General features: G+C 63.3%; 51 protein-coding genes, 1 tRNA gene and 1 pseudogene (2 of these 53 cut by a window edge). 37 read left to right on the top strand and 16 right to left on the bottom strand.

Features of this window, described 5'->3' with window-relative positions:
* From ACX12D_RS20520 to ACX12D_RS20490, 7 genes are all read right to left on the bottom strand, one after another.
* A protein-coding gene (locus ACX12D_RS20520; RefSeq protein ID WP_459375363.1) for an MIP/aquaporin family protein crosses the window boundary here: on the bottom strand, nt 1-91 show its 5' portion. 635 nt of this gene lie to the left of the window's left edge; the window shows 91 of its 726 coding nt (coding positions 1-91); it begins with the start codon at nt 89-91; its stop codon lies beyond the left edge, outside the window.
* 5 nt (nt 92-96) lie between these two features.
* Nucleotides 97-591 (bottom strand): arsenate reductase ArsC, encoded by a 495-nt coding sequence (locus ACX12D_RS20515; RefSeq protein ID WP_459375362.1) that lies wholly within the window; start codon nt 589-591, stop codon nt 97-99.
* Entirely contained in the window at nt 588-764 is a 177-nt protein-coding gene (locus tag ACX12D_RS20510; RefSeq protein WP_459375361.1) for an arsenate reductase/protein-tyrosine-phosphatase family protein, read from the bottom strand. The genes ACX12D_RS20515 and ACX12D_RS20510 overlap by 4 nt, the downstream gene beginning before the upstream one ends.
* 8 nt (nt 765-772) lie before the next feature.
* Nucleotides 773-1,255: an ArsI/CadI family heavy metal resistance metalloenzyme gene (locus tag ACX12D_RS20505; RefSeq protein WP_459375360.1), complete on the bottom strand. Its 483-nt coding sequence runs from the start codon at nt 1,253-1,255 to the stop codon at nt 773-775.
* 12 nt (nt 1,256-1,267) lie between these two features.
* The gene (locus ACX12D_RS20500) at nt 1,268-1,594 is read right to left on the bottom strand and encodes an ArsR/SmtB family transcription factor (protein WP_459375359.1); all 327 of its coding nucleotides are present in this window, start codon (nt 1,592-1,594) and stop codon (nt 1,268-1,270) included.
* A gap of 135 nt (nt 1,595-1,729) precedes the next feature.
* Entirely contained in the window at nt 1,730-4,216 is a 2,487-nt protein-coding gene (locus ACX12D_RS20495; protein ID WP_459375358.1) for an arsenate reductase (azurin) large subunit, read from the bottom strand.
* 15 nt (nt 4,217-4,231) lie between these two features.
* Nucleotides 4,232-4,750, bottom strand: a complete 519-nt coding sequence (locus ACX12D_RS20490) for an arsenate reductase (azurin) small subunit (protein ID WP_459376614.1) — start codon at nt 4,748-4,750, stop codon at nt 4,232-4,234.
* A 349-nt stretch (nt 4,751-5,099) separates the two neighbouring features.
* Here ACX12D_RS20490 and ACX12D_RS20485 point away from each other — a divergent pair, with 349 nt between their 5' ends.
* A complete protein-coding gene (locus ACX12D_RS20485; RefSeq protein WP_459375357.1) occupies nt 5,100-5,330 on the top strand; it encodes a hypothetical protein in 231 nt (76 codons plus the stop codon).
* 244 nt (nt 5,331-5,574) lie between these two features.
* Here the strand turns inward: ACX12D_RS20485 and ACX12D_RS20480 are convergent, their stop codons facing one another.
* The 4 genes from ACX12D_RS20480 to ACX12D_RS20465 are packed head-to-tail and all read right to left on the bottom strand — an operon-like array spanning nt 5,575 to nt 11,878.
* Entirely contained in the window at nt 5,575-6,309 is a 735-nt protein-coding gene (locus ACX12D_RS20480) for an MgtC/SapB family protein (RefSeq protein WP_459375356.1), read from the bottom strand.
* 12 nt (nt 6,310-6,321) lie between these two features.
* Nucleotides 6,322-7,686 (bottom strand): TolC family outer membrane protein, encoded by a 1,365-nt coding sequence (locus ACX12D_RS20475; RefSeq protein ID WP_459375355.1) that lies wholly within the window; start codon nt 7,684-7,686, stop codon nt 6,322-6,324.
* Nucleotides 7,687-7,715: 29 nt separating this feature from the next.
* Complete coding sequence (locus tag ACX12D_RS20470) at nt 7,716-10,769, bottom strand: efflux RND transporter permease subunit (protein ID WP_459375354.1); 3,054 nt, start codon at nt 10,767-10,769, stop codon at nt 7,716-7,718.
* Nucleotides 10,766-11,878 (bottom strand): efflux RND transporter periplasmic adaptor subunit, encoded by a 1,113-nt coding sequence (locus tag ACX12D_RS20465; protein WP_459375353.1) that lies wholly within the window; start codon nt 11,876-11,878, stop codon nt 10,766-10,768. The genes ACX12D_RS20470 and ACX12D_RS20465 overlap by 4 nt, the downstream gene beginning before the upstream one ends.
* A 377-nt stretch (nt 11,879-12,255) precedes the next feature.
* Here ACX12D_RS20465 and ACX12D_RS20460 point away from each other — a divergent pair, with 377 nt between their 5' ends.
* The gene (locus ACX12D_RS20460; protein ID WP_459375352.1) at nt 12,256-12,969 is read left to right on the top strand and encodes a TetR/AcrR family transcriptional regulator; all 714 of its coding nucleotides are present in this window, start codon (nt 12,256-12,258) and stop codon (nt 12,967-12,969) included.
* A gap of 6 nt (nt 12,970-12,975) precedes the next feature.
* Here ACX12D_RS20460 and ACX12D_RS20455 read toward each other — a convergent pair whose 3' ends face one another.
* Entirely contained in the window at nt 12,976-13,623 is a 648-nt protein-coding gene (locus tag ACX12D_RS20455) for a TetR/AcrR family transcriptional regulator (protein WP_459375351.1), read from the bottom strand.
* 573 nt (nt 13,624-14,196) lie between these two features.
* Here ACX12D_RS20455 and ACX12D_RS20450 point away from each other — a divergent pair.
* The 14 genes from ACX12D_RS20450 to ACX12D_RS20385 all read left to right on the top strand — a co-directional run bounded on the left by ACX12D_RS20450 (nt 14,197) and on the right by ACX12D_RS20385 (nt 28,554).
* Complete coding sequence (locus tag ACX12D_RS20450) at nt 14,197-14,835, top strand: paraquat-inducible protein A (RefSeq protein WP_459376613.1); 639 nt, start codon at nt 14,197-14,199, stop codon at nt 14,833-14,835.
* The gene (locus ACX12D_RS20445; RefSeq protein ID WP_459375350.1) at nt 14,832-15,506 is read left to right on the top strand and encodes a paraquat-inducible protein A; all 675 of its coding nucleotides are present in this window, start codon (nt 14,832-14,834) and stop codon (nt 15,504-15,506) included. The genes ACX12D_RS20450 and ACX12D_RS20445 overlap by 4 nt, the downstream gene beginning before the upstream one ends.
* Nucleotides 15,490-17,121, top strand: a complete 1,632-nt coding sequence (locus tag ACX12D_RS20440; RefSeq protein WP_459375349.1) for a PqiB family protein — start codon at nt 15,490-15,492, stop codon at nt 17,119-17,121. Before ACX12D_RS20445 ends, ACX12D_RS20440 begins: the two co-directional genes overlap by 17 nt.
* A complete protein-coding gene (locus tag ACX12D_RS20435; protein ID WP_459375348.1) occupies nt 17,118-17,726 on the top strand; it encodes a PqiC family protein in 609 nt (202 codons plus the stop codon). The genes ACX12D_RS20440 and ACX12D_RS20435 overlap by 4 nt, the downstream gene beginning before the upstream one ends.
* 162 nt (nt 17,727-17,888) lie before the next feature.
* Nucleotides 17,889-18,713, top strand: coding sequence for a GntR family transcriptional regulator (locus ACX12D_RS20430; protein ID WP_459375347.1), 825 nt, complete (start codon nt 17,889-17,891; stop codon nt 18,711-18,713).
* Between the two features lie 453 nt (nt 18,714-19,166).
* Nucleotides 19,167-19,661, top strand: coding sequence for a YbhB/YbcL family Raf kinase inhibitor-like protein (locus ACX12D_RS20425; protein ID WP_459375346.1), 495 nt, complete (start codon nt 19,167-19,169; stop codon nt 19,659-19,661).
* Between the two features lie 444 nt (nt 19,662-20,105).
* Entirely contained in the window at nt 20,106-20,654 is a 549-nt protein-coding gene (locus tag ACX12D_RS20420; protein WP_441631025.1) for a 2,4'-dihydroxyacetophenone dioxygenase family protein, read from the top strand.
* A gap of 143 nt (nt 20,655-20,797) precedes the next feature.
* Complete coding sequence (locus ACX12D_RS20415; RefSeq protein ID WP_459375345.1) at nt 20,798-21,892, top strand: SMP-30/gluconolactonase/LRE family protein; 1,095 nt, start codon at nt 20,798-20,800, stop codon at nt 21,890-21,892.
* Nucleotides 21,893-22,069: 177 nt separating this feature from the next.
* Entirely contained in the window at nt 22,070-23,323 is a 1,254-nt protein-coding gene (locus ACX12D_RS20410) for a CaiB/BaiF CoA transferase family protein (RefSeq protein WP_459375344.1), read from the top strand.
* Nucleotides 23,316-24,083, top strand: a complete 768-nt coding sequence (locus ACX12D_RS20405) for an enoyl-CoA hydratase/isomerase family protein (RefSeq protein WP_459375343.1) — start codon at nt 23,316-23,318, stop codon at nt 24,081-24,083. The genes ACX12D_RS20410 and ACX12D_RS20405 overlap by 8 nt, the downstream gene beginning before the upstream one ends.
* Nucleotides 24,084-24,093: 10 nt before the next feature.
* Nucleotides 24,094-25,884, top strand: coding sequence for an acyclic terpene utilization AtuA family protein (locus tag ACX12D_RS20400; RefSeq protein WP_459375342.1), 1,791 nt, complete (start codon nt 24,094-24,096; stop codon nt 25,882-25,884).
* Nucleotides 25,881-26,696: a GntR family transcriptional regulator gene (locus ACX12D_RS20395; protein WP_459375341.1), complete on the top strand. Its 816-nt coding sequence runs from the start codon at nt 25,881-25,883 to the stop codon at nt 26,694-26,696. The genes ACX12D_RS20400 and ACX12D_RS20395 overlap by 4 nt, the downstream gene beginning before the upstream one ends.
* Nucleotides 26,697-26,746: 50 nt before the next feature.
* Entirely contained in the window at nt 26,747-27,508 is a 762-nt protein-coding gene (locus tag ACX12D_RS20390; protein ID WP_459375340.1) for a cupin domain-containing protein, read from the top strand.
* Nucleotides 27,509-27,561: 53 nt separating this feature from the next.
* Nucleotides 27,562-28,554 (top strand): Bug family tripartite tricarboxylate transporter substrate binding protein, encoded by a 993-nt coding sequence (locus ACX12D_RS20385; RefSeq protein WP_459375339.1) that lies wholly within the window; start codon nt 27,562-27,564, stop codon nt 28,552-28,554.
* A gap of 78 nt (nt 28,555-28,632) precedes the next feature.
* Here ACX12D_RS20385 and ACX12D_RS20380 read toward each other — a convergent pair whose 3' ends face one another.
* Nucleotides 28,633-32,067 carry an adenylate/guanylate cyclase domain-containing protein gene (locus tag ACX12D_RS20380; protein ID WP_459375338.1) on the bottom strand — a complete coding sequence of 1,145 codons (3,435 nt, stop codon included), beginning with the start codon at nt 32,065-32,067 and terminating at the stop codon, nt 28,633-28,635.
* A gap of 696 nt (nt 32,068-32,763) precedes the next feature.
* Here ACX12D_RS20380 and ACX12D_RS20375 point away from each other — a divergent pair.
* The 5 genes from ACX12D_RS20375 (at nt 32,764) to ACX12D_RS20355 (ending at nt 39,719) form a co-directional block, all read left to right on the top strand.
* Nucleotides 32,764-33,903: a VOC family protein gene (locus tag ACX12D_RS20375; protein WP_459375337.1), complete on the top strand. Its 1,140-nt coding sequence runs from the start codon at nt 32,764-32,766 to the stop codon at nt 33,901-33,903.
* 104 nt (nt 33,904-34,007) lie between these two features.
* Entirely contained in the window at nt 34,008-34,886 is an 879-nt protein-coding gene (locus tag ACX12D_RS20370) for a fumarylacetoacetate hydrolase family protein (protein WP_459375336.1), read from the top strand.
* 68 nt (nt 34,887-34,954) lie between these two features.
* On the top strand, nt 34,955-36,871 hold the full coding sequence (locus ACX12D_RS20365) for an acyl-CoA synthetase (RefSeq protein ID WP_459375335.1): 1,917 nt from the start codon (nt 34,955-34,957) through the stop codon (nt 36,869-36,871).
* Complete coding sequence (locus ACX12D_RS20360; protein ID WP_459375334.1) at nt 36,868-38,517, top strand: bifunctional 3-(3-hydroxy-phenyl)propionate/3-hydroxycinnamic acid hydroxylase; 1,650 nt, start codon at nt 36,868-36,870, stop codon at nt 38,515-38,517. Before ACX12D_RS20365 ends, ACX12D_RS20360 begins: the two co-directional genes overlap by 4 nt.
* 107 nt (nt 38,518-38,624) lie before the next feature.
* Nucleotides 38,625-39,719 carry a transporter gene (locus ACX12D_RS20355; RefSeq protein WP_459375333.1) on the top strand — a complete coding sequence of 365 codons (1,095 nt, stop codon included), beginning with the start codon at nt 38,625-38,627 and terminating at the stop codon, nt 39,717-39,719.
* 65 nt (nt 39,720-39,784) lie between these two features.
* Here ACX12D_RS20355 and ACX12D_RS20350 read toward each other — a convergent pair.
* Nucleotides 39,785-40,252, bottom strand: a pseudogene (locus tag ACX12D_RS20350) (FMN-dependent NADH-azoreductase).
* A 281-nt stretch (nt 40,253-40,533) separates the two neighbouring features.
* Here ACX12D_RS20350 and ACX12D_RS20345 point away from each other — a divergent pair.
* The 12 genes from ACX12D_RS20345 (at nt 40,534) to ACX12D_RS20290 (ending at nt 51,374) form a co-directional block, all read left to right on the top strand.
* Nucleotides 40,534-41,151, top strand: a complete 618-nt coding sequence (locus ACX12D_RS20345) for a GbsR/MarR family transcriptional regulator (RefSeq protein WP_459375332.1) — start codon at nt 40,534-40,536, stop codon at nt 41,149-41,151.
* Nucleotides 41,152-41,155: 4 nt separating this feature from the next.
* Nucleotides 41,156-42,535, top strand: a complete 1,380-nt coding sequence (locus ACX12D_RS20340) for a cytochrome ubiquinol oxidase subunit I (RefSeq protein ID WP_459375331.1) — start codon at nt 41,156-41,158, stop codon at nt 42,533-42,535.
* Nucleotides 42,532-43,554: a cytochrome d ubiquinol oxidase subunit II gene (locus ACX12D_RS20335; protein WP_459375330.1), complete on the top strand. Its 1,023-nt coding sequence runs from the start codon at nt 42,532-42,534 to the stop codon at nt 43,552-43,554. The genes ACX12D_RS20340 and ACX12D_RS20335 overlap by 4 nt, the downstream gene beginning before the upstream one ends.
* A 78-nt stretch (nt 43,555-43,632) precedes the next feature.
* Nucleotides 43,633-44,607, top strand: a complete 975-nt coding sequence (locus ACX12D_RS20330) for an oxygenase MpaB family protein (RefSeq protein WP_459375329.1) — start codon at nt 43,633-43,635, stop codon at nt 44,605-44,607.
* Between the two features lie 54 nt (nt 44,608-44,661).
* Nucleotides 44,662-45,282 (top strand): 3'-5' exonuclease, encoded by a 621-nt coding sequence (locus tag ACX12D_RS20325; protein WP_459375328.1) that lies wholly within the window; start codon nt 44,662-44,664, stop codon nt 45,280-45,282.
* Between the two features lie 45 nt (nt 45,283-45,327).
* Nucleotides 45,328-45,942, top strand: a complete 615-nt coding sequence (locus tag ACX12D_RS20320) for a hypothetical protein (protein ID WP_459375327.1) — start codon at nt 45,328-45,330, stop codon at nt 45,940-45,942.
* Nucleotides 45,943-46,077: 135 nt separating this feature from the next.
* Nucleotides 46,078-46,875 carry a YdcF family protein gene (locus ACX12D_RS20315; protein ID WP_459375326.1) on the top strand — a complete coding sequence of 266 codons (798 nt, stop codon included), beginning with the start codon at nt 46,078-46,080 and terminating at the stop codon, nt 46,873-46,875.
* Nucleotides 46,876-46,897: 22 nt separating this feature from the next.
* Entirely contained in the window at nt 46,898-47,458 is a 561-nt protein-coding gene (locus tag ACX12D_RS20310; RefSeq protein WP_459375325.1) for a hypothetical protein, read from the top strand.
* Nucleotides 47,459-47,740: 282 nt separating this feature from the next.
* On the top strand, nt 47,741-47,986 hold the full coding sequence (locus ACX12D_RS20305; RefSeq protein ID WP_459375324.1) for a helix-turn-helix domain-containing protein: 246 nt from the start codon (nt 47,741-47,743) through the stop codon (nt 47,984-47,986).
* Nucleotides 47,987-48,486: 500 nt separating this feature from the next.
* Nucleotides 48,487-49,617, top strand: coding sequence for an FAD-dependent monooxygenase (locus ACX12D_RS20300; protein WP_459375323.1), 1,131 nt, complete (start codon nt 48,487-48,489; stop codon nt 49,615-49,617).
* A gap of 48 nt (nt 49,618-49,665) precedes the next feature.
* A complete protein-coding gene (locus ACX12D_RS20295; RefSeq protein WP_459375322.1) occupies nt 49,666-50,529 on the top strand; it encodes an IclR family transcriptional regulator in 864 nt (287 codons plus the stop codon).
* Between the two features lie 23 nt (nt 50,530-50,552).
* Nucleotides 50,553-51,374, top strand: a complete 822-nt coding sequence (locus ACX12D_RS20290) for a DODA-type extradiol aromatic ring-opening family dioxygenase (RefSeq protein WP_459375321.1) — start codon at nt 50,553-50,555, stop codon at nt 51,372-51,374.
* 153 nt (nt 51,375-51,527) lie between these two features.
* Here the strand turns inward: ACX12D_RS20290 and ACX12D_RS20285 are convergent.
* A tRNA-Thr gene (locus tag ACX12D_RS20285) sits at nt 51,528-51,602 on the bottom strand.
* Between the two features lie 294 nt (nt 51,603-51,896).
* Between ACX12D_RS20285 and ACX12D_RS20280 the strand changes: the two genes are divergently transcribed.
* The 4 genes from ACX12D_RS20280 to ACX12D_RS20265 are packed head-to-tail and all read left to right on the top strand — an operon-like array spanning nt 51,897 to nt 56,978.
* Nucleotides 51,897-52,640 (top strand): DUF3348 domain-containing protein, encoded by a 744-nt coding sequence (locus tag ACX12D_RS20280; protein ID WP_459375320.1) that lies wholly within the window; start codon nt 51,897-51,899, stop codon nt 52,638-52,640.
* Between the two features lie 9 nt (nt 52,641-52,649).
* Nucleotides 52,650-55,637 carry a DUF802 domain-containing protein gene (locus tag ACX12D_RS20275; RefSeq protein WP_459375319.1) on the top strand — a complete coding sequence of 996 codons (2,988 nt, stop codon included), beginning with the start codon at nt 52,650-52,652 and terminating at the stop codon, nt 55,635-55,637.
* Complete coding sequence (locus ACX12D_RS20270) at nt 55,634-56,281, top strand: OmpA family protein (RefSeq protein WP_459375318.1); 648 nt, start codon at nt 55,634-55,636, stop codon at nt 56,279-56,281. Before ACX12D_RS20275 ends, ACX12D_RS20270 begins: the two co-directional genes overlap by 4 nt.
* A 43-nt stretch (nt 56,282-56,324) precedes the next feature.
* Nucleotides 56,325-56,978 carry a DUF2894 domain-containing protein gene (locus ACX12D_RS20265; protein WP_459376611.1) on the top strand — a complete coding sequence of 218 codons (654 nt, stop codon included), beginning with the start codon at nt 56,325-56,327 and terminating at the stop codon, nt 56,976-56,978.
* Between the two features lie 16 nt (nt 56,979-56,994).
* Here ACX12D_RS20265 and ACX12D_RS20260 read toward each other — a convergent pair whose 3' ends face one another.
* Nucleotides 56,995-57,215: the 3' portion of a hypothetical protein gene (locus ACX12D_RS20260; protein WP_459375317.1), read on the bottom strand. The gene runs 175 nt beyond the window's last position; 221 of the gene's 396 nt are visible here — the last part of the coding sequence; the start codon falls outside the window, past its right edge; its stop codon occupies nt 56,995-56,997.

Here is a 57,215-nt window from a genome sequence, read left to right as displayed (position 1 = left end):
GCTCGGCCATGATTCCCGAACCAATCACGACGGCCAGCAAAAGCGCTGTGCCAAGGGCTTCCGCCCCAAGTTTGCGAGGCAGGTCTGCCATGATGCTTAGCTCTTCGAAATGGCGGTCAAGACTTCCTGCAGATCGGCCCTGCTCAGATTCTCAAGCGGCAACTGCAGCAATTGCAACATGCGGTAGCTGATGGCCTGGCGTGTCAGCTCGAAGGCCTGACGTTTACCTTCATCGCCACCCGGCGCATTAGACGGGTCGACGTACCCCCAATGCACTTTCACCGGACTGCCCGGCCAGTATGGGCATTCCTCTGCAGCGGCGCTGTCGCACACGGTGATCACAATGTGCATTTCAGGCGCGCTTTCACCGACAAACTCGTCCCAGCTCTTGCTGCGATAGCCGCTGACGTCAACACCAGCATTGGTCAGCGCCTCGAGGGCAAACGGATTCAGGCGGCCACTTGGCGCGCTCCCCGCACTGTAGGCACGGACATCCTTGCCCAGCTTCTTTGCCCAATGGTTGAGCATGCCTTCGCTCAGTACGCTTCGCGCAGAGTTGTGGGTGCAGAGAATTAGAACGTTGGTTGTCATAAGCGCTGCTGGTAATAGTCAGAGTCAGGGTCAGCTTTGCCCGATATGTGGCTGCCAGCCGGGTAGGCTTGGAAGCGCCCCTTGCCCAGATGGTTCATCAGCCCTTCGGAGAGAATGGACCTCGCCGAATTCCCGGTGCAGATGAACAGCACGTTATAGGTCTTTTCGCTCATGATGGCCTTCAGCAGCACGACGAGTTCGATTTTACGGCGATGCCAATCGGCTTGCCCTGCGGGGCGCGCGGCGCGCAGCATGCCGAGTCCGCATTGGAAGCTTCCGCAGGCCGGCTCTCGCCGAACACCGGCACGTTCCCGAGCGTGTGGAAATGCTCCCACGCGATGCCTTGGGGATCCGTGACCCAGTGCTTCTCGCTGCGTGCGTAGCAGCAGGTCGTCTGCCCTTCATCAAGCAGTGCCATATCGGCAGCTTCCGCACGGTCTTTCAGCGCCACCAGCTCTTCCGCGTTGTCGGTCTGGAAGCCCAGGTGATCCACGCCAGGCTCACCGCCACGGGTGGAGATGGCGAAGTTCACTCGCGGATCCTCTAGCATCCATTTTGCGTAGTCGCTCTCGATCCGCGTCGGCTCGGCCGCGAACAGCTTCGAGTAGAAGGCAATGCTCTTGCCGAGGTCCTGGACGTTGAGGTGGACGTGAAAGCGCTTCATTGGAGTTTCCCCTTAACACTCACAAACGGTGGTGGCGGTATTCTCGAAACAGGCCTCTCCTTGGCAGCAGTTAGCCGTCAGGAAGCCAAGCAGTTCATTCATGTGCTCAAACGCGGCGCGATAGATCAGATGTCGGCCTTCACGCTCTTGCGTGATCAGACGGGCATTCATCAATTCCTTCAGATGGAAGGACAACGTCGCACCGGGCACCCCGACCTGCTCGGTGATCGCACCGGGAGTCAAGCCAGTCGGCCCGGCCACCACCAGCAAGCGGAAAACCTGAAGGCGCAGGCCATGGGCCAGGGCAGCGAGAGAGCGGATCACATCGTTTTCTTCCATAATTCCATAATATTGGAACAATGGATCAAAAGCAAGCAAGCCAAGCGCGGGGTGAGGGGTCTACCAACTCGACAGCAAGGGCCGTCGACGCCAATGTGACGTGATCGGCAAGGTGCGCCGCCAGCCGGGTTCGCGCTAGGCGTGGTCGAAGCGTCGCCGCTTGAAGCTGACCGTTTCCTTGAAGTCTTGCATACTGCCAACGCGGCGCAGGTCCGCCCAGGTGCCCTTGTAGTACGGCACAACGTTGCGATCGGTCCACGGCGTGGTCACGTTCCCCATGACTCCGTTGAAATGACCAAACTGCATGAACGTCTGATTGCGTTTGATGTCCGCCTCCAGATAAGCAAGGGCATAGGTGGAGCCGTAGTCGTTATAGACTTCGACCACGTCGCCAGAGGTCACGCCCAGCGCCCGTGCGTCCTCTGGATGGATCTCGAGATAGGCCATGGGCACCCGCGCGCGCACGAATTCGTTGAACTGGTCGTGGTACATCGTCTGCCACACCTCGTTGACCCGGCCGTTGTTGATCCAGAAGTGATACTTGGCCTTCTGCTCGGCCACAGGCTTCGGCAGCCCGGGCCAGGTCGCCGGCTTGAACTCGGCCTTGCCGTCAGCCGTATCGAACTTGCCGTCCATGTAGAGCATTTCGGTCCCGATCAACTGGCCGTTGCGATACGCCTTCGTGGGCAGTTGCACGCCATTGTTGCCCATCGCACGCAGGCGCTCGTATGTGACCAGATTGCCGGTCTTGCCGCCCTGGCTGTCGATCGGGACGGCGCCGGGCTGGCCCGCCTGGCGGAAACCGTCATTGAAAGCGTCCTCTTCGGTCCGCCAGTCGAAGCCGCCAAAGCGCGCGGCCATCTCGCCCTTGCCCTCGGCCTCGTACAGCCGCTTGAGCGTATTGGCGATATCGGCGGCGATCAGGCAGTCCGGACGCGCGGTGCCCGGCGGGTCCATGAACCGGTCCGACAAGCGCATCCGGCGCTCGCCGTTCATCGAAGTCAGGTGCATCTCGCCTGGATGGGCGGCCGGCAGCATCAGGTGGGCGGCGTCAGCCAGGCTGGTGGGATACAGGTTGATGTTGGTCAGGAACAACCCGCCCTTGCTCTTCACGGCGTCGTAGATTGCATCCGCCATCTGCGGCACGGTGGCCCCGCGCTGGCGTGCCATTGCCTCTCGCACAATCGCAGTGCGCCGCAGGATCACGGCGCGGTGCTCCTGCGCATTGAGTGTGGTCTGGAATGGGTTGGCGCCCCACGCCGTGTACATCAACCCCTTGCCGTGGATGATCTCCTGGTCCACGTAAATCTTCGTGCTGCCAGGATAAGGTGGCCTGGCATAACCCTCCTGGTGCCCACCCATGCGCACCACGCCCGTGCCGCGCCGGCCAACGTTGTGCGTGGCCAGGACCAGGTCCACCAGTGCGGACTGGATGAGGTAGTTGTCGTTGCCCCAGATGATGCCCTTTTCGTAGGCATGCATCGTATGCGGCCGGTGGCCGGACGCCTTTGGCTTGTAGGCCCATTCCGCCGCGCGTTTGAGCTTGTCGACCGGGACGCCGGTAATGCGACTGGTGTCCTCCAGCGACAACCGGTTCGCGCGCAGCGCCGCGTCGAACCCCTTGGTATAGCCCGCGATAAATTCCTTGTCGTGCCAACCCTGGTCCACCACATAGGTCAGCAAGCCATCGAACAGCGCAATGTCGGTGCCAGGCTCGATATCGAGGTGCAGCACGTTGTCCTTGCCGGCCGCCTGCTCCGCCACCGCGATCGTCGTGGTGCGGCGCGGGTCCACGAAGATCACCTTGGCCGCGGCGACGCTTTCACCCGGGAAGCGCGCCTTGCGCTTGTCCATGGTCTGGCCCTGCAGATTCGGCAGCCAGTGCGCCAGGAAGTAGTTGGTCTGGGTCTCGTAGGAGTTGCAGCCGATCGCCATGATCACATCGGCGAGTTCGGCGTCCTCATAGCTGTTGTTGAGCTCGCCGATGCCCATTTCGCGAGTGGCATGGCATTCGGAGTTGTAGGCCGGCCGATTGTGAATCCGGACGAGAGGCGTCTTGAGCGCCGTGAACATCAGCTTGCCAGTGCCCCAGGTGTTCTCGAAACCACCGCCCGCACCACCGTGATCAAAACAATCGAACGCTAGCGCGGCGGGCCCGTCTCGATCCAGGATTCGCTTGGTCACGCCGGCGTAAAGGGCCAGCGCGTCATCCCAACTGGTATCGACCCATTGGTCGGCCATATAGACGCGCGGGCTGCGCAAGCGGGCCCTGGCCACGCCGTCCGGGTTGTACATCACCTTGGCCAACTGGCCGCCTCGCGTCGATGACAAGCCCTGGTTCACGCTGCATTGCCTGTCGGGAACGATGAGGATGTTGTGGCGCTGGCCGTCCCGGTCGGTGATGGTGTTCTGCATGTTCGGCGTCATCACCACCGCCAGCGCAGGCAGCTGCTTGCGAAAGTCCAGCCCCAGCGCATTCTGGCCCGGCGCTCGGCCCCCCTCAATGTTCTCCGGCCATTTGTAGACGTGATAGCCGCAGCCGACGATGCAGAAGTGGCAAGTCAGGTTGGTCCGCTGTGCATTCACGGGGGGCAGCGCCACCCGGTCCTTGTTGGTTGCCATGGCAGTACGCCCCCTTCACAGCAAGTTGGCTTGACGCCCGTAGATCAGCCCCTCGACGCCGACGGCTTTCACGGTGCCATCGCTGGCGTTGTACCGGAGCTGGACCATCGGCAGGTTCTCGGTTGCCTGTCCCGACACCATCTGGCCGCTCTTCTCCGGGTCGAAAATACTGAAATGGCAGGGGCATTTGAAGGTGCGCGAGCCGGCATCGTAGGCGACAGGGCAGCCCATGTGCGTACAGAGCGTGCTGTAGGCCACCACGTCGCGGTCGGGGCCGACCCCGCCGGGCACCGGCAGCCCCATCTTGATGACGACACAGGGCGACGACGCGTCCGGGTAGAGGAAACTGATGGGGGTATTGACCCGCAGCTGGCCGAGGTGCGCGACCATCTTGGGGCTGAACGGCAGGGTCACCCGGCCCGGATCGGCGGGTGGTGGCGCGGCATGCGCCGGGGTGGACAAGCTTCCCGAAACGCCAATGCCGGCGGCCGCGCCGCCGGTGGCCTTCAGGAACTGCCTGCGCGTGATGGACATGATCACCCCCTCCTGCGGAATGCGATCGCGATGCCCGTCGCGGGTCTCCGGCATTCCGTGGTCGTGGCATGGGGGCCATGCTTGCGGCCGCAGCCCCGGTGGGGCCACGCGGCTAAGACAACAGCCGATATTTTTGGAAATATTTAATTATTTCTAGGGCAACGGCGCAGCGAATGCAAGTTGCACTGCGGTACAGATGCCGTTGTCCCGTCCCAAATTTGTTAGGCAACGGGTGTACAAAGAATCAATGACTTAGCTTGTCGTGTCTCAAACTAACTGGGATGGATTCTCAGAGTTAGTGGGCGAATGGCACGATTTGTCTCATAGTTAATGCGCATATGGAGACGTGATGCCGTCCAGTGCGGACTGGATGGGGCGCAATCTTTTCCGGCGCATCGAGGTGTGTTTTTCCTTGACGAAAAAGCGCCTCAAGATACACATCATCGACGAGGGGTTGAAGCTATATGAGAAAGACAAGGGGGATACGTGGGACATGACCGTCAATGGCACTTACCGCCGCCGGCGCGGCCGTGCACCATTCGCGGCGCAGGATCCCCTGCTTCGCGCGCTGGCGGCGTGAAGAGACGCCGGTAACGCTGGGCGGCAGCCAGTGGATGGAGCCACCAGGCCAGGGGGCTGCCTGGCGGCACGAGGGAGGCAGCACGCCGCGCAGGCGGTGGATTCCGAGCGCTACACGCGGCTGATCCTGGAGCTTTGCCGGTGGCTGAAAAGCGCTGACTGGCATCGGGATCTGGCCGAAACGCAGCGCGCCTTGCTTGCATGAGCGGCATCGCGCACGCATCGTGGCCAAGAAGCTACCCGGCTCAACTGCGCACCGGCACAATGCTGAACCGGGAGACCCCTTGGGTTGCAGCCATCTCGGCCGCCAGTCCCGCTGGCGATAGCGCGCGCGCCTTGTCCGGCGCGACCAGGCTGACTCGCCACACGGCCTGATTGTCGGCAAACGTGATGGTCAGGCTGTCGTGCAGCACGCGATAGCCGCGGGACTTTGCCCTGTCGATCAGTAGATCGAGATCCGGCGCTTCGCCGGGTCGGAAAGTCAGAGACACATCCAGCGTCGTGCGCCCCGGAAGCCTGGATTCAAGTCGGTGCAACAGAGACATCGAGCTCACGCATAGCACGGCGAGCAGCAACGCGGCGGCATAGAATCCAACGCCGAGCAGCACGCCTATGGCCGAGGCAGCCCAGATGGATGCCGCCGTGGTGAGGCCGCGGATGCGCATGCCGTCCTTCATGATGACCCCGGCGCAAAGGAAGCCGACGCCGGTGACCACGCCCTGGATGGTATGGGTCGGGTCTGCCTGGATGTGCGCTGTGGCACCGCCGTACCAGAGCGGCGCGTGGCCGACGAACACCGTCAGCGCCGTCGACGCCATGCACACGAGGCCATAAGTGCGCATGCCGGCGGCGCGGCCATTATATGAGCGCTCGTAGCCAACCAGCATGCCGAGCAGCAGCGCGCCCACCATGTTCAGCCCGATGAACGCGTTGGCGGCGAGAAAGGCGCCGCTCCAATAGTGCTGCAGATCTCCTAGCATAGGATTTCGCGATCAGGCTGCGAGCCAGGCATTGAGCGAGCGCAAGGTTTCCTCGCTCAATTCCCCCGCCGCCGCGGCAAGCCTCAGACGGCCAAGGAGGTAGTCCAGGCGTGCCTGGACCAGGTCGAGCTCAGCGGTGAACACGCGCTGCTGAGCGTCGAGCACATCGGGTTGCGTACGGGTGCCGACGTCCCGGCCAAGCGTCGTTGCCGCGAGCGCGCTACGCGCCGAAGTCAGCGACTGCTCGAGTGCGGCGACGCGCGACACGCCCGTCTTCACCGAGAGGAATCCGTCCTGTACCCTCAAACGCACGTCTCGCCGGGCGGCGGCAACCTCCTGCTCCGCCTGGCTCTTCCTCGCGACCGATTCCCGTTCGCGCGAATCCAGTCCGCCGCCCGCGTACAGCGGAATGTTGAGCTGCAAGCCGATCGTCGCGGTTCGGGTGTTGCTGCCTGCAATCCAGGGAGCCAGGTTGCCGGTTTGCCCTTGTGCGCCATAACGCGCCACGAGCGCGAGGGTCGGCCGACTGCTGACGCGGTACTTATCGATCTCCGCGCCGGCAATGTCGTGCTCCGACTGCCTGGTCTTGACGAGGTAGCTCAGCTCTTCACCCTTTGCCTGCCACGCCATGAGATTGTCCGGCTCCGGCGGCCGCGGCGCGAAGCCAGGCGCCAACCCGCTGAGCTGATCGGGGGGCGTGCCGACAGTTTCCAGGAATCGCGTGCGTCGCTGTTCGAGCGCAGATTGCGCCGTGACCTCGCGACTTTCCACCCCATCCAGGCGTGCCTGGGCTTCATGAAGATCGGTGATCTTGCCCTGGCCGACGTCAAAGCGTGCCTTCGCGCGGTCGCGTTGCTGTCGCAACGCAGCCTTCTCGGCCTGCACCACGCGGAGCGTCTCCTCGCCCAACACGACGCCGAAGTATGCCTCGGCCACCCGCAAGGCCAGATCCTGGCGAGACTGGTCGAATTGCGTTTGCGCCAGGTTGGATTGCTCGTGCAACTGCCGTCTCGTGGCCACAGCACTCCTGTCGTACAGCGGCTGCACGAGCATCACCCCGGCCTGGCGAGCAGTGCCCGAACTATCGGCGGAGACCAAAGGCGCGAGCTCGGCAGGCGGGTTAGCGGACGACCGATTGTTGATCCGGTCCAGTGCCGCCTGGAGGCTTACGCGGGGACGCAGCAAAGCGTCGCCTTGCACCGCCTTCTCCCGTCCCGCCGTGAGCGCATCATTCGCAGCGAGGCTAGTCGGATCATGCGCCAATGCCTGCTGATAGGCCCCCACGAGATCGATAGCGCTCGACGCTCCAGCGTTCATGAAAAGGATGCAGCCCAAAGCCACCTGCCCGGCCCGCAGGGCCATACTCAATCTATTCATCGCATTTACTCTCAACGTCACATTTGCGATCAAACGGTCGCAGGGCGCTTGGCCCGGTACCAGGTCGCATACAGAGCGGGAAGGAAGACGAGCGTCAGCACCGTGGCGACGGCGAGCCCTCCCATGATTGCCCATGCCATGGGGCCCCAAAACACGGAATGGGTAAGCGGCACCATCGCCAGAATTGCTGCCAAGGCAGTCAGCACGATCGGGCGTAGCCGTCGCACCGCCGCCTCGACGATGGCTGTCCACAGTGAGACGCCCGCGCCCACATCCTGATCAATCTGCACGACAAGGATCACCGAGTTACGGATGATCATTCCAGCGAGGGCGATAACACCCAACATGGCGACAAAACCAAATGGAATCTGGAATGCGGCCATGATCGCGCTCACACCGATCAGCCCGAGCGGCGCGGTCAGCAGGACCATTGCCATCTTCCTCATGTCCTGCAGTTGGATCATCAGCAGCACAAGTACTACGATGATCGTCACAGGCATCACCGCGAATACAGAACGCTGGGCTTTCGCACTCGACTCGTAAGCGCCGCCAATCTCGATGCCATACCCCAGCGGGAGCGCCTTCTGCAGGGCGTCAATCTTCGGCTGCATTGCATGCGTGACGTCAGGTGCCTGCGCCCCCGCGATGTCGGCGCGAACGGTCAGCGTTGGCACGCGGTTACGCCGCCACAGTTCGCTTTCCTCGCTGTCAAGCGTGAGTCGGGCCACTTGCGAGACCGGCACAAACTTGCCGTCCCGCACATAGATCTTTGCGTCCTTCAGGTTGTTCAGGTCCGTGCGTTCCGCGGCAACGAGGCGCGAGACCACGTCGATACCTTGGTCTTCCTCGCGGTACTGCGTGATCGGTGTGCCCGACAGCGAGGCCTCAAGGGCCTCTTTGATCTGGCCTGAGCTGATACCCAGTGCGCGCGCCTTGTCCTGGTCGACGTCGACCTGCACGCGCTTGATGCGTTCGCCCCAGTCCAGGTTAACCTGGCGTACGTGCGACTCTTCACGCATGATGTCCGCCACCTGCTGCCCGATTGCACGAACTTTGGCGTTGTCCTGCCCGTACACGCGGAACTGCACCGGGTAACCGACAGGCGGACCGTTCTCCAGGTGATTGACGCGGCCACGCACATTCGGGAATCTCCCGTTGAACAGCGTCTCGAGCTTCTCCTTTACCCGCTCCCGCGCCTCACCGCCCTTCGTCATCACCAGCATCTCGCCGAGGTTCAGGTTAGGCGTCTGCGCATCGAGAGGCAGGTAGAACCGTGGCGCACCGTTGCCAACAAAGCTGGTCACCGCCGCGATGTCCGGATCGCCCTTGAGCAGGCCTTCCAGCTTCTGGACCTCGCGCTGGCTCGCCTCGAAGGTCGATGCCCTCGGCATCCACAGGTCAACAATCAGTTCGGCCCGGTCGGATGCCGGAAAGAATTGCTGGGGTACTGCCTTGAACAGCACCAGTGCACCCACGAACGCGGCGAGCGTGATGCCGATCACCCACACGCGATGCTCCAGGCAAAAATGGATGAAGCGGCGAAACTTGACGTAGAAGCCGCGCTGGTAAACCGCCTCCTCATCATGCGACGCGTGCGCATGCTCTTTCAACAGCTTGAAGCCGATGTAAGGTGTAAAGAGGACCGCCACGATCCATGACAGCACCAGCGAAATGCCCACCACCTGGAACAGGGAGTACACATACTCGCCTGTGCCCGACTTCGCAAAGCCGACGGGAAGAAAGCCCGCAGCTGTGATCAACGTGCCCGTGAGCATCGGGAAAGCGGTGGCCGTGTACGCATATGTGGCGGCGCGGAACTTGTCCCAGCCCTGCTCGAGCTTCAGCGACATCATTTCGACGGCAATAATGGCATCGTCCACCAACAGTCCGAGCGCGATGATCAGCGCACCAAGCGAGATGCGCTGCAAGTCGATGCCCATCACGTACATCGCCAGGAATGTCATGGCCAGAACGAGCGGGATGCTGAGCGCGACAACCAGTCCGGTCCGCAAGCCTAGCGACAGGAAGCTCACGATGAGCACAATGACCACAGCCTCGGCCAGACTCTTCTTGAACTCGAAGACAGAATGCTCGACGATACGTGGCTGGTCGCTGACCGCATGGATCTGCACGCCCACCGGCAGGTTGGACTCGATGCGCTTCACCGATTCGTCAAGCTTTGTGCCAAGTCGAATCACGTCACCGCCCTTGCGCATGCTCACCGCAAGTCCAATCGCCTCGCGGCCATTGAAGCGCATCCTCGAGGTGGCAGGCTCCACAAAGCCGCGACGGACGTCCGCGATATCGCCAAGGCGGAAGGTACGTTGGCCAGCACGGATGCCGATGGCGCGAATCCCTTCGACCGAGTCAAACTCGCCACTGACAGCCAGCCGCATTTGTTCCGCGGTGGTTTGCACGGTCCCGCCTGATGTCACGGCGTTGGTTTTTGCGAGCGTCGCCGCGATCAATGCCGGGTCGATCCCCAGCGAGGCGAGCTTGGCGGTGGAGACTTCCACATAGATCTTCTGTTCCTGCTTGCCTACCAGATCGACCTTGTTGACGTCGGCGACACGAAGGAACTCATTTCGTGCGGCGTCCGCAATCCGTCTCAGGTCGTCATAGTTGAAGCCATCGCCCGTGATGGCATAGAGGTTCCCGAACGTGTCTCCGAACTCATCATTGAAGAATGGGCCCTGCGTGCCCTGTGGCAAGGTATGCCGGATGTCCTCCATCTTCTTCCGGACCTGGTACCACACATCCGGCACGGCGCCAGGTGGTACGTCTTCGCGCAGGTTGACCTTAACCTGAGTTTCTCCCGGCTTCACGTAGGTGGACGTATAGTCGATCTCCGCCACCTCTTGCAGCTTGCGTTCGATCTTGTCGGTCACCTGATCGGCCATCTGCTGCGCGGAACTCCCCGGCCAGTACGCCTGCACGACCATGGTCTTGATCGTGAACTCAGGGTCCTCCTTCTGACCCAGGCTGCTGTAGGCCAGTACGCCGGCCACGGACAACAGCAACAGCAGGAAGCCGATCATCTGCTGGTGCTTCAGCGCCCATTCGGACAGGTTGATGCCTTTCACTTCACACCTCCTGCCCTGGCGACAGACACTGTCTCGGCCACTTTCACCTGCTGGCCAGGCTGCAGCATATGCACGCCGGCACTCACTACGGTCTCTCCGCCCGCAAGTCCCCCAACCACGATGACGCTGTCGTTCTGCGCGGCGCCAAGCTTGACTTCACGCGCGATCACCCGCGACGTCTTCGGGTCAACCACCCACACCTGCCGGCCATGTTCATGATCGACAATGGCGGTCAGCGGCACGCGGACAACGCCGTTGCCGTCCACGTCCGGTGCTATGACAGACGCTGTCATGCCTAGCCGCAGGAGGTCCGGATCCGTGTCCTGAATGGAAATGCGTGCCGAGTACGTCCGCGTGACACTGTCCGCATCCGGCGCAAGCTCCCGGAGCTTGCCCGTCCAGGACTTGTCCGGACGCGCCCAGACCGTAACCTTCAGCATCGACGCCTTACGCAGTTCGTCGACTCGCGACTCTGGAATACTGATCGAGACCTCGCGTTCGCCGTCAGCCGCAACGGTAGCGATCGACTGCCCGGCCGCGACCACCTGCCCGGCTTCCGCGTTGATTGCACTGACCACGCCATCGCGGTCGGCCACGAGCGTGGTAAAACCGCGCAGGTTGGCATTCAGTTGCTGGCGCGCCTGGGCAGAACGCAGTTGTGCTTCCGCCTGATTGAGCGCCAGCCGCTGCTGGTCCAGCTCGGCTTGCGAGGCAAAGTTCTGCGCGAGCAATTGCTCGGTACGCCGAACATCCACCCGCGCCTGGGCTACCCGGCCCCTTGCCGCATCAGCCTCCGCACCCGCCGCAGCCACCTGCAACGTCTCCTGGGTGGGGTCGAGCTGGAACAACGGCTGGCCGCGCTTGACGTGGCTGCCCACTTCCACCATGCGCGCGACGATCTTGCCGGCTGTGCGGAATCCAAGTTGACTTTCGTAACGCGCGCGAATCTCGCCTGAGTAGGTCGCGCCGACCGACCCGGCGGTACGTCCGGCGACCACTGTCCGCACCGGCCTTACGTCTGCGTGTTCAGATGCGGAGTGCGGCGTACAGGCGGCCAGCAGATGTGCCGCGATGATGATAAGAGCTGCCGCTCGATAGTTCCTGTTCAATTTCTGCCCTCCAGTAAGGTCCGTCGCTCGCCTGCGAGTCATCAGCGATCCACGCCACCGAGCCGCTCCACGGACTCGTGCTGGCGTCAGCGACGGCAGGCCTGTTAGGGCTTTCGCCCTTCCCAATAGCCCGGAATATACCCCATACTGACTTATGTGTCATGATGACGTACAATTTATTTTGTTCGTGAAACGGGACGACTATGACGTACCGGATTCCATATGAGACGAAGAAGATGCGTGGCGACCACAAGCAAGTGGGCGCGCAGAGACAAGCACTGGACGCAGAGTGACGTGATGGGCATAGGCCGAATGCGCAGGAAGTGCTGTGCGCGCGGCTATGTCGACTCATTGACCATGAGGAAAAAAACAGATCAATGACCCTGATACAGAAGAGATTGGCAGCTGAAACAGAACCGTGGGAGACTCGCGACCACCGTCAGCGAGTTGCGGCAAAGCGGCGGCAGCGCATGCGCTCGCTGTTGCTGAACAGTGCGATGCGCTTGATGGTAGAGAACAGCGCCGCGACGCCTTCCATCGACGACATCATTTCGGCCGCACGGGTGTCACGCGGAACGTTCTACAAGTACTTTCCGTCGTCTGACGCAATCGTGCGGGAGCTTGTCGGGAAGATTGCTGAACAATGGGAGCGGGCCGCCGACCCCATTGTGCGCAGCCATGACGACCCGGCCGAGCACATCGCCAGGGGAATACGGCTGGCGTCGATACTTACGATACGCCAGCCGGGTGTGGCTGCAATCCTGGGCCGGCTGGGCTGGGCTGGCTACCAGGCACCCAATATGCTGGAGTTTGTCCGCAGGGACATAGAGGAAGGTGTTCGACGCCATCGCTTCAAGCCCATGCCGACCGCCCTGGGGTTCAATATCGTTGCCGGCGCGGCAATGAGCGCAATGCACCGCATGCTTGAAACCGAATGTCGCGAAGATTTTTCGGAGCTCGCCGCCGCCGTGGCATTGCGCGCCTTAGGCGTGGAGGATGCGGCGGCTGATGCGATATCCAAGTCGCCGCTGGATGCGAGTGAAGTGCTATTCGATGGCTTGCTCGCCGAAGCGAGCGGCGAAGTACTGTAGTGTTGGCTACGCTCGCAAGTTGGAGGGCTCGGCCATTTCGGCGAGCTTCTCCTGTGCCTTTTCGAGCAGTGATTCAGGCGGAACGACCAGCTTTGGCAAAGGCGCGGAGGTCAACTTTGTGGCATTCGATGCAGACACGCCGAGCGACCGCAACACCGCCCGGACAATCCGCTCGGGATAATCCTTTGTCGTTTTTCCCTGGGCCATACGGTGAACGGCGATTACCCCTGCGCCTGCCACCATGTCCAATGCAACATCGGCCGAAGCCTCGTCAAACGTGCCCGTCTTCAGGCCTTCCTTGATATCCGAAGGCAGGTACTCATACACGGCACTCTTCTTGCCGACCAAGGTCAGGCCTGTGCCGGAAAGAAACTGCGCCACCACAGGATAGGATCGCGCAAGGTGCAGATACAAGCGAATACCCGTTGCAACACGCAACGCCGGGTCTTCGATATCGCCGACCACGCTCTCGATCATTTGCACCATGTCGTGACTAAGCGCTTCGCTGACAGCCGCTAGCAGATCGTCGTTGGTACGGAAGTAGTTGTAGAAGGAGCCTTGTGAGACGCCAGCTGCCGCGATGACTTCCGGAATCACGCTGACGCCGATACCTCTTTGCGCAAAGACGATCATCGCGCTTTCAATGAGACGCATGCGCATCCGTGCACGCCGTTCGGCTGCAACGCGAGGGCGATGGTCTTTAGGATCAGGGGCGGCAGGCATCTTCAATTTGAGGACCTTATGTGATTGGATGATTATATCAATACGCCGCTACAACGCCGACACCGTGGCGTAGGCCACGTCCCGCCATCCTTGATACGAACAAGCTCAGTGCCGTCCTCGGCTCGCACCAAGTGCGCAGCGTCGCGCAGCGTCTGCACCACGACAACCAGCCGTTCGGCCGCGGCAAAGATGTCGTGCGGCAGGCCATCGCGGATTCCGACTTCGCAGACAACTTTCATGGACAGCGTTCTGAGGAACGATAGTGCCTGCATGCAGCTGGAAACGGTGGGACAAGGAGGCGTTCTGCAGCAGAAGTGCCCGCTGCGATCCTTATAAGATACTTATTGTCATGATGACATGCAAGTCATTTTGTATCAGAATGCGGGAATCTCGAAAGATTCCGGTGCGCTCGACGCACTGCTTGCCTCATGCAACGAGGCCAATAGCCATCCAGGACACGTCGTGCATCAGAACCACAACCCGCAGCCAGATCCACCACAAGACATGCACCGGCTGGTTGCGTGCGAGCATTGCGACGCACTCCATATGCGCGTGGCACTGCAACCGGGCGAACGCGCCACCTGCCTGCGCTGCGGCAGTGCGCTCTATCGCAACAGTTCGCTTTCCTATCGCCGCTTGCTGCCGCTCGTGGCGACCGCTCTGATCCTGTTCATGATCTCGAACGCTTACCCGATTGTCGCTATGGAACTCAAGGGCTCGCGCATGGAGACCACGCTATGGGGCGCCGTGCATGCACTCTACGCGCATGACATGTCGCCGGTGGCGATGCTCGTGTTCGCCACGACGATCCTGCTTCCGCTGGCCGAGCTACTCATGATGTGCTACCTCCTCGTGCCAATGGCGCAGCACCGCATGCCACCCGGATTCGACCGCCTTGTGCGCGGCATTCTCCTGACGCGGCCGTGGGGCATGATCGAGGTATTCATGATCGGCGTGCTGGTGACGGTGGTAAAGCTGTCGACCATAGCGCAGGTGCTTGCTGGCGTCGCGCTCTGGTCGTTCGGTGCCCTCGTGGTCGTACTTGCCGCCATCCTGTCCTTCGATCCGCGTGACCTGTGGCATCACCTTGATGCGCACGGTGCAGATGGCATACAAAGCTGCTCGCTGGACGCCGCATCATGACCGCGACTCAATTGCCCTACGCTACCGCTGCTTCGCGCGGACTGCTGTCATGCCACGCTTGCGACCGGCTCAGCCCGATGACGCTCGAGGCCGGACCGTGTCCGCGCTGCGGCGCCTTACTGCATCATCGCAAGCCAGCCAGCGCGTCGCGCACCTTGGCTTTCCTGTTGGCGGCTTACCTTCTGTATATCCCAGCCAATCTGCTCCCGGTGATGGTGACGCAGTCAATTCTCGGTACGCAGCGCGACACCATCATGTCCGGCGTGATCTATCTGTGGCTGTCCGGCTCGCACATGCTGGCGCTCGTGGTGCTGATCGCCAGCATCGTTGTCCCGCTGCTGAAGATGATGATCCTGACATTGCTGCTGATATCAGCGCGCCGCAAATCGACCTGGCGCATCCGAGAACAGACCCGGCTCTACGCGCTGGTCGAGGTCATCGGCCGATGGTCCATGCTCGACATCTTCGTCGTGGCACTGCTGGCCTCGCTGGTGCAGGTCGGGGCGCTGGCCACGATTGCACCCGGGGCCGGGGCCCTGGCCTTTGCCTCCGTTGTCGTACTGACCATGCTCGCGTCACTGAGCTTTGATCCTCGTCTGCTTTGGGATGCGCTTGAGACGTCGCCTCCCCCCATCGAATTTCCGCACTCCGATCATGCCAGAACACACTAATCATCCCCCACCTCATGGTGTACCGCAGCCCGGGCGCAAGCCTCGCGCGCGTTGGCTACCTTCGCTCGTCTGGCTGATCCCCCTCGTTGCGGCGGTAGTCGGGCTTTCGTTGTTGATCAACACGCTAGCATCGCGCGGGCCCGAGATCACCGTCACATTTCGCACCGCCGAAGGCCTGACGCCGGGCAAGACCCCCGTCCGCTACAAGGACGTCGATATCGGATTGGTCAAGACGGCACGGCTGGCAGCGGACCGTTCGCATGTGATCGCGACGATCGCGCTGACCAAGGATGCGGAGACCTTCGCCGTGGCCGACACACGCTTCTGGGTGGTACGGCCACGCTTTGCCATGAGCGGCGTGTCGGGGCTCGAGACACTGCTATCGGGTGCATATATCGGCGTGGATGCCGGCAAGTCAGGCGAGGCGACGCGCAGCTTCACCGGGCTCGAAGTCCCGCCGACTGTCACTGCCGACGCCTCAGGCAGGCAGTTCGTGCTGCGTGCACAAGACCTAGGCTCGCTCGATATCGGCTCGCCGGTCTACTATCGTCGCGTGCAGGTCGGCCATGTCGTAGCGTATCAACTCGAGCCGAACGGCCACGACATCACGCTGCGGGTCTTCGTCAACAAGCCCTATGACAAGCTCGTCTCCGCCGATACGCGCTTCTGGCATGCCAGTGGCGTCGACCTCAAGCTCGACGCGAACGGGCTGAAGTTGTCCACGCAGTCGCTGGTCACCGTGATGCTTGGCGGCCTAGCCTTCCAGGCGCCGGAGCACTCGACTGCGCACGCCACGGCCGCCGAGAACACGGAGTTCCTGCTTGCGGCGGACCAATCGGAAGCCATGAAGGAGCCCGAGGAGCTCGCCCCCGCGCTGGCAGTGCTCAACTTCGATCAGTCCGTGCGCGGCCTGTCTCCAGGTGCGCCAGTCGATTTCCGCGGGGTGACCGTTGGGCAAGTACGCTCGATCGGCATCGAGTACCAGCGTGACAAGAAGGCCTTCCGCATGCCCGTGGTGGTGGAACTCTATCCGTCTCGCATGGGGCTGCACGAGAAAGACGTGGCTGACGACGCGCGCAAGCTCGCCATCGTGCATAGCCTGGTACAGCGCGGCATGCGTGCGCAGTTGCGCACCGGCAACCTGCTGACCGGCCAGCTATATGTGGCACTCGATTTCTTTCCGAAGGCGCCTCTGCCGGCCGATCTGGACCTGAACGGGTCGCTGCCTGAGTTCCCCACGACGCCGGGCACCTTCGACGAGCTGCAAGCCAAGCTTGGCGAGATTGTGACCAAGATCGGTAAGGTGCCGTTCGACCAGATCGGGCAGGACGCGCGCACGGCGATGGTGTCTATGAACAAAATGCTCGTCAACGCGGACAAGCTCGTGGCACAGGTCAATGGCGATGTGGCACCAGAGGTGCTCGCCGCGCTGAAGGATGTGCGCCGCACGCTCGCCACGGCCAATGGCGCGCTGGCGCCCGACGCATCGCTGCAGCAGGATACGCGTCGGATGATGCAGGAACTCACGCAAACGGCAGTCTCGCTGCGCACGCTGACCGATTATCTCGAGCGGCATCCCGAAGCACTGCTGCAAGGCAAGAGGGAAGAGAAATGATGAAACGTAGGACGATGCTTTTTACGCTAGCCGCTGCGGCCACGACCATGATGTACGGCTGCGCGTCCCCCGAGGCGCGCTACTTCACGCTGGCTGCCAGTCGCTCCAACGCCGCGCCCGCCGTGACAGAGCGAGCCAGCCGTAGTAGCGAACCGTTATGGATCGAGGTCACGCCGGTGCGCGTGCCCGAGCGGTTGAACCGCATTCAGCTGGTGGTGCGTGACGGCACCAGCGGGGGGGTGAAGCTGTTCGACACATCGCGCTGGACGTCCCCATTGCCCGACGAGCTACGCGACGCGCTGTCGCAGCAACTGCAATCGACGCTTGACGCGGTGGATGTCTACCAGCACGGCCTGTCGGCGACGCAGCCGGCCTTCCGGGTAACCACCGAGGTGGTCAACCTCGACGCCGATGTGGGCAAGTGGGCAGCGGCGACTATCGCCTGGACCGTGCGGCGACTGCCGGACGGCAAGGTTCTGAGCGGCCGCACCGAAACAGAGGTACCCGCGCCCGGGCAGGTGGAGGGCGTGGTGAATGCGTATCGGGAGATCCTCGCGGCAACCGCAGCCGATATCGCAGTCGGCGTGCAATCGCTTAACCGCTAAATGTGCACCATTACGCATATAGCGCGATATAGCGCGGCGACCAACCCGGGATGTCGAACCGATGAGGAGTTAATGACGTAGCCAGTGCGGACGCCTGCTCGCTAAGGGCCTGTCCCGTTCTTCTAGTGCATACTCCTATGATCTCAATGTTAGGCAATTGGAATGACGGACGATCGAACGACGGGGATTGAGCGGCCGGAGCTGTCAGCTGAACGGGGCGTTGCACAATATCAGCGGCTGGCTTCGGTGCTGAGGTACCGGATCGCAAAAGGCGAGTATCCGCTCGGCATGCTGCTGCCGCCGATCACGCAGCTCGCGGCTGACCTGGGCGTGGCCGTCGTTACCGTCCGGCAGTCGTATGAGCTGCTTTCTAAAGAAGGGCTGATTCGTAGCCAGCGAGGCATCGGGACCCACGTGGCGGCCCTGCCCGCCGCCACGGGCGACCTCGAACTGGCGATCAACGATCCGTTCGCCGCGCCTGAGGCGCTCGCCTTTGACGTACTCGAAGTCCGGCGTCACACCAGGGTGCCGCAGGAACTGCTCGGACCGGGCGAACAGTCGAACGGCGAATACGTCTGCGTCCGCAAGCTGCACACCTATTCCGGCGAACCGTTCTGCTACGCGGAGATCTATGTGTTGACCCCGGTCTTCGAATCCTTGCCCCAGGACACCGCCAAGAACAAAAAACTACTCGCCGCGGTGCTCGACGAATTGGGCTCGCGTAGCAAACGTGTGCGACAACGCATGACCGTGATGCCAGCGGATTTTCCACTGTGCGACATGCTGAAGATCCCGTTCGCCTCACCCGTCGCGAAGATGTCACGGTGTCTTCTTGATAGCAAAGGCAGCGTGCTGTACGCAGGCGTCACTTGGTATCGGGGTGACCGCTACGTCTCAGAGATCGACATCCCCGCCTCCGCATTGAAAGCAGTACCCGCCATCACCGAACCCCAACGGCGGGCAGCTAGCGAGCGCAAGCAAGGCTGAAGGCCCTCCTCGTTCAGCCTCTAGGGTAAACAAGGGGCAGAAAAAACCTTCCGCGGCCCATAAACTTCTAATATTAGAATGTTAGGATATAAAGTGGCATATAGATCCAGCAGCGCGCTGGTTCTACGCCCTCGTGAGGTCCGAAGGCAAGCGGGCTCACGACTCCATGGGACGACACGCGGAGCCGTTGGCACCCAAGGCTGACACCGACCACGTCGTGCGCTGTTCTCGCCTGGCATCACTCGCACGTCGATGTCGGGTGAGGCCCTGAACATCCCCCAAGATATTGCAGGCCGTAGAGGCCTGCTTTCCACTCGGACGTATTGACACTGTGGACGACGTGGCCGAAGCGGCGCTGTAGCTGGCAAGCGACGCCTGTTTTCGTCCGGCGGCCGCAGGCACCTCCAAGCGACACGGCTTTCTGATTATCGAAATCAAGTGAAAGGAAAGGGCATGAGCAACTTCACATTAACATCGCCTGAATTCAAGGATCAGGATCCGTTGCAACTGGTGCATGAATTCGATGGCTACGACGGCGCCGGCCAGAACCGTTCGCCCGCGCTGCAATGGCAGGGCGCGCCGGAAGGCACCAAGAGTTTTGCGCTGACGCTGTACGACCCGGACGCGCCCACCGGCAGTGGCTTCTGGCACTGGATCCTGTTCGACATCCATTCGTCCGTCACCCAGCTCGCCGCAGGCCCGGGCTCCAGCGACGGCACTGACCTGGGCGCCAGCGGCACCCAGGCCGCCAACGACTACGGCGCCATCGGCTACGGCGGTCCCTGCCCGCCCAAGGGCTTGCCCGCGCACCGCTACATCTTCACCGTGCACGCCCTGGGTGTGCCCAAGCTGGGGTTGCCTGCCAACCCGACCAACGCTGTGGTGCGCTTCTTCATCCACCAGAACACGCTCGCCACGGCTACCCTGACCGGCCTCTACAAACGCTAGATGTCGCGGCGTGCGTCGTCGGCGGCAAAGGCAACATGCTGTACGTCGGCGTTACCTGGTATCGGGGTGACGGCTACGCCTCAGAGATCGTCATCCCCGCGTCCGCATTGAAAACGGTACCCACTATCACCGAACCCCGACGGCGGGCAGCTAGAGGGCTGCAAGCAAGGCCAAAGGCCCTGGTTCAGTCCCTAGGGTAAACAAGGGGCAGAAAAAACCTTCCTCAGCGCCTAAACTTCCAACATTAGAACTTTAGGAGTATCCAGTGACATGCAGGCCCGGCAGCGCTTAGCCAGGCTTCACCTTTGCGCTGGACGCTTCTATTCCTCCGGCGCGTTGCCGGCGCCGCCCTGAGTTTGCCGCCGGTCCGGCGTGCCTCTTCTGTCTCACCAAAGGACGGTTTCCGTCCACTGTTTCACCTCCTCTAACAAACGGAGACAACTCATGAATGCAAGAATTCTCGCGCAGCCCACCACGTCTACCGGCGCCCTCCTGCCGCTGCCCGCCCTGCCGCAGGACAAGCTCCTGACCGTCAACATCGAGCAGATCCCGCTGATCAAGGATGTCTTTCCGGGCATCCACATCAAGCCGCTGCGCCTGGACCCGGAGCGCGGAGAGTGGGTCTTCATGGCCATCGTGGAACCCGGTTGTTCCCTGCCGATTCACTACCACACCGGTACGGCGCAGGTGTGGACGATCCAGGGCTGCTGGAAGTATCGCGAGTACCCCGACCAGCCGCAGACGGCGGGCTCCTACCTGTACGAGCCCGGTGGCTCGGTGCACACCTTCTACACCCCCGAGGACAACACCGAGGACACGATCACCATCGCCTGGATCGAAGGTGCACAAGTGAGCTTCAACGAGGACGGCACGTTCCACTCGCTCAATGACGCGCTCTCGATTCAGTACGCGATCCACGCTCTCGCGGCGGCGCGTGGCATCGGACCGGTGCCCTACGTCCGCGGCAACGGCGCCGACGTTACCAAGGAATAAAAAGCGACTTACACCATGACAGGCCGCTCGTCGGCCTGCGCGGTGCCGTTCCTCTGCTCCTTGGAGACCAGCGTGTACGACACCGATCAGAACAATCAGTGACGATCCATCAATCCGCGAGATTGAGAGAGTGCAACATGAGAATGATCAAAGCCCAGAGGATGCCGATACTGCCGATGCTGATATTGCTCGTGTTGCTGGCGACGCCGCTAGCCGCAAGAGCCTGGGAGCGCGGCAAGGTCGAGACATTCGCCACTTTGCCCCCGGGGGAGGCGCATCCAGAGGGGATCGCCGTGGACCGCGAAGGCAACGTCTACGTCGTCACGGTGGCGGTGGAAAAACCCAGGACGAGTGAGGGCGCGCTTCTCGTGTTCGACCCGCAGGGCAAGCACCTGCGCACTGTCAGCATCAAGGGCTCGAGCCGAATGTTGCTTGACGTCGGCTTCCATCCTCGCACGGGTCAGTTGCTCGTCGTCGACTACCTGGGCGCGAAGGTCCTGAGCGTCGATCCCAGTACAGGTGCCTCGTCCGTGTTCATGACGGTCACCGGCAAGAACCCCGGCCTCGACGGGTTGACGTTCGACCCCGCCGGAAACGTCTACGTGACCGACGCCCACCAGGGCATCATCTGGAAGGTCGGACCCGACGGCGGCGAAGCGTCGGCATGGGTCACCAGCGCGCTGCTGAAGCCCACGCGGATCCCGCCGACCATCGGCGCCAATGGCTTGGCGTTCAACAACAAGAAAACGGCCATGTTCGTCGCCAATACGGCGAACGACATCGTTGTCAAGATACCGCTGACCGGCTCGACGCTTGAGCCCGGCACGCCTGAAGTCTTCGTCAACCGGATCGGCGGCGGACCCGACGGTGTGAAGATCGATGAGCACGACAACCTCTGGATCGCGTGCAACCAGTCCAACGAGATTCTCGTGCTCGAGCCGACGCAGGGGCGGGTGATTGCCAAGCTCGGCGACTTCGACGGCATCGATCGCAAGGGGGCACCCAAAGGCTTTCTCTGGTCGAACAGCCTCGTCTTCCATGGCGGCGACGTTCTTGTCACCAACCTCTCGCTCGATATCGAGACGTCGCTCTCGCAGCTCAGTGACGAGCTTGGCTTGGCGCATCTCGTGGGAAAGAATCTGCGCACCATCGATGGTCCGTGGGCGCAACGGGTGAAGATCCACACAATCTCGAAAATCAAGAAGCGGATACCAGAACTCGACGGCGGGCCCCAGTAGCCCATCGGCCAGATGTCTCCCCCGTCAGGCAGCGCGCGGCACTTGACCTACCTTCCGCTTTTTCGATAGGTCGACTTATAGAACTATGTACTCGGCTGCCGGTTCAACACCGGCCAGGCAGGGAACAGTGGCCTCGGGGCCAGCCGTCATACATTGACCCACCGAGATGAAATGGATATGAAGAAAGACGAGACAACGGGGCCGCTGGCCGGCGTGAAAGTGGTTGACATCACGTCAGTGTTCATGGGGCCCTCGGCTACCCAGATGCTGGCTGACCTGGGCGCCGACGTGATCAAGGTCGAGTCTCCAACCGGAGATAGTACGCGCGGCATAGGTCCCTGCGGCGATGAAAAGCTGGGGCCGCTCTTCCTCGGCCTGAACCGCAACAAGCGTAGCATCGTGCTTGACCTGAAGGCGCCCGAGGGACGCGAGGCCCTGCTTTGCCTGGTACGGGATGCTGACGTGCTGGCCTACAACGTGCGCCCACAGGCCATGCAGCGGCTGGGGCTGGACTATGAAACGCTATCGGCCATCAATCCGCGCCTGGTCTACGTCGGCATGTTCGGCTTTTCGCAGCGCGGACGCTACGCCCCCCAGGCTGCCTTCGATGATCTGATCCAGGCCGCAACCGGCCTGCCGCTGGCCGTTTCGCTGGGCAGCGGCGACAGTCCCCGATACCTGCCAATCACCATCGCGGATCGCTCGGTGGGGCTCTATGCTTTCGGCGTGATCTGTGCCGCCCTGTATTCGCGGGGGAGCACCGGCAAGGGCCAGCGCGTTGATGTCCCCATGTTCGAGACCATGGTTCCCTATGTGATGGGAGACCACCTGTATGGCGAGACCTTCGTCCCGCCAAAGGGCGGCTTCGGCTATCCGCGCCTGCTCTCGCCCGAACGGCGCCCATACAAGACGAAGGACGGACATGTCTGCTGTCTGATCTATCACGATCATCATTGGCGGGCCTTCCTCCAGGTCATTGGCAAGCCGGAGTTGTACGACACCGATCCGCGCTTCGCCAACATGAACACCCGCACCGCCAACATCACCGAACTGTATGCGATGGTCAGTAACGAAATGGCCAAGCGCACCACCGAGGAGTGGCGCACCCTGCTCAAGGAGGCCGATGTTCCGGTCTTCCCGATGCACACGTTCGAGTCGTTGCTGGACGATCCCCATTTGCGGGATATCGGTTTCTTCAGCGAATCGGACCACCCAGCCGTGGGGCGTATCCGGGAGATGGCGGTGCCCAGCGAATGGCACGGCACCCCACCGACAAGCCGCCGCCATGCACCCGGCCTGGGTGAGCACAGCCGTGAGGTACTGCGTGAGGCCGGCTACGACGAGGCCTCCATCGATACGCTGTTCGCGTCAGGCATCTCCAGGGATGGGGCAAGAGCGCAACGAACCGAAGGAGAAACGCCCCATGAATGATGAACTGCTGTGCGAGGTCCGGGACGCAGCACTCTACCTGACCATCAACCGGCCGGAGCGCCGCAATGCCATCACGCCGGGGGTGCTGCAGGGACTCCGCGACGGCATCCTGCGCGCCGATCGCGATGCCGACATCCGCGCTGTGGTCATTACGGGAACTGGCGAACAGGCATTCTGTGCCGGCGCCGATCTGCAGACCGGAAAATCGTTCACGTTCGATTACGCGGATCCCTACCAAGGGATGGCTGACCTGTTCCGCTGCGCCAGGCAGTCAACAGTGCCGCTGATCGCACGGGTCAACGGGACCTGCATGGCGGGTGGCATGGGACTGATGGCGATGTGCGACCTGGCGATAGCTAGCGAAGGCGCCCGCTTCGGCCTGCCGGAGATCAAGCTGGGCTTGTTCCCGGCGCAGGTCTTGAGCGTGCTGCAGCACCTGGTGCCACGTCGCACGCTCACCGAATTGTGCCTGTGCGGCGAGCCACTGTCCGCGAGGGAAGCGCTGGCCGCAGGACTCGTCAACGATGTCAGCGACGATCTCGACGCCAGGCTGGACTTGCTGCTGACCCGCCTGCTGAACAATTCGCCCGCCGCCATCCGTCGGGGGCTGTACACGCTCAAGCATATGGAAACCATGTCGTTCGAGCAGTCCATGGCGTTCACGGAAAGCCAGATAGGGCTGTTTGCGCTGACCGAGGACGCGCGCGAAGGCCAACTGGCATTCCGCGAGAAACGCCAGCCCAAGTGGACTGGCAGATAGGGAGATGGGAATGGACGCGAAAAGGGTACGCATTGGCGGTGCTTCTGGCTTCTGGGGCGACAGCAGTGTCGGCGCGCCACAGCTTGTGCGCCACGGTGATATCGATTACCTGGTGTTCGACTATCTGGCCGAACTGACCATGTCGATTCTGGCCGCTGCCCGATTGCGCAAGCCGGAGCTGGGTTACGCCACCGACTTCGTGACGGTGACAATGAAGGCCCTGATCGGGGAGATCGCCGCACGCGGGATCCGCGTGGTCAGCAACGCCGGTGGCATGAACCCGCACGGGTGTGCGCAGGCCATTGCCGCTCTGGCGGCGGAACAGGGCCTGACGCTGCGCATTGCCGTGGTGGAAGGCGATGATGTGATGCCCCTGCTTCCCCAGCTGCGCGAAGCCGGTGTGCAAGACATGCAGCGAGGCCGCCCCTTGCCAGAGCACGTGGTCAGCGCCAATGCCTATCTGGGCGCGTTGCCTATCCGGCAGGCACTGGACCAGGGGGCCCAGATCGTCATCACCGGACGCTGCGTGGACAGTGCCGTGACACTCGGCGTGCTGATGCACGAGTTCGGCTGGCATGCGGACGACTATGATCGCCTGGCGCAAGGCAGTCTGGCCGGCCACATCATCGAATGTGGGTGCCAAGCGACGGGCGGCTTGCATACCGACTGGGAAAGCGTACCGGACTGGCACGACATTGGCTATCCGGTGGTCGAGTGCCGTGCCGACGGCACCTTCGTTGTCGGCAAGCCCCCTGCCACCGGGGGACTAGTCAATACCGCCACGGTCGGAGAGCAGGTGCTGTACGAGATCGGCGACCCAGCCACCTACCTGCTGCCAGATGTCACCTGCGATTTCACGCAAGTAAGCCTTCGGCAAGCCGCACCGGACCTGGTGGAAGTCAGCGGCGCACGCGGGCGGGCCCCGAGCAATGCCTACAAAGTCTGTGCCACCTATGTCAACGGCTTTCGTTGCAACGCGCAGCTTTCCATCGTCGGCGTCGACGCGGTCGCCAAGGCGGAACGCACGGCGGAGGCGATCCTCGCCCGCACGCGCAAGCTTTTCGGGGAGAACGGGTGGGGGGACTACAGTCGCACCCGGATCGAGGTGCTGGGAGCTGAGTCCTGCTTCGGGCCACATGCTGCCGTCCGACACACCCGCGAGGCGGTGATGCGGCTGGCGGTCATGCATCCCGAGAAGGCGGCGCTGGAACTGTTCGCGCGGGAAATTGCCGCGGCGGGGACAAGTTGGGCGCCTGGCACGACGGGCTCGGCTGGTGGGCGTTCCAGTCCCTCGCCATCGATCCGCCAGTATGCATTCCTGCTCGACAAGAGCGCACTGACCCCGGCAGTGGTGATGAACGGCGTACGCAGCGGCGTCACCATTCCTTCAGGCAGCCCATCGGCACCGGTCGCGCCCGCGGCACCCGCAGTCGCTGAACAAAAGGGCGCCGGCCCTGCGGAACACGATACCGTCGAAGTTCCGCTGATACGGCTTGCCTATGGCCGTAGCGGCGACAAGGGGGATACCTCGAACGTCGGGCTGATCGCCCGCCGGCCGGCGTACCTGCCCGTGCTGCGAGCCGAAGTGACGGTGGCGCGCGTGGCGGACTGGCTTGGGTACCTGGTGAAGGGGCCGGTGACATGCTATGACCTACCCGGCTTCGACGCCATGAACTTTGTCTGCGAGTCGGCCCTGGATGGCGGCGGCATGGCGTCGCTGCGCAATGATCCACTCGGCAAGGGCATGGCGCAGATCCTGCTGACCATGCCGGTGCGCGTGCCGCGGGAGCTATTGTCATGACGAGGAGTGCGCCCATCGCAGCTGCCAACGAGAGCGTCATCCTCGCCGACGACGGCACCGGCGGCGTGACGCGATACCGACAACTGGCCAGCGTCATCCGACACAGGATCGTTTCGGGCGAGTACCCGGTGGGCATGCAGCTGCCAACCGTGGATAGCCTCGCGCAAACCTACGGGATCGCCAAAGTCACCGTGCGCCAGGCCTTTGCCGCGCTGACGGAAGAGGGGCTGGTCAGCAGCCAGCGCGGTCGTGGCACACACGTCATCAAGCAGCCATCAGAACCTGGACAAGGGCTGCGCTCCGCCATCAATGACGAATCAGCCCATGGCGGCGAGTTGGAGATCCGCATCCTGGAAATGCGCGGGGGCGTGGCATTGCGACCGGGCCTGGTCCGGCGCGGCACGCCGCTTGACAGCTATGTGATGGTGCGCAAACTGCATGTACATGGCGGCACGCCATTCTGCCTGATCGAGATGTATGTAGCCTCGTCAGTATTTGCCCGCTTTCCCCGCGGTGCCGAAAAACACCACAAGCTTGGTCATCTGCTGCGCCAGGTCGAAGGCGACCGCCTTGGCATGATGCAGCAGACTATGACGGTTGAGCCGGCCGACTATATCCTGGCACGCGATCTCGCCTATGGCTTCGGGGCGCCAATCGCCAGGATCATCCGATCGACACTGGACGTCGACGGCAATGTGCTCCTGGCAGGGCAGTTCTGGTACCGCGGCGACCGTTTCATCCTGGATTTGGAAATTCCAGCCAAGCTGACCGAGCACTATCCGGCGCTGGCCATCCCCGATAGCCGCCGCTGAGCGACAGACTTCACTGACAGACTTCACTATTTGAACAAGGAGACATCGAAATGACATCATCCTTTGTGCGGAGGGCCGCCGACGTGCCCGCGTACGCACCGGCCAACCACACGGGCACGGCGAACCAGCGCATCATTGGCAAGGAGACTGTCGGCGCGCGCCGACTCGAGGTCCTGCTGGGCACGATTTCCCCGGGCCAAGGCGCGTTGCCGCACGCACACCCGGACCTCGAACAGGCGTCGTTCCTGCTCGCCGGCGAGGGTATCGGCGAACTACCCGGAAAACAGCGCATCTTGCGCGCAGGGGACTGGAGCTTCAACGCGGCCGGCGTCTTCCATCGCTTCGAGGTCATCGGCGACGAACCGGTACAAGTGATGGTGGTCTACGCTCCGCCATACAGCGAAAACCCGAACGCAGCGGTGATCGCGACCGGCCCGGACGACCCGCGCCTTCAGGCCGGTGCCGCCGATGTCCGCGACGTTCCAATCAGCACCGAAGCGATCGAGCTGCCGCACTACCGTGGCGCGCTCGCCAGGCCGGTCATCACACGCCAGACCGTCGATTCCCGGTTTCTCGACATCTACATGGTCGACCTTGATCCGGATGGCGGCGCCGAGCCACACAGGCTTGGCGAGACCGAGCAGGTGCTCTTCGTGCGCAGCGGCAAGATCCACGGGCGCATCGAAGGGGAGCGTTTCGCCGCCGGGACCGGGGAGTGGGTCTACGTTCCCGACGGTGCGGAACTCAGCCTCGAATCGGCAGACGGGAAGCGCGAGCTGATTGTCATTCGCGCACACGATCCGCTGACCTGACGCAAGCTCGACCAAGTGAATCAATCAGATCCCGAGATACGGGAGGAGACAAGATGATCCAGCGATTTCCCCGGCGACGCATGCTCGCCCTGCTGTCCGGACTAGTCGCTGCCTCCGCGGCGTCGCAACTGGTGTGGGCGGATGCCCTGAACGAGTATCCGGCCAAACCGGTCCGTGTGGTGGTGCCCTTCCCTGCAGGCAGTGGAACGGACAACGCCGCGCGCTACATCGCGCGGATCATCACTGCCCAGACCGGCCAGTCCGTCGTCGTGGAAAACCGCCCCGGTGCCAACGGGTTCATCGCGGCCACGGCGGTCGCGACAGCGCCCGGAGATGGCTACACGATGCTTATCACGACAAATACCACCCACGCGGCCAATGCGTCCCTCTTCAAGAAGCTGCCCTATGATCCCATCAAAGATTACGCGCCGGTTTCGTTGATCGCCAAGAGCGGATTGGTCTTGGTGGTGCCATCCGACAGCCCGGTGCAGAAGGTGGCAGAGCTGACCACGCTGGCGAAAGACCGGCAAGGCAAGATGTCCTTCGCCAGCGGCAGTTCCTCCACCCGGGTCGCCAGTGAGCTCTACAAGATCAAGAGCGGCGCCCCGGCGCTGCACGTGCCCTACAAGGGCGTGCCGCAGGCCCTGACCGACTTGATGGGCCACCAGGTCGACTTCATGATTTCCGACATCAATCCAGCCCTGCCATTCATCCAGAACGGCAAGCTGCGCGCAGTCGCCGTGACCACGTCCAGGCGCCATCCCCTGCTCGGCAATGTCCCGACCATGGCGGAAAGCGGCTTGCCAGGGTACGAGATGACGGCTTGGGTTGCCGCCTTCTTCCCTGCCACCACGCCAAAACCGGTCGTCGCGCGTATGAGCCAGCTGATTCAACAGGGGCTGGCGCGCACGGAGGCTACCGAGTACTTCGGCCGGACCGGAGGCCAACCCTCCCCATCGACGCCAGAAGAGCTGGCAGCGTTCGTGCGCAGCGAGACCGCGAAATGGGCTGAGGTGATCAAAGCCGCCGGCATCCAGCCGGAATAGCCCGCGCCTCGGCGGCCTGAGAATACTCGGCCGGCCACGCGTCGTCGGCAGACGCCTGCGCGAGCCTGGCCTGGCCGCTTACGTCAGCTCTTCCAACAGTACTTTTGCGTCTTGCCAGTCAACGGTATCGAATCCCTCGGCGAACGTGCCATGAATACCGGCCAGGATCGAGCGCGCAGCATCCGTCTTGCCGCAGCGTTGCCATAGCCGGGCCATGCTCAGCGCGCCTTTCAGCTCGACTGACCTGGCACCCTGGTCACGAGCCATGGCGATTGCCGCCTGAAAACACGCTTCGGCTTCTTTGGTCCTGGTGGACGAGCCGGCTTCGCCGTCAGACAACATTAGAATCAGTTCCCCCTTGAGCCGAAGCAGAATCGGCTCAGCGAACCGCTCGCCCGTGTTCTTCACCAGAGCCAACGCCTCACTCAGCACGCGAAGCCCCTCCTCGGCTTGCCCCGCTTTTCCGTAAGCGTTGGCGAGCAGTGCCAGAAGCCTCGGCCGACCCAATGCCGCTCCGGTCGCTTCGTGGGCGCTGAGGCCTTGGTGTATTTGCGAGATTCCCTCCTCATGACTACCCTGCTCGGCCAGCGCCCAGCCGCGCAGGATCGTTCCCCAACCCAGATAGAGGGGGAATCCGTGGTCGCTCGAAAGTGCGATGGCGGCGCCTGCATACTCACGCGCCAGTTGCACTTCGCGCCGGTACTGGTGCAATTCGGCCGCGAAGATCAGGCACAAGGCAAGGCCGAACGGATCAGAGGACTTTCTGGCCAGAGCCAGCGCTTCCTCGCTGCGCGCGCGCGCCTGGTCCGGCAAGCCCAGAAACCAGAGCGTCCAGCTTAACGTGCTCCGGATATGAAGGGCGAGGTTCGGCGCGTAGCGTAGAAGTTTGCTGTATGTTTGCCGCTCGGGGCGGTGCAGTGCCAGCGCCTGCTCCATGTGGGTCCGGGCCATCCTGATCTCGCCCAGACGGAACAAGGTGGCGCCGAGAATGCGGTGCGCCTCCGCGAGCTGTTCCGGATCTTGCTTATCCTGCGCGAGACAGAGCAGCCGCTGCGCCAAGGCGTGTGCCGTACTGAGTTGCGCACGCAATAGATAAAACGACCACAGTCCTAGCTGTGCCGAGAAGATCTGCGGTATTTCCCCGCCCTGTTCGCACAAGGCTAATGCACGCGTGTAGGTGGCCTCCACCTCTGGCGCACCATAGCCTCGAGCGGCCATCCAGGCAGGACCGAGGGTCAGGAGCAGGGTGAGTTCCTCGCGTGCACGTTCGGGGGTGTCTGCCACGGACTTGAGCAGTTCGAGGGCTGCACTGAGATGATGGATCGCTTCGAGCTGTGCTGAACGCTGCAAGGCCTGCTGGCCCGCAAGATGGAGGTATTCGATGGCCTTCGGCACGTTACCACTCTTGCTGTAATGGTGAGCCAGTTCGCTGCAATAATCCTTCAGCCGGCCTGGAAACAGTGTCTCGATGGCCCGGGCCGTGCGTTCATGCAGCACACTGCGCTGACCGGTCAGCAGGGAGTTAGCGGCCACCTCCTGGGTAAGCGCATGTTTGAACGCGTACTCCACTTCCGGGAATGCGGGGCGCTCGTAAATGAAATCGCCGGCCTGAAGGTCACCCAGAAGTGGGCGCAGTGCCTCTTCCGGTTGCGCAGTGACATGCTGGATCAGACTCAAGGGAAACTCTTTGCCGATGATCGCAAGGGTCTGCAGCAAGTCCTTCTGGGCGACGGGAAGCCGGTCGATACGGGCGGCGAGCACCCCCTGCACGGTCGTCGGAATATGAAGTGACAAAGGGGCGTTCTCGATCCGGTAGCTGCCGGGCTGGCCAAGCAAGACGCTCTCCTCGGCCAGCGTCTTGACGACTTCCTCCATAAAGAACGGATTACCCTCCGTCTTAGCCAGGATGAGCAGTTTCAGGGACACGAGCGAGGGATGGTCTCCCAACAGCGCCGTGAGCAAGCCCTGTGCCTCCGCTTGCCCCAGCGGTTCCAGTTGCAATTGGGTGTAGTAATGTTTCCCGCCCCAGTCATGCGCGTATTCCGGGCGGTAGTTGACGAGCAGAAGCAATCTGGTGCGCGGCACATGCTCGATGAGGATATTGAGAAAGGCCTCGGTCTCGCTGTCCAGCCATTGCAAGTCTTCGAACAAGACCATCAGCGGCTGATTCTGGCTCTCACGCACAAGTAGCCGTGCAATGGCTTCGAAGGTGCGCTGGCGCCGGATGGTGGCATCCATCTTGGGCAGCGCCGAGCCCGCTTCGCTGATACCGAGCAAGTAAAGCAGGTAGGGCAGATGGTCCTCCAGTGTGCGATCCAGGGTCAGCAACCTGCCGGTGACTTTCTCGCGATACAGCCGTTCGTCATCCTGCGCGGTGATCTGAAAGTAGTTTCTCAACAGATCGATCAAAGGCAGATAGGGAAAGGCCCTGCCATGCGAAACCGAGAAGGTTTCGAGCACCATGCAGCCCCGCTGCGAGCGTGCCTTGAACTCGTGGTACAGGCGCGACTTGCCGACGCCCGCGTCGCCCACCACCCCAACGATCTGCCCTCGCCCCGCCCTGGCCGACTCCGACGCCTCCTGCAAGCGCTCCAATTCGGCCTGGCGGCCGACAAAACGCGCCAGACCGCGAAGCGCCGCCACTTGCAGACGCGTGCGCAAGGGGCCTAGGCCGAGCACCTCATAGACCGCAAGCGGCTCCCGAATGCCCTTCACGCGCGTGGTCCCGAGGCCCTTGAACTCGAAGTACCCCTCGGTCAGCTTATGGGTCGATTCGCTGACGAGGATCGACGACGGTGTTGCGACGCCTTCCATCCGGGAGGCGATATGGATCGTGTGCCCCACCGGGTCGTAGTCCGCGCGCAAGTCGTCCTTGCGGATCGAGCGCACCACCACTTCGCCGGTATGGATGCCAACCCGGATCTGCAGCGGGACACCCTGCTCCAGACGGAACCGGTCACCAAGGCGCCGAATCGTTTCCTGCATACGCAGCGCCGCGTACAACGCCCGCAAGGGGTGGTCCTCGTGGGCAATCGGCGCGCCGAACAGCGCCAGGATGCCATCGCCCAGGGATTTGGCAACGTATCCCTCGTAGTGATGCACGGCCTCCATCATCAGCCCAATCACGGGGTCGATCAGCCCGCGTGCTTCTTCGGGGTCCAGGTCCTGGATCAAGGCGGTCGAGCCGGCCATGTCCGCAAACAGCGCCGTAATGGTCTTGCGTTCGCCGGCAGCCTGTCCCCTGGCCTCCATCGCGGCCTGCTCGGCGAGGATGCGTTCGGCGAGATAGGGCGGTGTGTAAAGAACCGGTGCGGGGACAGCGGGCGTTGGCACTGCGGCAGCGACTAGCGTTGCGGCCAGCTCCGTCATGGGCGCGCCGCAAGAACCGCAGAACTTTGCTGTGGGGCTGGACTCCTGGCCGCATTGCGGGCAGATCTGCGCAAGCCTTTGCCCGCACTCCTCGCAGAATTTCCCTCCCGCGGGGTTCTCGAACCCGCATTTTGTGCAGCGCATATCGCCCTCTGCCAGCCTTCGCCTGCCACGAACTCATTAGAAGCGTAATGACCGCCCGTCGCAAGATATAGGTTACCGAAAATGCCGATCACCATACGGTTTGCCGTATTCCGCTGATCGTCGCTCACATAGACTTTGGGCCGCTATTCGGCTCACCCAGCCCGTGTTGGATAGCGCGCATAACAGTTCAAACCGCACCTTGCGTTCGATGAAGTGCTGGCTGCCCCACAGAATCCGTCTTCGCAGCGCGGGGCCGGGGGCCCACGGCCGCACGCCGACGATCGCGTATCCAAGTCGTCAACCCGGCTCTTTCGGTGTGTCGCTTACCCGACTCAACTGCGCACCGGTACGGTGCCGAACCGGGAGACACCCAGGGTCGCAGCCATTTCGGTCGCCAGTGCTCCGGGCGATGCGGCTCGTATAGCAGCCGGCATGCAATCCCTTGGCCGGTAGACGCGAAACGCCCCGCACCTTGCGCACGGCGGGGCGCTGCGACCGCCCCACCTTGTCGCACCCTCTAGGTGTTAACGAGGTTTTCGTCATTATGACGATTAGACTATTATCACGCTCATAAACGACGTCGCTTGACCCCGCATTACGACGTCGCAAGCGCCGTGGCGCCTCCTTAGCAGCACCTGCGTGCACGGCGCTGATCCAAAACAATCTCAAATGGACCGCTCAGCGGTTGGAGACCTCATGCCCAAATCGACTGTCATGCTCCGCCAGCCGGAGTCTTACCCGGAGAGCCGACTGCCACCTGGCGTGCAACAGCTCACTCGCCTAAAGCCGTTCGGTAGAGCCGTGGAACTGGCGTTCCTTCGCTGGGAAAAGAGAGACCTGCCGGCGACTGAACGCTTCTGGCGCGATTTCGGCATGCACCTGGTCAGCGTCTCGCCTGACCGGATCACGGCCCGCGGCGTCGGGACGGCCCCTTGCATTGCCGTTGCCGAGCGTTCGGCGGCGAGCCGCTTCGTCGGGCCAGCCTTTCGCATGTCCGACGATACCGACTTGCATCGGTATGTCGATCGCTTTGGCGCTACGTGGTTGTCCGAACAGCAGATTCCTGGAGGCGGCCGCGGTGTCGAGCTATTCGATCCTTCCGGGCGCAGTGTCTGGCTCGTGCAAGGTCAGCAGCGCGTCGAGCCTCTTTCCATGCGGCTGCCTATGACGTTGACCAACACGGCGCAACATGCGCCGCGAGTCAACCGCACCGTTCGCACTCCGATTGAGCCGGCCAGTATTGTCCGGCTTGGTCATGTTGTATTTCAAACCGTGGACTTTGCCACCATGGCGGCGTGGTACATGACCGTACTTGGTGTCATTCCGACCGATGTGCAGTACCTCGCGGATGGCAGTCCCAACCTGGCCTTCTGCCGGCTCGACCTTGGCCAGGCGCCAGCCGACCACCACACCCTCGTACTGGTGGGTGGCATCGAAGAGAAATACGAGCACAGCGCGTACGAAGTCATCGATCTCGATGCGCTCGGGCAAGGTCAACAGGTGCTGCGTGCGCAAGGCCATTCGCACATGTGGGGCATCGGGCGGCACTTGCTGGGAAGCCAGTTGTTCGACTACTGGCGCGACCCGGACGGCTTCGAACTGGAGCACTACACCGATGGGGACCTTTTCACCGCGGATTTCGAAACCGCTTACTCGCCGCTTGATTTCGGCGGCATCTGGGCCTGGGGCGCAGACGCGCCGGCTTCCATGAAGCCAAGAAAGACGTTGCGCAATGTGCTGAAGGTGCTGAGCCTGGTACGGCGCAAGGCGATAGCGCCGGCGCGGCTCAAGCTGATTGAAACGGCACTGGGTGCACCCGCCAGACCCTGGCTTTAGAACTTAGCAATTCCCTAGGAAGTATCATGTCTCGTACCGTAATTCGCTACATCCATACGGATGGCCCGCAATGGGGCATTCTCTTTGGCGCGCGCATCGCGCCGTTGCAGGCCAACGCCGCGACCACAGGCGAGTTGCTTGCCAAACACTGGCAAAGCATCTGGCAAGTGCCAGCGGCGCAGGCAACGATTCCGCGCGAGGCCGTCCAGCTTCTCGCACCCGTCACGCAGAACCAGCAATTCCTCTGCCAAGGTATCAACTACCGCAGCCACGTCATGGAATCCGGTCTGCGTGTCGAGAATTTTCCCTTCAACACCATCTTCACGAAGGCATCCTCATGCATCACGGCCGCGGATGCTCCGGTTGCCTCCCCGGCCCACGTCAAGCTGCTCGACTACGAGATCGAGCTCGGGCTGGTGTTGCGGCGGGATTTGCAACCTGGCGTGAAGGTCAGCCCCGACGCTCTCGGTGACTGGCTTGCCGGCGTGACCATCGTCAATGACCTGTCGGCACGTGACGTGCAATTGCCGCAGGGTCAGTTCTACAAGGGCAAGAGCTATCGCGGCTTCGGGCCCGTTGGCCCTGGGCTCATATTGCTGACACCGGAAGAATGGCAACGTTGGCCGGAATTGCGGATGCGCCTGGATGTCAACGGACAGCCCCGGCAGGACGCCTACTGCGCCGATATGATCCATGCGCCGGCTTCAACCTTGACGGAACTGGCATCCATGCACGACGTTCACACAGGCGACCTGATCGCCACCGGTACGCCTGCCGGTTGCGCGGCCCGCGCGCCGGGCAAGCTCGCTATGTTCATGGCGAGGCATCTTCTTAGCGACGCCGGCAAATGGCGCATGTTTGTGCGCCGCGGCCTGACCAATCCCGCCTACCTTCGGCCCGGCGATAGCATCCGGGCCTCGATTCGCACGGATGACGGCACTATCGACCTGGGTGAGCAGACCACCGTTATCGCACCGGCATGACGACCACGCCAGTTGGCGACGAAACATGTGGCATCCCATCGCAGTATTTGGAATGAGAGTGAAGTCTTATGAGCAGCCTTGCAATCAGCGCCATGCCAGAGGTCGTCAGGCGACTGGAGGACGTGGAACAGATCGAACGAACGCCCTGGCAGTACGTGATCCGCGCCACAAACACTTACGAGGTACTACGGACCGCTTGCGAGCGCTGGTCGGAACGCGTGGCCCTGCGGCTCCTACTGGATGGCAGCCCCTGCGCGCCGACGCGCGACGTCCGTTATGCCGAATTGCTGGAAGGCATCCATCGCGCCGCTAATACACTGCACCACCTGGGTATCACGCCGGGCGTGCCAGTCGCAATCCTGCTACCGAACCTGATCGAGAGCCACCTGGCACTATGGGGTGCCGAGGCTGCCGGCATCGCCAGCCCGATCAACCCGATGCTGGAATCCAGCTACGTTGCCCGGATCTGCGAAGAGACGGAAGCCAAGGTTGTCATCGCCCTGGGGCCCGCCACCGAAGGGAGTATCTGGGAAAAAGCCGTGGAAGTCGCGGACAGGCTGCCTCGGATCGAGACGATCCTGCAGGTCGACCCGACGGCGGCGATGGGGCGGCGTACCGGTTCCGGCGGTCACATCCCCCGCGGCAAGATGCCGAGCCGTCCCGGCGTGCAGGTGCTTGACTTCCATGACGCGCTGGCCGAATCCGACAGCACGCGGCTGATCAGCGGGCGGCGATTCACCCCCACCGAGCCGTGCGCCTATTTTCATACGGGTGGCACCACCGGGTATCCCAAGGTGGCCGTGCACAGTCACCTGAATGAAGCCGTGATGGCATGGGTCCTTCAACGGATCGACGACCGGCGCAACGTGATGCTGGCGGGGTTGCCGCTTTTCCACGTGAATGGCGCCATGGTGACCGGACTCGGTGCGCTTCACAGCGGTTCGGAAATCGTCATGCTGACAGCTGGCGGCTATCGGACGCCGGGCCTGCTGGACGCCTTCTGGGAGATTGCCAACCGATTTGGGGCCACCACGTTTTCCGCCGTGCCAACCATCCTGGCAGCACTGCTTTCCAGGCCGTTGCCTGCGGACGGGATCCTGACCTTGCGCCACGTTCTCTGTGGTGCCGCGCCGCTACCCAGTCAAGTCGCACACGAGTTTGAAGGGCTCACTGGTGTTCGCATCCACGAGGGATATGGCCTGACGGAAGGTAGTTGCGTGTCGACCGTCAACCCGCCACAAGCCACGCCCAAGGCCGGTACGGTTGGCATCCGCATTCCGTATCAGGAATTGAAGCTGTTCAAGCTATGCGCAGACGGCAGGCCCGCCGAGCTTGCCGAAGCCGGTACGACCGGCGTGATCGGCATACGCGGCCCCAATGTCTTTCCCGGTTACCTGCGGGAAGCCGACAACCGCGGCATCTGGATCGAGGGCGGATGGTTCAACACGGGCGACCTGGGCCGCCTTGACGCGGATGGATCTCTCACGCTGTGCGGCCGCGCGAAAGACCTGATTATCCGTGGCGGCCATAACATCGATCCGTCGATGATCGAGGATGCAATCGCCGCGCACCCCGCAGTCGCCATGGTTGCTGCGGTTGGGCAGCCAGACACCCATGCGGGCGAATTGCCGGTGGCCTTCGCGGTACTCAGGCCAGGCGAAAAGACTTGCACCGAAGCATTGATGGAATACGCCCGCGAGAGGATTCCTGAACGTGCGGCGGTGCCGGTGCGCATCGAAATCATGCCAGCACTACCCCTTACGGCCGTCGGCAAGGTCTCAAAGCCGGACCTGCGACTGCGCGCCATCGAGCACGTCATCCAGGCCGCGCTTGCCGGGCATGGCATGTCTGACACCCACGTTAGAGCCCGGCTCTGTCCCGAGCGCGGTACCGTGGCCGATATCTCCGGGCCGGTTGCGTCACGTCAGGCGGCAATGGCATTGGTAGCCCGCTATCCCGTGATTTCCGCATGGCAGGAGCAATGATGACGAACGCTGAGAAGACTCCGCAGGGGAGCATGCTCGATACGGATGTCCTGCTTGTTGGACTGGGGCCGGTGGGGGCGGCGCTGGCCAACCTGCTTGGCCGCTACGGGATTCGCGTCCTGGCCATCGACCGCGCCACGGAAATTTTTGCGAAGCCGCGCGCCATCGCGCTGGACAACGAGGCACTGCGCATTCTGCAGCTCGTGGGCGTAGCGGAGGGAGAATTCGCCACGGTGGCAATTCCGAAGGTGCAATACCGCTCGCCGCTGTTCGGCCGCTTTGCGCGCATCAACAGCGCGAGGATTGTCGATGGCCATCCGATGCTCGTCACGTTCTACCAGCCGGAGCTGGAGGCGGTGCTGCGCAAGAAGCTGTCAGCGTACCGCACCGTGGACGTTCGTCTCGGGGCTGAACTCCAATCCTTCGTCGATGATGGTCACCATGTGCATGCCATCGTGAAATCAGCTGGCTCGCCTGCCCTGCAGGTCAGGGCGAAGTACATGGTTGGCATCGATGGCGCAGGTTCACTGGTTCGGCGTGAGTTGGGGCTGGATTTCGAGGGCCGCACATTCCAGCAGGACTGGCTGATCGTCGACGCGCTAGGCGTACCGAATCCCATTGACCATTGCGAATTTCTCTGCGACCCGGCAAGGCCAACGCCACATATGGTCGCGCCAGGGGGGCGCCAGCGCTGGGAATTCATGTTGAAGCCGGGAGAACGTGCCGAGGAAATGGAGCGGCCAGAATCGGTGCGCAAACTGCTAGCGCCGTGGTGCGATGTTGAAAAGATCCAGATCGAACGCACCGCTGTGTATCGATTTCATGCACGCGAAGCCAAGTCGTTCTCGAAGGGTCGATGTTTCCTGGCTGGTGACGCCGCTCACATTACCCCACCTTTTGCCGGGCAAGGATTGGTGGCCGGCCTGCGAGACGTGGCGAACCTTGGGTGGAAGCTGGCGTGGGTGCTACGCGGCCAGGCGAGCGAGCAGATTCTCGACAGCTATGACCAGGAACGCCGGCCTCACGCAAGGAAGATCATCAACCTGGCGCGCTTCCTTGGGGCACTTGTCATGCCACGCAACAGAGCGGCGGCACTCGCCATTCACGGATGCATGAGCGCGATGCGGCTATTGCCACGTGGCCGTGCCCTGTTCGAAGACTTGAAAGTGAAGCCCGCAAACACGTTCGACAATGGCCTGTTTGTGCGCTTGCGCGGCACCGAAAAGCTGCGTGCAGGTTCGAGCTTTCCCCAGGGCTGGGTCCGACCGGCTGAAAGCGGAATCCCGACACTTAGCGACGATTGCCTGGGGCTTGAATGTGCAGTCATCGGATTCGGTTTCGACCCCGCAACGCGGCTGTCGCCTGAGCTCATGACGCGTTGGTCCCTCGCCGGCGGCAAGGTGTGGCAATGGTGCCAACGTGCCCAGGCGCAGCATCTCGCTCCCAAAGGCCGGCGTCTCGAAGCGCTGGATGAGGTCGTGTTGCCCCGTTTGGCCCCGCTCGACTGGATGGTGGTGGTCCGCCCGGACCGATGCGTGCTCGCCGAAGGCCCGGCCTCTCAGGCCGAGCACATCCTCCAGCGAGCCCTTGATTTGATCGATCCGCCACAGGTCCGCCTCGACATGCGCCTCCCCAAGGCCGCCTGAAGGCGCTAGCCGCCCCGCAGACAGAAAACTAACCCTCTGGGGCCACTTCATGGCGCCGGCGGGCGGGGCTTCTTTTACGTCGCTTCAATAACAAGGAGGAGACCCTTGTGTTGCAGACTTCTGTTTATCGCCTTTCCATCTCGGCCATCACTTGCCTTGCAAGCATGACCGCGCATGCCGGAGAAGACTTTCAGGTGCGGTACAACATAGCAGGCAGCATCGGAGGGGAAATGTTTGCACCCCCGGATGCCGCCGGGCTTGCAGTTGGCGTTGCAGCGACCTATATCGACATCAGAAAGGTGACCGGCAACGACGGCAACACACTGACGAAGCCGATCCCCGGTGGCGCCATTCCACTTCCGTCCCCTACCCCCGTGACGGCGTATCCCACGTATGGCGCCAATGCCGCTCAGATCCCTGCCTCAGGCACTTTCAAGCTGTTCAACCTCGGCATTGGCTACATTACCAACGCGGACTATGGCGGTGGTCGCTTCGCGTTCGGTGGCGTTCTGCCGTATGGCGTCAAATCCCAATCGGTCAGGGCTACTGCCGCAACGCCAGCCGTGCAGGCGAACCCCGCAGTCCCCGCGGCCGCGCAGCAGGCCATCGCAAGCCAGTTCGGCGCGACATATCAGTCAAACCTTGCCGGCGAAGCAGCCAGTTCCAGCGGCGACGTATCGGGCATCGGCGACCTGGAGTTGCAAGGCGGCTGGCTCTATACGACAGAACAGCTGCGCGTATTGCTGGGCGCATCCCTCGTCATTCCGACAGGACGCTATAACGCATCGCCTGCACCCGACATAGGCACCGGCAATTTCTACACGCTGCGGCCGTCGGCGCAAGTGGCCTACCTGCCGACGCCGGACATCGCCATCGCGGCAAAGGTAACCTTGGGCCTGAATACGAAGAATCGGGACAATGACCTCCGCAGCGGAAACTGGATCGGATTGGAGGGCGCGGCAGCATACAAGACTAGGATTGGTGTAATCGGACTGCACACCGTCTTCGTTCAACAATACCAAGACGACTCGAACAACCCCTGGGGCCCAAGCCGCTACCGATCCCTCAATGCCGGTGCGTTCTATACCGCGATGGTGCCTGGCATTGACGCCGCGTTGACGCTGCAATACATGGCGACAACCAGTTCGCGCAACGCAAAGGTCGGCAGTATGACCCAGATCCGTTTGATCAAGCTATTCTGACGACGATGGCAAGACAACTGTCATCGTGTCTCGCCGTTTCCCCTGGCCTGACGACTTGGTTGCACTCAGGTCGGGAGCAAATCGTCTATCTTTCGCCGTGCCTGCTCGATAGCGACTTGCCTTTGTTCGACACCGGCAGACACCCCCTCGGCGGCGACCACTTCGAGCTGGGACACGCCAACGAAGGAGAATACACTTCGAAGATAGGCTTCCGCGTGCTCCAGTGCCGCGTTGCGCGAAGCGGGGCCATAGTACCCGCCGCGTGCAACGGCCAGGATGATGCGCTTGCCGGTCACGAGTCCTTCCGCACCTCTGTCCGTTTACCGAAAGGTCTTGTCCGCGACGGCGATGCGATTGATCCAGGCCTTCAGTTGACTGGCGATACTGAAGTTGTAGAACGCGACACCAATGACCACCACGTCCGCCGCCAGGAACTCTTCCTGGATGGCGCGTCCCAACTCAACATCCCTCAGTAGCGCTGTATTGTTCGGCGCCTTGGGATCGAGGGACGCGACAAGGTATGCGCCGGACAAGTGAGGAATTGGTGAACCGGCGAGGTCACGGTATACGACATCGACTTCCGGACGACATCCCACCGCACACTCACTCACTGCGCTCGCCCGGGCTGGCCTGCTCTCTTCCGCAATCGTGTACCCATTAACTTTGAGAATCCAACCCACTAACTATGAGACGTGACACTAACTTTGAGACGTGGCAGTGACAGCAGCGACCCGTTGTCGCACCCCGCACCGCAGCACATCCCGCCTTTTCATACTAAACTTTCACAACTTCCTAAAAATTCAAAACAAACAAGATGCATCTGTCGCCCCTGATCCAGCGCTTCGTGCTTCACTTCGGTGAAATGGGCAGCCGCTGGGGCATCAACCGCACGGTTGGGCAAATCTATGCCTTGCTGTTTACCGCGTCCCGCCCGCTCAACGCCGACGAAATCGCCGAAGCGCTGGGCTTCTCGCGCTCCAACGTCAGCATCGGGCTGAAGGAGCTGGAGTCGTGGAACCTGGTCAAGCTGTCTCACCAGCCGGGTGACCGCCGCGAGTATTTCTCGGCACCTGACGATGTCTGGGCGATCTTCCGCACCCTGGCCGAGGAGCGCCGCCGGCGCGAGATCGATCCCACGTTGTCCATGTTGCGCGAGGTCCAGCTGGAGACCGTGAGCGATCCGAACGATCGCCATGCGCAGGAGCGGATGAAGGAGATGTACGGGCTGATCCTGCTGGTGACGAGCTGGTTCGGCGAGATCCAGAAGCTGGATGTGGCCACGCTGGAAAAGCTGATGAAGCTCGGCTCCAAGGTCAACAAGCTGCTGGACGTGAAGGACAAGCTCAGCCTGGCCATCGGCGGCAAATCCCGCGCCGGCACACCCCCTGCCAGTACCGTGAAAGCCAAGACGACCCGCACCCGGAAGGAGTAGTTGCATGTTCTCGTCGCTCGACCCGGTGGTGCTTGCGCGCGTGCAGTTTGCCGCCAACATCACGTTCCACATCTTGTTTCCCACCATCAGCATCTCGCTGGGCTGGGTGTTGCTGTTTTTCAAGCTGCGCTTCAATAAGACGGGCGATGATCGCTGGATGGCGGCGTACCGTTTCTGGGTGAAGATCTTTGCGCTGACCTTTGCGCTGGGCGTGGTCAGCGGCATCACCATGAGTTTCCAGTTTGGCACCAACTGGCCGGGCTATATGGAGACCGTGGGCAATGTGGCCGGTCCGCTGCTGGCCTACGAGGTGCTGACGGCGTTCTTCCTGGAGGCGACCTTCCTCGGCATCATGCTGTTCGGCATGCGCCGGGTGAGCAACCGCACGCATACCATCGCCACCTTGCTGGTGGCGGGCGGCACCACGTTGTCGGCGTTCTGGATCCTGGCGCTGAATTCGTGGATGCAAACCCCGGCGGGCTTCGAGATGATCGATGGCCGCGCGCATGTGACGAGCTGGCTGGCGGTGATCTTCAACCCGTCGTTCCCGTACCGCTTCGTGCATATGCTGCTGGCGTCGGGGCTAACTGTTGCGTTTCTGCTGGCAGGCATCTCCGCGTATCGCTGGCTGCGTGACGACCGGGCGCCGGAGGTGCTGTCGTCGCTGCGCACCGGCGTGACCATTGCCGCGGTGCTGATCCCGCTGCAGATCGTGGCAGGCGACCTGCATGGCCTGAATACGCTGCACCACCAGCCGGCCAAGATCGCCGCGATGGAGGGGATCTGGAAGACGGAGAAGGGCGCGCCCGCCGTGTTGTTCGGCGTGCCCAACGCAAGCACGCAAAGCAATGATTTCGAGATCGCCATTCCAAAGCTGGCCTCGCTCTACCTGACGCATCAAATGGATGGCGAAATCAAGGGCATCGATGCCTTTGGCGACAAGCACCCGCCGGTGGCGCCGCTATTCTTCGCCTTTCGGATCATGGTGGGTGTGGGCCTGCTGATGCTGGCGGCATCGTGGGTGGCGGCGTGGCAGTTGCGCCGTGGCGGCCAGCCTGCGCCGTGGATGGCCCGCGTGCTGATTGCCATGACCTTCTCCGGCTGGGTGGCCCTGGTGGCTGGCTGGTACGTGACCGAGATCGGCCGCCAGCCTTACCTGGTGTACGGCGTGCTGACCACCGCGCAGGCCGCGTCCAAGGTGCCGGCGGCGATGATCGCCTCCACGCTGGCGATGTACCTGGCGCTCTACCTGGCGCTGATCGCGGCCTATGTCTCGGTGGTGTTCTACCTGGCGCGCAAGGCCGGGACCGACCCGAAGGTGGACAACCCGCGGACCGAACCCTCTCAAGCCGTGTTGCCTGGCGAACTGCGGAGCGCAGAATGACCGACCTGACCCAACCCGCCGGCTGGATGCCGCTGGTGTTCCTGGCCCTGATGGGCATCTCCATGCTGGTCTACGTGATCCTGGACGGCTACGACCTGGGCGTGGGCGTGCTGCTGCGCCGCGCGGACGATGCCGACAAGGACACCATGATCGCCTCCATCGGCCCGTTCTGGGATGCCAATGAGACCTGGCTGGTGCTGGGCGTGGGCCTGCTGCTGGTGGCCTTTCCCATTGCGCACGGCGTGATCCTGACCCAGCTCTACCTGCCGGTGGCGCTGATGCTGGCGGGGCTGATCCTGCGCGGCGTGGCGTTCGACTTCCGCGTGAAGGCACGCGCGCACCACAAGCCGTGGTGGAACCGCGCGTTCTACGCCGGCTCGCTGCTGGCCGCTTTCTCGCAGGGCCTGATGCTCGGCCTGTATATCACCGGATTCCAGCACGGCTGGCCCGATCTGGCCTTTGCGGTAGTGGTGGGCCTGTGCCTGGTGGCGGGCTACTGCCTGCTGGGCGCGGGCTGGCTGATCATGAAGACCAGCGGCAGCCTGCAGCGGCGCGCCATGTACTGGGCGCGCCGCTGCCTGTGGCTGACCGGCATTGGCGTGGCGGCGATCTCGCTGGTCACGCCGATGGTAAGCCAGCGCATCTTCGACAAATGGTTCTCGCTGCCCAACATCATCCTGCTGGCGCCGATCCCGCTGGTGACGGTGGCACTGTTCATCCTCATCGACCGCCTGCTGCGGCGCCTGCCGGCCATGCACGACCGTGGCAACGACCGCTGGTGCTGGGTGCCCTTCGCCGGCACGGCGGTGATCTTCCTGATGGCGTTCAACGGCTTGGCCTACAGCATCTTCCCGTACCTGGTGGTGGACAAGATCGATATCTGGCAAGCTGCGAGCGCGCCGGAGTCGCTGGGGGTGATCCTGGTGGGCGCGGCAGTGGTGCTGCCGACCATCCTGGGTTACACGGTGTATGCCTACCGTGTATTCTGGGGGAAGGCGACCGACCTGCATTACTACTGAGCATTTGCTGATGCATTGACTGATGCATTGACTGAGCGGCGGTCGATCAACCTCGCATATCACGCACACCAGGCACCTATGAGCGGCTCGCAAGGCCAACAACCCGGCACCCCACCCTCCACGCCCCAGGCCGCCCCCCTCCCCCGGCGGCTGCTCGACCGCCTGCGCGCCCGTGCCGGCGCGCAGGTGCGGGGCCTGACCCGCAGCAACTCCGGCCTCAGCCTCGACTACGACAACCCGCCCGGGGATCCCGGCCTGTTCGGGCCGGACGCGGTCTGCTGGCGCGTGCACGCGGATTTCCCCGCAATGCTGGCCGGCGGCGTCAGCGCCCTGCTGATGCAGACCATGCATCCGCTGGCGCTGGCCGGAGTGTGGGATCATTCCACCTTCCGCACCGATATGCAGGGCCGGCTGGGCCGCACCGCGCAGTTCATCGCCGGCACCACCTACGGCAACCGCGCCGATGCACTGGCGCTGATTGACCGGGTCAGGCGCATCCACGCGGCGATCAAGGGCACGGCGCCAGATGGCCGCCCCTACGCGGCCGACGATCCGGCGCTGCTGACCTGGGTGCATGTGGCCGAGGTGTCGAGCTTTCTCACCGCCTACCTGCGTTATGTCGGCCCGCTCTCGGTCACCGAGCAGGACCGCTACTACGCGGAGGTGGCACAGATCGCCGAGCGGCTCGGCGCCACCGGCGTGCCACGCAGCGCCGACGCCATCGCCAGCTACCTGGAGCGCATGCGGCCCCAACTGGTGGTGAGCGACCGCACCCGCGAAGTGGTGCGGCTGGTCATGGCGATGCCGGTGGCCAGCCCACTGCTGGTGCCGGCGGTGCGCGTCATGGGCGACGCGGGCATTGCGCTATTGCCGCGCTGGGCGCAGCGCGAACTCGGGCTGCACGGCAGCACCGCGATCCGCCGTCCGGTCTCGCTGGCCGGGATGCGTGTGCTGGCGCCCACGTTGCGCTGGGCATTGGGCAGCGGCCTGGCAGCGCGCGCGCGGCGGCGGGCGTTGCAGCCCGCACCGGCGGCGCAGACGCAGTCGTCCTGACCCGCCACCCCGGGCGGGCGATTCACTAACAATAGGAAACAGGAAAAGAACACCATGCAGACCGTTGCGGTTCTGGATTTTGAAACGACAGGACTGTCACCGCGTCAAGGCGACCGGGCCACGGAAATCGCAGTCATGCTGCTGCGCGACGGGGAAGTCGTCGACCAATATCAAAGCCTGATGAACGCAGGCAGACGCATTCCCTCGGACGTCGTGCACCTCACCGGCATCACCAACGACATGATTGCGTCGGCACCCGCGGCGTCGAAGGTGATGCGGGAGGTGGCCCAGTTCGTCGGCAAGCATCCCGTGGTGGCCCACAACGCGGGGTTCGACCGCAGGTTCTGGCAGGCCGAGCTCTCGCTGCTGGACATGCCGGCCGACCAGACCTTCGCCTGCACGATGCTGGTTTCGCGGCGCGTCTATCCGCATGCGCAAAACCACAGGTTGTCGACGCTGGTGGATATGCTGCGCCTGCCGAAGGCCGGGCGCGCCCACCGGGCCATGGCCGACGCGCAGATGACCTGCCACCTCTGGCACCGCCTGCAGCACGATATCGCCGAGACTTACGGCATGCGCCGGGTGGATTACGACCTCATCACCCGCGTGCAGGCCACCAGCAGCGCCAAGGTGCCGGCCCTCCTGCGCTCGCTGGGCGAGAGCCAGGCTCGATGATGCGTGGGCAGAACGCCGGCAATGCACCCGTGACGCAATGACGCAATGACGCAACCTGTGCCCAAGCAGTGGTTATGGCTGGACACCGCGCTTAGCTGGATTGCCCTTCTGGGCATCCTGACGTGTCTCGGCCTGATCGACTTCCATGGAATGCGGCCACTGGACGTGGGCGGCACCCTGTTTGGCGGTAGTTTCAATCAAATGATGTATGCCGGCGCCTGGATCGCGGCGATGGCGGGCTTGCTCCTGGCAACGGCGTTTCGTCTGGCCGGGCACCGCGCAGCCTGGTGCATGGCCGGGATCGTGCAAACAGGCGCGGGGGCTTGGTGGCTGTTGCACTATCCCGTCACGCACGATGGCAACCTGTTGCTATCGCCAGAGCGGGAAGAGATTGCCGCGGCGATGCTGGTTGGCGTAGTGCTGCTGATTGGCGGGGTATTCCTGCATGTCAGAGCGGCCCGCGCACGGCGTCACCGTCCGATATCGAGCACCAAGGTGGTGGTGCGATCCGTGGTCGCCGGCGCATTGATCCTGATCTTCGTCGCCATCCCCCTCGCCAACGCGCTGCGCGCGCCGCTACCGTATTGCGCCTTCAGCAAAGCAGGCTCGCAACTGAGCGTTTGCCTGGATGCCAGTGACACGCCCGTCATTGTCGATTGATCTGAAGGCTGCATGGCCAGCCCGCCAGCGCCTGGCCTTGAATCACGCCAAAACACACATAAGCGCGCATAAACACGCATAAGCACACTTATATTCGCTAAAACATGCTGACTAACGATAGGGGTCTGAACAACAATGCATGACTTGAAGACTGGCGCATTCTGGCGGCGCGCCTGCCTTGCCCTGCTTGGCGCACTGCTGGTGGCCGATGCCATCGCCCTGATGCTGATGGGGCTGTTCAACTTTGGGGTCGTCCTCCCTCTGGCGATCGGCGCGGCCTTTCTCGCGCTGTCATGGCGCTGGGAGCGGGTAGCGCGCTGGCGCGCGGCCAGCCCACGGCGTCGATGGATCTGGGCGCTGGGCCGCACCGCATTTGCCGTTTGGCTGGTGACGCTAGGGATGTTCTTCTATTTCATCAGCGCCAGCAACGCGAACTTCCCGGCAACGGGACCTAAGGCAAACACCATCCTCATACTGGGTTCCGGCACGCCACATTGCGCCGCGTCGCCCACCCTGGCTGCACGGCTGGACAAAGGGCTGGCGCTGGCGCGGCAATGGCCGGCGGCGCGAGTCGTGGTGAGCGGCGGCCAGGATTTCGGGCTGCGGTGCAGTGAGGCGGACATCATGGCGGACTACCTGATCGCGCACGGCCTGGCACCGGAACGCCTGATCCGGGAGGACCGGAGCACCAGCACGGAGGAAAACCTGCTCTTCAGCCACCGCTTGCTTGCGCAACAGGGCGTGAGCGCCGCGGATCCACTGGTGCTGGTGACCAGTGATTTTCATCTGGTGCGCGCGAAGCGGATCGCGCATAAGGCTGGGTTCCAGGCGGTGTCTGGCGCAGGAGCGCCAACGCCGCTGTACTTGCGCTACAACGCCTGGCTGCGCGAGTATTTTGCGTTTATCAGTGGCTGGGTATTGCGTGAATTCTGACCGGAAAGCGGCAAGGAAAACGATGAAAGACCAAAGTGACGAATTGCGTGCCAGGCTCAGTCGGGAGATGCGCCCAAGAGAAACCGCAACTTACCGGAGATGGCTTGGTGCGCTCGCCATGACGCTCGGGCTTGCGCTTGCTTCGCCGCTTGCCACAGCCGATACCCTGCCCCAGGCGCAAGTCTCAAGCGCGTGCGCCCCATTTCTCATGGCGTACTTCATTGGAGAAGAACGCGAAGACCTGCTTCATATTGAACGCAAAGCCGGCGGCGAGTACGTGCTCCGGATGGATGACCAATCGGCAGAGCTCCATGTTATTTCCAAGAAGGAAGAGCTTTCCGAACTGGCCCGGCTTCTCCAGGTCGATGCGGTTGGCGACTGTGTTCTGCACAGCCCCGGCGGCCTCTACGTGAAGCTTCCGATTGGCAGCCGCGTCAACAAGACCGAGGTTGTGAAAACGGGTTATGTATTCGTCGAGATCGGCATCCAGTTTGGCGCGAAGGGCCTGAATTCCGCTGGCAAAGCCTTCATTGCCTCGATCAGCACCGTCTACCCTGTGAACCGCGAACAGGCGGTCGACTAAGCCCGACCGCCCGTGCCCGAAGCCGCCCTATGACGTCGTGCGCAGCGGCGAGCCTGCCAAGCCATTGCCAACGACGACGTTCTAGGGGCAGAGTTCGTTGCTGGCGTATGGCAGCAGATTTTGGAGTGATCAGCGCTCAGCAGTAAGCTTGCGGCTTCGGTTTCCGGCTGCGGACTGCCGCCAATGCATCGCCCCCGCTCCTCTCAAGGCCGACCGATCGAGGGGGCAGCGATTGCCTCGCTCCCCAGATACTCAACAGCCAGTTGCCCGCCAAGCTTCTAAATGCCAATAGCTTCCCCAAGGCACGGTGGTGCCGCCCCTCTTGTTCAGTTGGGATCCGCAATCAGAGAGGTCCGCCTTCAGCGTGACCTTTCCCAAGAAGAGCTTGCCCATCTGGCCGGCATCGACCGCTCCTATATGAGTTCGGTGGAACGGGGAGGACAGAATTTGGGGATGATGCATCTTTTGAGAATTGCGACTGCGCTTGAGGTTACGGTCGCGGAGTTGATGGCTGTTGCCAAGCTCTAAGCGTCAGCACTAGTCGACTCGGCAGGCCCAGCTCCACGAACAAGCCAGGCATCGGCCCGCGCTTGTACTTGGACCTGCAGCGATCAACGGCAAAACCAGCTCGAAGCTCTACGGCCTTATGACGTCGTGCGCAGCCGCGAGCCTGCCAAGCCATAACCAACGACGACGTTCCAGTGGCGGAGTTCACCGCTGGCGTATGGCAGCAGATTTCGGAGCGATCAGCGCTCAGCAGTAAGCTGCCGGCGTCGGTTTCCCGCCTGCGGACTACCGCCAACGCATCGCCCCCCCCTCCTCCCATTTCACTTCCCCTGAGGCCCCATGCGGCCTCTTTTTTCATTCCCCCTCGCGTAAACCCTCGGATTGACATCCCCACTTCGTCTTTATATTCTTTTATGAACATTACGTTCATATTTGAACATACACGCCGGCAAACGCAATCGCTGAGCAGCGAGGCGCACACCCGGGCCCACACCAAGGCGACCCCCAGAGGAACAAGCACCATGGCTTCACAAAAGATTGGCATCAACGGCGCCGGCATCGGCGGACTCGCCGCAGCGATTGCGCTGCGCAAGCTCGGGAAGGACGTGGTGGTGTTCGAGCAAGCCTCGCGCTTCGCGCGGGTCGGCGCGGACATCAACCTCACGCCCAATGCCGTGCGCGCGCTGGATGGCCTGGGCGTGGGCGAGGCATTGCGCGAGACCGCCGCGCGGCCCAGCCACCGCATCAGCCGGGTGTGGAACACCGGCGAGCAAACCTCGCGGCTGGCCATGTCCGACGAGGCGGAGATCCGCTACGGCGCGCCGCAGCTCACCATGCACCGCGGCGATCTGATGACCGCGCTGGAAGCCGCCCTGCCGGCGGCCTGCGTCAAGCTGGGCAAGAAGGCGGCGCAGATCGAGCGGCATGCGGCCGGCGCGACGCTGCATTTCGCCGATGGCACGCAGGAAGACGTGGATGTGCTGATCGGTGCCGACGGCATCCACTCGGCCGTGCGCACTGCGCTGTTCGGGCCCGAGCATCCGGTCTTCACCGGCGTGGTGGCTTACCGCGCGGTGGTGCCGGCCGAGCGCCTTGCTGGCGTGCCGAACCTGCAGACTTTCACCAAGTGGTGGGGCCCGGAGGCGACCTCGCAGATCGTCACCTTCCCCCTCAACCGCGGCCGCGAGATCTTTATCTTCGCCACGGTGGCGCAGGAAGCCTGGCGCAACGAATCCTGGACCACGCCGGGCCGCGTGGAAGACGTGCGCGCGGCCTACGCTGGCTTTCATGCCGAAGCGCGCGCGCTGCTTGATGCCTGCGACGACGTGCTGATCTCCGCGCTGTACGTGCGCGATCCGCTGCCCGCCTGGTCAGCCGGCAACGTCGTGCTGATGGGCGACGCCTGCCACCCGATGATGCCCTTCATGGCGCAAGGCGCCGGCATGGCCATCGAGGATGGCGTGGTACTGGCGCGCTGCCTGGCCGAAGCCAATGGCGACGACATCCCCAGCGCGCTCGCGCGCTACCGGGCCGCGCGCTTTGAGCGCACCAGCCGCATCCAGATCGGCTCGCGCAGCAACGCCTGGCTCAAGGAGGGCGGCAACGCGGACTGGGTGTACGATTACAACGCCTGGCAGGTAGCCCTCGGCTAAGCACCAAGTCCGCAGGCTTACCTCGCCGCCCACCCGTCCACGGAACCGATGAGCAAGAACCCCAAGCTGAACCAGCCCGCGCCCGACGCAAGCGATGCCGCCGATGCCGCCAACGGCGGCGACGAAGACAAGACGCAACTGGTCAGCCCGGTGATCCGCGCCATGCGGCTGCTGCGCTTTATCGCGGAAGGCGGCTCCACCACCAACCTGAGCGAAGTCGGCCGGCGCATCGACGTGAACCGCGTCACCGTGATGCGCCTGCTCGCCACGCTGGAGCACGAAGGCATGGTGGAGCGGCTGCCGCAGGGCGGCCACCAGGCGGGCTTCGCTCTGCTCAAGCTGGGCGCAAAGGTGCTGGCAGGCAAGGATCTCACCGTCTTTGCACGGCGCGTGCTGGCCGCCCTGAGCGAATCGCTGCAGCTCTCCGCCTATCTCGGCGTGCTGGATGGCGGCGACGTGCTCTACCTGCTGCGCGATATGCCGCAGACCTCGCTGGTCAGCAATATCCAGGTTGGCAGCCGTGTGCCGGCGCACCTCACCACGCCCGGCCGCATGCTGATTGCCGGCCTGCCGGAAGACACGCTGCGCGAGCGGCTCGGCGAGGAACCGCTGGCGACCGTCACCGGGCAAAGCCCGGCCACGTATGCCCGCCTGGGCGACATCCTCGCCGCCGACCGCGAGCGCGGCTGCGCCTGGAGCTTCTCCGCGTTCGAGCCCGGCATCGACTCTTGCGCGGCGCCCGTGTTCGACGCCAGCGGCGCCACGGTGGCTGCCATCAGCGTGGCCGGCCCGGACATTCGTTTCGAGCGCGCCCCCGATCTTCGCGAACGCGTGGAGCGCGAGGTCAAGCGCGCCGCGCGCGATCTGTCCGGCCTGCTCGGCTACGCCGCCGGGCAGCGCCACCCACACTGACACCACGTCAACAGGAGGCTCGGATGACAACGCCTGCACTCCCTACGTTCTTCATCTCGCACGGCGGCGGGCCCTGGCCCTGGATGGAAGCCCAGATGGGCGGCCGCTACGACAAGCTCAAGGCCGCGCTGCAGCAGATGCCCCAGCTGGTGCAGCGCACGGGCATTGCGCCCAAGGCCGTACTGATGATTTCAGCGCACTGGGAGGAGCCGGAGTTCACGGTCATGGCCAACCCGAAGCCGCCCATGATCTATGACTACTACGGCTTCCCGGATTTCACCTACCGGATTCAGTACGCGGCACCGGGCGCACCGCAGCTCGCCGCGCGCGTGCAGGGCTTGCTCGATAACGCCGGCCTGGCGGCGCGGCTCGATCCGCTGCGCGGCTTCGACCATGGCATGTTTGCGCCGATGGCCGCCATCTATCCCAACGCCGACATGCCGACCGTGCAGCTCTCGCTCAAGCGCGGGCTCGATCCGCAAACGCATCTCGCACTCGGGCGAGCGCTGGCGCCGCTGCGCCACGAAGGCATCCTCATCGTCGGCAGCGGGCTGAGCTACCACAACCTGCGCGCATTCGGCCCCGCAGGGAAAGCGCCATCGGCCGCGTTCGATGCCTGGCTCCAGCAAGCGCTGACGACGACCACCCCTGCGCAGCGCACCGCCGCGCTAACGGGCTGGGAGAGCGCGCCCGCCGCCCGGCAGGCCCATCCGCGAGAAGAGCACTTGTTGCCATTGATGGTCGCCGTGGGCGCGGCCGAAGACGACATTGCCACGCGCGTCTACCACGAAGACGACTTCGCTGGCGGCATTACCGTGTCGAGCTTTATGTTTGGGGGAAGCTGAAACCTGAAACGAGGAACGAGAAGCTTGAAACTTGAAGGCAGCCGGTGCGGTGATTCCGCATTGGCGAGCGTGGCGTGGGCCGGGAGGAACAGCTTGTCGGCACCAGCTAGCTTTGACAGCCCGCGCGAAGAACGCGAACCTGGGGAAAAGACATGGTGCCCATGGGCAGGATCGAACTGCCGACCTCTCCCTTACCAAGGGAGTGCTCTACCACTGAGCCACATGGGCAACGATTGCAAATTACAATCACTGCAAGTTGCCTTACTACCAAAAAAATACTCTAAGCCATTGATTCTTAAGGAGTTTTTTGGCCTCCCGCCGAATCAATGGACTGCATTATGGACTAATCGCCCCTGCTCGGCAACCCCTTAATGGCGAAAGTTTCCATCTCTGTTCCGGCCGAAAAATCTCGCGGCATGTGAATCTGATGTGACTCTGCCTGGGTATTCGCAATTCAAAGCGAAATGCGATAGGTCCACCCCTCGCTGGCGTGTAAACTGCAGGGTTTTTGATTCAGCCGGTATGGTGCAAGCTCCACAGCACACAGGTTGCAGCGGCCCGACGCTCATTCGCTTGCTTGCGCGCCTAGCGGACGTCGATGTTCCCGAACCCAGACAATCGCTCTCGGACCGACTGAGCCAGTGGCTCGGCTGGGCCGACGCCATCGAACTGTCCACGGCCCTGAACGGCAACCCGCCGCCGGTAGCCCCCGGCGCGCGCGCCTTCGGCAGCGCCGAGGCGCTTGCGTGCGACCGTGTGCGAGCCGCGCTGGCGAATGCCATCGCAGGCGATGGCGCCGTTGCCTCCGCCAAGCGGCGCGGGCAACCGCAGGCGCCTGCCCAGGGAGACTCCACGGAGGCAGCGGTCGATTACGCGACGTATCGTCAGCGTTATCTCTCGATGCAGCAGACGATGGAGACCGAGATCGGCAGCTTGCGCGGCCGCCTGCGGGCGATGCTGGCCGCCAGGACGCCCGCCCTGTCGCAGCTCGCGGCGGTGGATGCTGTCATGGAGGGGGCACTGGGTGCGCGCGAGCGCAGCCTGCTTGGTGGCGTGCCCGCATTGCTGGAAGGCCACTTCGCGCGCTTGCGCCAGGCCGAGCAGGCAACGCTGGCCGACGCCCAGGCCGCGGGCGAGCCTGCGGCGGTCACTTCCGGCGCATGGCTGGACGTGTTCCGCAGGGATATGCGCAGCGTACTGCTTGCCGAACTGGATATTCGTTTACAACCGATCGAAGGGCTGCTTGCCGCCCTTCGCTCCAGCTAACAGGACGCCATGTCCAGATATCTTAATTTCGCTGTTTTTCTGGCCGGTCTGGCCGCGGTGTGCTGGATCGGCGTCGGCTATGCCGGCTCGAACACCCTGGCGCTGGCTGTCACCGTGCTGATCGGCGCCTGCTACGTGGCAGGCGCGCTCGAGCTGCGGCGCTATCACGAGGCCACGTCCACCTTGGCGCGGGCCGTAGCGGGCCTGTCCGAGCCGCCGGCCAGCCTGGATGCCTGGCTGGCGCTATTGCCTGCCAGCCTGCGCAATGCGACGCGCCTGCGCATCGAAGGTGAGCGCGTGGGCTTGCCGGGGCCGTCGCTCACGCCGTATCTGGTGGGCTTGCTGGTGTTGCTGGGCATGCTGGGTACGTTCCTGGGCATGGTGGCCACCCTGAAAGGCACCGGCATGGCGCTGGAAAGCGCGACGGACTTGCAGGCCATCCGCGCCTCGCTGGCCGCGCCGGTCAAGGGCCTGGGATTTGCATTCGGCACTTCGGTCGCGGGCGTGGCCACCTCCGCGATGCTGGGACTGCTTTCGACGTTGTGCCGGCGCGAGCGCACGCAAGCGGCGCAGAGGCTCGACACCAGGATCGCGACAACATTGCGCATCTACTCGCTGTCCCACCAGCGCGAGGAGACCTTCAAGCTCCTGCAACGGCAGGCCGAGGTGATGCCCGCCTTGGTCGATCGGTTGCAGGCCATGATGGCGGCCATGGAACAGCAGAGCCTGGCCTTGCACGAGCGCCAGCTCGCCAGCCAGGACGCTTTCCACGGCAAGACCGAAGCCGCGTACACCCGCCTGGCGTCCTCCGTGGAGCAATCCTTGAAGGAGAGCGTCGCCGATAGCGCCCGCGCCGCCGGTGCAGCGCTCCAGCCGGCCGTGGAGGCCACCATGGCGAGCCTCGCGCGCGGAACGGCCGCGCTGCAAGACACCGTCACGCAGGCCGTGCAGCGGCAGCTCGATGGCCTGTCGACCGGATTCGAGGCGACCACCACCACCGTGGCGGGCATCTGGAACGATGCGCTGGCGGGACACCAGCGATCGAGCGAAGCGCTTACCCAGGACCTGCGCACCTCGCTGTCCCAGTTCACCGACACCTTCGAACAACGCTCCGCAGGCCTGCTGGAGGGCGTCTCCACCCGCCTGGAAGCCACGACCGGCAGCCTGTCGGCAGCCTGGAACAACGCGCTTTCCCAGCACGAACGCGTCAGCCAGAAAATGGCGGGCGACAATCAAAACGCTTTGGCGGCGGCCGCGGCGAGCCTGGAGCAGCAATCGACAGCACTGGTGCGCACGGTAGGCCAGTCGCATGCGGACCTGCAAGCGGAACTGGCAGCGCGGGACCAGCAGCGGCTGGCGGCCTGGGCCGATACGCTCGGCACGCTGGCCGCGACGCTGCGCAAGGAGTGGGAGCTGACGGGCGCGCACACCGCGAGCCGGCAGCAGGAAATCTGCGACACGCTGGCGCAGAACGTGCGCGACATTTCCGCCCAGACGCAAGCACACGCCAGCAACACCCTCGTCGAGATCGACCGGCTCGTGCAAGCCGCTTCGGCGGCCCCCAAGCTGCTGGACAGCGTCTCCGCCCGCCTGGAAACGGCAACGAGCGGCATGTCGGAAGCATGGAACAATGCACTCTCCCAGCACGAACGCGTCAGCGAAAAACTAGCGGGCGACAACCAGCACGCGCTGGCGGCAGCCGCGGCGACGTTCGAGCAGCACTCGGTGTCGCTGGTGCGCACGGTAGGCCAATCGCATGCGGACCTGCAAGCGGAACTGGCAGCGCGGGACCACCAGCGGCTGGCGGCCTGGACCGATACGCTCGGCACGATGGCGGCAACGCTGCGCCAGGAATGGGAGCAGGCAGGCACGCACAATGTCAGCCGGCAACAGGAAGTCTGCGACACGCTGGCGCAAACCGCGCGCGACATCTCGGCCCAGACGCAAGCGCACGCCAGCAACACCGTCGCCGAGATCGACCGGCTCGTGCAAGCCGCTTCAGCGGCCCCCAAGCTGCTGGACAGCGTCTCCGCCCGCCTGGAAACGGCAACGAGCGGCATGTCGGAAGCGTGGAGCAATGCGCTCTCCCAGCACGAACGCGTCAGCGAAAAACTGGCGGGCGACAACCAGCACGCGCTGGCGGCGGCCGCGGCGACATTCGAGCAGCACTCGGCGTCGCTGGTGCGCACCGTGGGCCAGTCGCATGCGGACCTGCAAGCGGAACTGGCAGCGCGGGACCAGCAGCGGCTGGCAGCCTGGAGCGATACGCTCGGCACGATGGCGGCAACGCTGCGCCAGGAGTGGGAGCAGGCAGGCACGCACAATGTCAGCCGGCAGCAGGAAATCTGCGACACGCTGGCGCAATCCGCGCGCGACATCTCGGCCCAGACGCAAGCGCACGCCAGCAACACCATCGCCGAGATTGCCCGGCTCGTGCAAGCCGCTTCGGAAGCCCCCAAGGCAGCGGCCGACGTCATTGGTGAACTGCGCCAGAAGCTCTCCGACAGCATGGCCCGCGACAACGCGATGCTGGAGGAACGCGGCCGCTTGCTGGAAACACTGGAAACACTGCTCGATGCCGTGAACCATGCCTCCACCGAGCAGCGCACGGCCGTCGACGCGCTGGTCGGCACGACGGCGGATCTGCTGGACCGTGTCGGCACCCGGTTCACCGACAAGGTCGAGGCTGAAGCCGGGAAGCTGGAAGCCGTCGCCGCGCAGGTCACCGGCAGCGCTGTCGAGGTGGCAAGCCTGGGCGAAGCCTTCGGCATGGCGGTGCAGCTGTTCGGCGAGTCGAACGACAAGCTGGTGGCCCACCTCCAGCGCATCGAAGCCGCGCTGGACAAGTCCGTCGCGCGTAGCGACGAACAGCTTGCCTATTACGTCGCACAGGCCAGGGAAGTCATCGACCTGAGCATGCTGTCGCAGAAGCAGATCGTCGAAAACCTGCAACACCTCGCAGGACAGCGGGCGCCCGCCAGCGCCGAAGCGGCATGAGCGAGGAGATCGACGCCGGCGTGGAGCCGGCCGTGCCAATCTGGGCCGTCTTCGGCGACCTGATGTCGGTACTGCTGGGCGCCTTTGTACTGATCCTGGTGAGCGTCATCGGCGTGCAGCTGGAACTCTCGACCAGGCTGGAGGAGGAAGTCAAGCAGCGGCAGGTGGAGAAGCATCGCCGCGAGGCCCTTGAGCAAGCGCTGGCCGGCCCGCTGGCGGCGGGCCGGGTGACGCTGGTCAACGGGCGCATCGGCATCAAGGGCAGCGTGTTGTTTGCCCTCAACTCCGATCAATTGCAGCCCGAAGGCCGGGAAGTGTTGAAGAGCCTGGCCGCGCCGCTGTCCGCTTACCTCCAGGCCCGCGAGGAGATCCTGATGGTGAGCGGATTTACCGACGACCGCCAGATGCGCGAGGCCAACCGCCGCTTTGCCGACAACTGGGAGCTGTCGGCCCAGCGCGCGTTGACGGTAACCCGCGCGTTGATCGATGAAGGCGTCCCGCCCTCCTCGGTGTTTGCGGCCGCCTTCGGCGCCGAGCAGCCCGTGACCTCGAATGCCAACGACGAGGGACGGGCCAAGAACCGACGCGTGGAGATCGCGCCAATCCCGAGGCCGTCCAACGAAACGGGGAAGCCGCGTGAGTAGTGGCGAAATAGGTGGCGAAATAGGCGGCGAAATCGGTGGCGAGATTGGTGCCGAAAGCCGCGACGCCCTTGCCACACTCGACGCATGGCGCGCGCGTGGCGCCGATCGCCTGAATCCTGTCCGCTTTCGATTCATCGAGGCGCTGGCCCGGCGGGCGGCCGCCCACAGCGGCGATGCGCGACGCATCCTCGACGGCAGGCTGGCCAATCTGCTCGAGGCCTATGCCGGCGATCTTGAAAGCACCGAATGCAAAGACCGCAATGTCGGCGGCACGGCATCGCCGGGCGCTCCCCCTCGCGGGCCGCTGGCCGGACTGATCAACTACATGGCCATCCGGGCGCCGGCGGATCGCGGCGCCCCCGCAACGATTGCAGCCGTACCCCGCCGCGCGTCCCTACCGGATATGGAGGTGCTCGACTACTTCCGGGAAACCTGGTCCAGGGTCAGCACCGATCGACGGTTGCGGCAGTCGCTGGAGCAAGTGCCCGACAATGCCGGCCCACTCAATTCGAGCCGCCTCGTGCATCGCTCGCTCTCACTGATGCGCGAACTGTCGCCTGAATATCTCCACCAGTTCTTGTCGTACGTCGACGCCTTGTCGTGGATGGAGCAGATGAACGGCGGCGGCGCCATGGCGGGCAAAGACGCGCCGCGCGCAGGGAGCATCAAGCCGAGCGCACGCGGCAGGCCACGCTAGCGCAGTTGGGGGCGGGTCAATATCGGCTTGATTCGCCCCTGCGAGCCGTACGATGCCACGCCACAGGCGAGAGCAGCAGCACCGTCAGCAGGAACGCCACCTGCGAAAGGTAGAACGGCTCGAACCACTGCCGATTCAATGCGACGTAGAACGTGTTGTGAACGACGTCGACAATGATGATTGCCGCTGTGAGCGCAATGCCCACCCTTGGTTTGATGAAAAGAAGCAGCACCGCCA

It is taken from the genome of Cupriavidus sp. PET2-C1, from assembly GCF_054515855.1.
The sequence above is the reverse complement of the archived record's forward strand: the minus strand, read 5'-3'. Positions and strand labels throughout refer to the sequence as shown.

What these genes read in the sequence shown, in the direction of transcription:
- ACX12D_RS20490 (WP_459376614.1), bottom strand. Translation starts at nt 4,750, where the DNA reads ATGTCCATCACGCGCAGGCAGTTCCTGAAGGCCACCGGCGGCGCGGCC.
- ACX12D_RS20275 (WP_459375319.1), top strand. Translation starts at nt 52,650, where the DNA reads ATGTCCAGATATCTTAATTTCGCTGTTTTTCTGGCCGGTCTGGCCGCG.
- ACX12D_RS20500 (WP_459375359.1), bottom strand. Translation starts at nt 1,594, where the DNA reads ATGGAAGAAAACGATGTGATCCGCTCTCTCGCTGCCCTGGCCCATGGC.
- ACX12D_RS20335 (WP_459375330.1), top strand. Translation starts at nt 42,532, where the DNA reads ATGACCGACCTGACCCAACCCGCCGGCTGGATGCCGCTGGTGTTCCTG.
- ACX12D_RS20420 (WP_441631025.1), top strand. Translation starts at nt 20,106, where the DNA reads ATGAATGCAAGAATTCTCGCGCAGCCCACCACGTCTACCGGCGCCCTC.
- ACX12D_RS20480 (WP_459375356.1), bottom strand. Translation starts at nt 6,309, where the DNA reads ATGCTAGGAGATCTGCAGCACTATTGGAGCGGCGCCTTTCTCGCCGCC.
- ACX12D_RS20450 (WP_459376613.1), top strand. Translation starts at nt 14,197, where the DNA reads ATGCACCGGCTGGTTGCGTGCGAGCATTGCGACGCACTCCATATGCGC.
- ACX12D_RS20510 (WP_459375361.1), bottom strand. Translation starts at nt 764, where the DNA reads ATGAGCGAAAAGACCTATAACGTGCTGTTCATCTGCACCGGGAATTCG.
- ACX12D_RS20330 (WP_459375329.1), top strand. Translation starts at nt 43,633, where the DNA reads ATGAGCGGCTCGCAAGGCCAACAACCCGGCACCCCACCCTCCACGCCC.
- ACX12D_RS20485 (WP_459375357.1), top strand. Translation starts at nt 5,100, where the DNA reads ATGCCGTCCAGTGCGGACTGGATGGGGCGCAATCTTTTCCGGCGCATC.
- ACX12D_RS20430 (WP_459375347.1), top strand. Translation starts at nt 17,889, where the DNA reads ATGACGGACGATCGAACGACGGGGATTGAGCGGCCGGAGCTGTCAGCT.
- ACX12D_RS20405 (WP_459375343.1), top strand. Translation starts at nt 23,316, where the DNA reads ATGAATGATGAACTGCTGTGCGAGGTCCGGGACGCAGCACTCTACCTG.
- ACX12D_RS20325 (WP_459375328.1), top strand. Translation starts at nt 44,662, where the DNA reads ATGCAGACCGTTGCGGTTCTGGATTTTGAAACGACAGGACTGTCACCG.
- ACX12D_RS20305 (WP_459375324.1), top strand. Translation starts at nt 47,741, where the DNA reads ATGCCAATAGCTTCCCCAAGGCACGGTGGTGCCGCCCCTCTTGTTCAG.
- ACX12D_RS20360 (WP_459375334.1), top strand. Translation starts at nt 36,868, where the DNA reads ATGATGACGAACGCTGAGAAGACTCCGCAGGGGAGCATGCTCGATACG.
- ACX12D_RS20315 (WP_459375326.1), top strand. Translation starts at nt 46,078, where the DNA reads ATGCATGACTTGAAGACTGGCGCATTCTGGCGGCGCGCCTGCCTTGCC.
- ACX12D_RS20495 (WP_459375358.1), bottom strand. Translation starts at nt 4,216, where the DNA reads ATGGCAACCAACAAGGACCGGGTGGCGCTGCCCCCCGTGAATGCACAG.
- ACX12D_RS20445 (WP_459375350.1), top strand. Translation starts at nt 14,832, where the DNA reads ATGACCGCGACTCAATTGCCCTACGCTACCGCTGCTTCGCGCGGACTG.
- ACX12D_RS20415 (WP_459375345.1), top strand. Translation starts at nt 20,798, where the DNA reads ATGATCAAAGCCCAGAGGATGCCGATACTGCCGATGCTGATATTGCTC.
- ACX12D_RS20425 (WP_459375346.1), top strand. Translation starts at nt 19,167, where the DNA reads ATGAGCAACTTCACATTAACATCGCCTGAATTCAAGGATCAGGATCCG.
- ACX12D_RS20440 (WP_459375349.1), top strand. Translation starts at nt 15,490, where the DNA reads ATGCCAGAACACACTAATCATCCCCCACCTCATGGTGTACCGCAGCCC.
- ACX12D_RS20410 (WP_459375344.1), top strand. Translation starts at nt 22,070, where the DNA reads ATGAAGAAAGACGAGACAACGGGGCCGCTGGCCGGCGTGAAAGTGGTT.
- ACX12D_RS20340 (WP_459375331.1), top strand. Translation starts at nt 41,156, where the DNA reads ATGTTCTCGTCGCTCGACCCGGTGGTGCTTGCGCGCGTGCAGTTTGCC.
- ACX12D_RS20345 (WP_459375332.1), top strand. Translation starts at nt 40,534, where the DNA reads ATGCATCTGTCGCCCCTGATCCAGCGCTTCGTGCTTCACTTCGGTGAA.
- ACX12D_RS20290 (WP_459375321.1), top strand. Translation starts at nt 50,553, where the DNA reads ATGACAACGCCTGCACTCCCTACGTTCTTCATCTCGCACGGCGGCGGG.
- ACX12D_RS20380 (WP_459375338.1), bottom strand. Translation starts at nt 32,067, where the DNA reads ATGCGCTGCACAAAATGCGGGTTCGAGAACCCCGCGGGAGGGAAATTC.
- ACX12D_RS20295 (WP_459375322.1), top strand. Translation starts at nt 49,666, where the DNA reads ATGAGCAAGAACCCCAAGCTGAACCAGCCCGCGCCCGACGCAAGCGAT.
- ACX12D_RS20395 (WP_459375341.1), top strand. Translation starts at nt 25,881, where the DNA reads ATGACGAGGAGTGCGCCCATCGCAGCTGCCAACGAGAGCGTCATCCTC.
- ACX12D_RS20400 (WP_459375342.1), top strand. Translation starts at nt 24,094, where the DNA reads ATGGACGCGAAAAGGGTACGCATTGGCGGTGCTTCTGGCTTCTGGGGC.
- ACX12D_RS20280 (WP_459375320.1), top strand. Translation starts at nt 51,897, where the DNA reads ATGGTGCAAGCTCCACAGCACACAGGTTGCAGCGGCCCGACGCTCATT.
- ACX12D_RS20270 (WP_459375318.1), top strand. Translation starts at nt 55,634, where the DNA reads ATGAGCGAGGAGATCGACGCCGGCGTGGAGCCGGCCGTGCCAATCTGG.
- ACX12D_RS20515 (WP_459375362.1), bottom strand. Translation starts at nt 591, where the DNA reads ATGACAACCAACGTTCTAATTCTCTGCACCCACAACTCTGCGCGAAGC.
- ACX12D_RS20455 (WP_459375351.1), bottom strand. Translation starts at nt 13,623, where the DNA reads ATGCGTCTCATTGAAAGCGCGATGATCGTCTTTGCGCAAAGAGGTATC.
- ACX12D_RS20300 (WP_459375323.1), top strand. Translation starts at nt 48,487, where the DNA reads ATGGCTTCACAAAAGATTGGCATCAACGGCGCCGGCATCGGCGGACTC.
- ACX12D_RS20385 (WP_459375339.1), top strand. Translation starts at nt 27,562, where the DNA reads ATGATCCAGCGATTTCCCCGGCGACGCATGCTCGCCCTGCTGTCCGGA.
- ACX12D_RS20365 (WP_459375335.1), top strand. Translation starts at nt 34,955, where the DNA reads ATGAGCAGCCTTGCAATCAGCGCCATGCCAGAGGTCGTCAGGCGACTG.
- ACX12D_RS20310 (WP_459375325.1), top strand. Translation starts at nt 46,898, where the DNA reads ATGAAAGACCAAAGTGACGAATTGCGTGCCAGGCTCAGTCGGGAGATG.
- ACX12D_RS20390 (WP_459375340.1), top strand. Translation starts at nt 26,747, where the DNA reads ATGACATCATCCTTTGTGCGGAGGGCCGCCGACGTGCCCGCGTACGCA.
- ACX12D_RS20475 (WP_459375355.1), bottom strand. Translation starts at nt 7,686, where the DNA reads ATGAATAGATTGAGTATGGCCCTGCGGGCCGGGCAGGTGGCTTTGGGC.
- ACX12D_RS20320 (WP_459375327.1), top strand. Translation starts at nt 45,328, where the DNA reads ATGACGCAACCTGTGCCCAAGCAGTGGTTATGGCTGGACACCGCGCTT.
- ACX12D_RS20505 (WP_459375360.1), bottom strand. Translation starts at nt 1,255, where the DNA reads ATGAAGCGCTTTCACGTCCACCTCAACGTCCAGGACCTCGGCAAGAGC.
- ACX12D_RS20375 (WP_459375337.1), top strand. Translation starts at nt 32,764, where the DNA reads ATGCCCAAATCGACTGTCATGCTCCGCCAGCCGGAGTCTTACCCGGAG.
- ACX12D_RS20460 (WP_459375352.1), top strand. Translation starts at nt 12,256, where the DNA reads ATGACCCTGATACAGAAGAGATTGGCAGCTGAAACAGAACCGTGGGAG.
- ACX12D_RS20435 (WP_459375348.1), top strand. Translation starts at nt 17,118, where the DNA reads ATGATGAAACGTAGGACGATGCTTTTTACGCTAGCCGCTGCGGCCACG.